The sequence below is a fragment of the Niastella soli genome, from assembly GCF_017742245.1.
Classification (GTDB): domain Bacteria; phylum Bacteroidota; class Bacteroidia; order Chitinophagales; family Chitinophagaceae; genus Niastella; species Niastella soli.
On sequence record NZ_JAGHKO010000011.1, the window covers coordinates 1 to 57,671 of the forward strand.

The window sequence follows — 57,671 nt, forward strand, 5'->3', positions numbered from 1 at the left end:
TGTCGCTGGCAGCAATAAGTGCCGCGGTGTTTGCATCCCCAATAGAGTTACCAAAGATCATAACTGACATTGCAGGTTACCTGGCGGTCGCCGGCAGCGTAATGGGCGCCGTAAGCCAAACGGCGGTGCTTAATGAAGAAGAATAGTAACTGGTGTCTATCGTTTAAATTCCCGTAATGTAAAACCGTCTCGGCTCAGCCGAGATGGTTTATTCCTTTAATTACTCCTTTGACAACCGGGACCGCATACAGAGGCCCCTGGTATGTGAAGGAGAAACATTAAAAAACTGACGAATGGCCAGACCTACCCGCCAGGGCATAGATTACTTCCCTTATGATGTGGATCTTGACCTGGATGATAAACTGCAGATGATAGTGGCTGAGTTTAAAGGTAAAGGCGAAATGCTCTTTATAAAGCTTTGTGCATGGATCTATAAGACGAACGGATATTATACTGAGTGGAATGAAGATGTACAATTGAGGTTCCTGAGACGTTACAATTACTGTGGTTTCTCAGTGAGTTTCTTAAATGAGGTTGTACCGAGGTGTATTAAATGGGGCCTATTTGATCAAGGCGTCTTTAATACGTTTCATATTCTCACTTCAGCACGTATTCAGGCTACCTGGTTGGACGCAACAAGCAGGCGAAAAGACTGCATAATAGATGAAAAAATGTGTTTATTGGAAGTTTCTGCCAGCATTCAGTTGACAGAAACTCCATTAATGTCGGAAGAAATGCCACAAAGTAAAGTAAAGGAAATAAAAGAAAAGAAGAGTAGTAGTACTGGCGAAAACGGCGGGGCCGTTTCGCCCCCCAAAAAAAGTTTGGAAGAACGGGAAAGAGAAATGGTTATTCGCCAACAGGAGTTTTACAAAAGCCTGGTTGAGTATGTGCCAACGTACGGCAAAGAAATGATCCGGGCTTTTTACGATTACTGGAGTGAACCCAATAAAAGCCGGACTAAGTTCAAAAAAGAAATGCAGGCCACCTGGGACTCGAAACTTCGTTTGGTTACCTGGGAGAAGAACCAGGAACGCTTTGGTAAGGGTGCAAAAAAGCAGGAAACACCGGTAACCACCGGCCCATCTGTCCGTGAAGTAGAAGAGGCTGAAAACCGTAAAAAACTAGGTATTCATGGAAAAAGCTAAAAACGACCGGGATAAGAAAAACAGGGATACCTGGCAAGTTGATGTATCAAACATGGTGTATGGTAAGCTCCCGCCGAATGCTAAAGATCTGGAAGAGCTGGTGCTTGGCGTCATCATGCTTGAGCCTGGTTCAATAGATCGGGTGTTGGAATACATATCAGCAGATTCTTTCTATTCGCCGGCACACCAGGAAATTTTCCGGAGTATGTTCACGCTACATCAAAAAAGCCAGCCAACGGATATCGGGATGGTTGTGGAGGAGCTTAAAGCCCAAAAGAAGCTGGAGGAAGTCGGCGGCCCTTATTACGTTACCATGCTAACAAACAAGGTTACCTCATCGGCAAGTATAGAGTTTTACGCAAAGGTCATCGCTCAAAAATATTTAGCCCGGGAAATGATCAGGGTAGGCTCCGAGATAGTGCAAAATGCATATGAAAATTTTAACGATGCCTTCCAACTGTTGGATTTAGCTGAGCAACAGCTGATGAACATTGGTAGCAAGCATGTACATGGCGATGTAAAGGGCATGGATACGGTGATGGTAAACACGATCAACCGGATTGAAGAGTGGCGTAAACAGGACAGTCCTATTACCGGTGTTCCTTCGGGTTATGAACAATTAGACCGGGCCACCCGTGGCTGGCAGCCATCCGACCTGATCATTCTTGCTGCCAGGCCATCGGTGGGTAAAACTTCATTTGCCCTGCGGTTGGCACGTAATGCCGCACTCAATGGGATAAAACCGGTACCAGTTGCCATATGGTCTCTGGAAATGGAAGATGTACAGCTGGGGTTGCGCATGCTGGCAGCAGAAAGCGGGATGATGCTCCACCGTCTTCAAACTGGTTGTTTGGGAGACGAGGACATGGCCAGATTATACCGCACCGGTATACACACTTTGGCCGGCACAAAGATCTTTGTTGACGATCAACCGGGGCTTAATCTGCTGAAGCTACGAGCCAAAGCCCGCCGGCTGAAAAAAAGGTATGATATTGGCCTGATCCTGGTTGATTACTTACAGTTGATGAGTGATGATGATAACAGGGGGAACCGCGAGCAGGAAATTTCGCGCATTAGCCGCGGCCTGAAGTTACTGGCGAAGGAGTTGGGTATACCGGTGATTGCACTATCTCAACTAAGCAGAGATGTAGAAAAGCGGACAGGAGTCAAAAAACAGCCCCAGCTAAGTGACTTACGGGAATCGGGGTCTATCGAACAGGATGCGGATGTTGTAATCTTTCTGTGGGGGCCAGAGGATGAGGAAATTGAGAAGGATGCTTCGCTGCGAGACCGCAGGTATGCGCGTATTGCCAAGGCCCGCAACGGCATGCTTCTTACCATCAATTTTGAGCTGAATAAAGATACGCAGGAGTGGGAAGAGACGGAGCAGGATCCGTTTTCGAAACCCCTTCCATTAGCCGCACCCGCTCAGCCTGTACGACCGCTGAAAACTGGGTGGAAGGAAAGCCCACGTTTGCCATATGCGGACGATACAAAAGACGAAGAGCTGCCTTTTTGAAAATGAATTCCGGCAATAACACCCTTAGCCGGTAGTATGGGCGCAGTGAGTCAGACAGCGCCCCCTGTGAAAGAAAAGGCGGGATGCTACCATATTTATTTCTATTACCCCAAGCTGCCCGATGGGGCAGCATTCATACAGATTTCCATTATTCGCATAATCCTGTATTCAGTTTTTAAGAATACCCTGCAGAAAACAATTATTTATATTGTCTATCAGTAAATACCTTCTTTCATTATTCAATGAGCAATCTTCAACCGCAATTTGTAAATGCCAGAAATATAACCAGCATGTAACATCTTTATTGAATTTCGATTGATATAAATTTTCAGCAATACCCCTCTCAAAGTTTTGCATTATGAATGGTTCCAGCTTTTTTTCCCTGAACTCATGTACCAATTGCCATGCATCCGGGTAATACTTTTTAATTTCTCTGCAAAGCGATGGCGGTAAAATATCCACTGTACGCTTTATATAGCTGAATAAGTTATTCATTTCAGCGGCGGCATCCTGTGAAATATCAGGACAGGCGCTTAAAAATTGTTCACTTTTAAAAACAATATGCTCAAACATAGTCATTACAAGCTTCCCTTTATTTTCACAAAAACTGTATAATTTTTTTCGGGACATACCACTCTTTAATGCCACCTCCTGCATGGAGGTGTTTTTAACGCCTTTTTTTATAAAATAAGACAATGCATTTTTCATGATGATCGGGTCACCGGCTTTTACTGGCGTATCAAATATTGAATGCGAAACAATAGATTTCATTGCAAATGATTTTATTATAAAAAGATCCTGATATGTAACGGTGAAAATCAAACATAGCTATTTACCATCGTACGGACATGGTTAGATTACCTACGCTATGTCTATATAAACCTTTTATATATGAATTGCTGTAAGTTTGCGTATAAGACATGCCAAAATTTCCATGAGCTATAACAGCTCCAAATTGCACATTTGAAGCCAGGTGCCGGATGTTTTTAGCTGGTTCGTCGTTGTTGGTGTCTACATTGTCATCGTTTTCATTTTTCCTTTTTCCCTGCAATAGTGAATTATGCGCTACCAAATCTGCCATCGGTTTAAACACAAAATAATATTGTGTTTTTACCAGTTTCCCATTTCGTTGAAATGAGCCAAACTGGTTAACATAGCCATCAAAGTATGGAGACATTCTTCCGATGCGTATCATTGGGTACATGGTCAATGCATCTATCAGGGAACCTGCCGCTGCCTGTACACCACCATTTACTTCGATCCAGTTGCCTATTGACAGAAATTGTTTTTCAGCAATGAAATTTATGTTCACAAGTGGCATAGTGCGTAACTGATTGTCCCAACCCATTGGCTTTTGATAATTTATCAGGGAATGAAAACCTTTTTGTACAGGTTCTGCCAATGATGCTGGGCCACGCACTCCGGCCATTACTTCTGTTTGGAAATTGTATTTCTTTTCGGGGTTGTAGGAGTGCAGCGAGTGTATGGCCAGCAACGCGCCTGCATATGGGTAATCGTGTGGCTGATATTCAGTAGTGCTGATGTTGTTAGGTGTCGCCATTACCTGCATAAGGCTCCAGCCATACATGTTTTTGCTGCTATCGCCTGCATGGGGCATAAGTCTGTCAAGGAAAAATCGTGATTTGTTTTTCTTTTCATAAAAGAAGTCGAGCCTGGTTCCGTCGCTGTAAGCCTTATCTGTTCCATTTCCTTTTATGTTGAAGTAATCATCATCTTCGTAAACCCTGAACATCCTGGTTGGTTCTTTGGTTTGCGCAAAACTTTTGACAGATATCATACACAGGAAAATAAAAAATAGCTGGTAAACCCTTTTCATAAAAATATTTATCGTATTAATAAAAATGTAAAAAAATCGGATGCAGTTATTAAAAGGTATTGAAGATTCAGAAAAAAAGGGAGAGATTGGATCTCTCCCATAAACCTAACAAGTCAACTGAAAAACTGCAATGCAAAGTTGAAGCAAAGCGAAGAACATAGGAATGTTCAGAGGTGGGCAGAATATGTCAGAATGAGTTAAAAGCCCAAAATTTGAAGTAGCTGCTGTACATTTCATTTGTTCATTCGCACATCATTTGGTGAAGCGTTTTGGACATAAAATTTATACCTTCAAACATTCTTTATTCTGCTTAACCGATGAAACTTTGCTATTTCAAAACAAGAACTCATGAAAATATATATTGTACAGGAGATTGAAGGATATAAGATTTTTAAAGTGTCTGATAATTTGATTGAAGAATTTGAAACAGCAAAAAAAGATTGTATCGTAGCCCGTGGGAGAAATATTTATGAGGTACTTACAACATTTGATATAATGCCAAAGCTGGATCGATTGGAATTAAATGCAAAGCTGGAGAAGTATAAATCTAGTCAGATCAATAATATAGAACCCAACATTGCTTCCTGATTAGTTTAGGCAAAGATGACGGAAGGTATAATCGGTGACCATAATCAGGAATGACATAACTTTGAAATTATAAAGTAATAGGATCCCTGGGTCATTTTCTTTTGCACTGATATGAAACCCAAAACAAATACAGTTCCTCAGCATTCATTTGCAGATGTCCTGTCAGTAATAGGACGGCAAACGGATTCTGCTGGCCTGTATATTATAAAAGAAGCAGGGGATGAAAGTAATCCGGGTAATTTTATTCAGTATCCCTTTCGCTCAGATCATTTTATTGTTTTATTACAACTGGAAGGAAGCGGGCATAGCAAGATCAATTTTGCAGACTATACCACCCACAAAGGTCAAGTATTGACTATTCCGCCCAATGCCATTCGTCATTTTTCCATCCAGCCGCCCGAATGTCGCTTCGCAGCCCTGGTATTTACCAGCAGTTTCCTGTCGCAAAGCGGCCTGAACTTGAAGCATACCGATCTGTTTGACCTTCTGTCTGCCACCAACTCCTACAGGCTTGATCCTGAACCCCAGGAATTTGAGCTGTTGCGAAACTTATTCCATGTGCTGTACGAAAAATATACATCAAATAACAGCAGCTCCCTCGATCAACAGGTGATAGATCATCTCTTTCAGGCAATTTTATATGAATTAAGCGCTGTTTATCACCGATGTAACAGCCAGAAAAAAGTGGAGTACACCAGGAAAGAAGACATTAGTATGCGCTTCGTAAAATTGCTTGCTGAATCGTTTAGACAGGAACGCAGTGTAATGTACTATGCAGAACAATTACATGTAACGCCCCGCTACCTTTCCCAAACAGTAAAAGAGATCACCGGCAAATCCGCCGGGGAACTGATAGACGAAATGGTGATCATGGAAGCCAGGGCATTATTGAACGATGTTTCCTTTACCATAGCCCAGGTGGCGGACAGCCTGTTTTTCAGCGACCAGTTCTTCTTCAGTAAGTATTTTAAACGCCATGCAGGAATTTCACCTTCCGAATACCGAAGATCATCGTGATACGCATATTTCAAGCATGAAAGCAGTACTTTGCTTAATGTGCTGATAATCATATAGGGATATCTTGCATCGCCAGCCAGTACCCCCAGATGACGCTGATAATAGTAAAAAATGCTCCCGACCAAAACGCCGTACCTGCTTTTCATATTATTTGTCTTACTTCATGAATATAACAACAGGCTGCTGAGCACCCTTCGCGATTTTGTTCATTTAGACATATACTCCCCACCTTCCAACATTTTCCAGGCACTTCCTTATTGCCATCTTTGTGATGCAATTAGTAAAGCATTATTCTGCCGGAACGATAATAAGATTTACGACGAGCCTTGCACACAAACTTGAATTTCTTCAAAGGAAATATAATACGAGTGATATTGAAATCCGGGGATGCCCTTCATCGCTGAGCCGATGCCCCAAATACGATTGCTGCGGCAAGCAGTGTTGATTACTATAGTTTGTAGCCCTAATTAAAATATTCACATTAAATAAGTCAATTATGAAACCGCAACATGTTCATCAGGAAGTTTTGATTTTTGCAACCTCAACACTTTCACAGAGGACGCTATATAGAAAAAACAGTAGCAAAAAAAGCATCTCTGCTATCGAGGAACTGGAAGAAGCATTCTGGGATGGTTTGTTAAATGAAATAGTTCCTGAAATCATGCCCTCAATACAGCAACCAGAGATGGTTATCTGGAAGATAAACGCAGGAAAATATTATTTACTCATTGATTTGGCGGACAATCCTGGAACTATTGAATCAACTGAAGCAATACTTTCTATAGACCCTCATTTATTTTCATCTGAAATTAATATGAGTTGATTAAAGATGCAGACACAGCAATGGACAATTATAAAATCAAGCAGAAATGAAAATAACCCGCGAAATACAACAACAGGCTGCTGAGTATGTGCGGGTTTATCTTACAGATAAACTATCACAGCTATATTGTTATCATAACTTTCAGCATACTAAAAACATCATTAACGCCATCAATGAAATTGCGGACGGGATGCGTTTGAATGATCAACAACGTTTGATCCTGCTTGTTGCAGGATGGTTCCACGACATTGGTTACGTTTACGAAATTGAAGGCCACGAACAAATAAGTGCACGCATGGCTGAAAGATTTTTGAAAGACAAAAGAGTGGACGCGGAGGACATCAGCATGGTAAAGTCATGCATATTGGCTACCACATATCCCCAGCATCCGGGATCTATTTTAGAGCAAGTGATTTGCGATGCTGACCTGTTACATCTTGGGAAGAAATATTTTCTTCAAAAGGCGGCGCTAATTAGAGAAGAATGGAGCCTCACACGGAAGTTTACTTATACGGATGAGCAATGGCACTCCTTAAATCTTGAATTCATCAGCAAGCATGTTTTTCACACTGCATATTGCAGGAAGAATTATGATAAGAGAAAGTACAAGAATATTGTTTTTCTGACAAAGCTATTGAGAGAGAATAGGAAAAAGCAATCCCTTCAGGTAAAAAAAGAAAATGACATTGAATTGGAAAGTGAAAAAAACGGGAGGGAGATGAAAATGGAAAGGGGGGTAGAAACCTTTTTTAGAACAACCTCCCACAACCATATGCAGTTGAGCAGCATGGCTGATACTAAGGCCCACATTCTTTTAACAATAAATTCTATTCTTATCTCAATTGTGATTTCTGTTCTCACGAAAAAAGTTGATCAAAGTACCTACCTGGTGTGGCCAATCGCATTACTTCTGTTTGTTTGTCTTGTTACTACTGTATTTGCGGTCCTCACTACAAAGCCGAAGCTTTCAAAGGGAATATTCACGGAGGAACAAGTGGCTCGAGGAGAAGCGAACCTCATGTTCTTCGGCAACTTCCATAACATGGATCTCAAAACCTATGATTGGGGGGTGAAGGAGATCATGAATGATCGTGATTATCTCTACAGCAGCATGACGAGAGATATTTACTATCTCGGCAAAGTGCTGGCTTTGAAATATCGTTATCTGAATATCGGTTACAAGGTCTTCATGTACGGACTTATTGTTTCTGTTGTTGCTTATGGCATTTGTTTCATCTGTATGAGGTGATCACAGGTAAACTAAAAAGAAGATGGAAAGATTTTTTAAAAACATATCGGCGTCCATTCTGATAGTGGTGGCGGGAGTTCTGCCAGATTCAGGCTTTGGGCAGGGACAGCCAAAAGCAGGTACAGTGAAGGTGCCGGCAAATGCTGATTATGACAAGGCAGGTCATCTGAAACGAGTCATGTTGGGGGAACATTATCGGAAAGAGTGGGCATGCGCGATTGATTTTCCAGTGCTCAATTTGGATGTAGAAGCCGGAGGACTTACAGCTGAGAAATTGGGAGGGGGGCATCAAACAAAATCGCTGAGATTAAAGGGAGCTGACGGAAAAGAATTTGTTTTGCGATCAGTAAACAAAGATCCCTCAAAAGCACTCCCAATTGAATTGGTAGGAACGCTCGCAAATACTTTATTGCAGGACCAGATCTCGTCATCAAATCCATTTGCACCACTGGTAGTAGCTCAACTTGCGGAAAGTGCAGGTATATTCCATACAAACCCCAGGTTAGTGTACGTTCCTGCTTCAGCACGGCTTGGTGAATTTGAAAAAGATTTCGCTAATACTATTTGCCTGTTTGAAGAAATCCCTTCCGGCGATAAGGCAGATCCCAACTTTGGCTACTCTGCTAAAATTGTGAACTCCGAGCGGCTTTTTAAAATATTGACTGCTGACCCGGATCATCGCGTGGACCAATTTGCTTTTCTGAAAGCAAGATTATTCGATATGTGGATCGGCGATTGGGACCGCCACGAAGACCAATGGCTGTGGGCAGCATTCAAAAATGACGGTCTGACTTTTTATAAACCGATCCCCAGAGATCGCGACCAGGCCTTTGCGAAATTAGATGGAGTTATTCCTACCATAGCTACTAGAAAATGGGCAGTACGTCAATCACAGCATTTTGACTATACCGTCCGGGACTTAAATGGATTGAATATGTCGGGATATTATCTTGACAAAAATTTTACGAATCAGCTGACACTAAATGAATGGCTTGAAACGGCAGCAGACCTTCAAAAAAGGTTGACTGACGAAGCAATCGAAAGCGCAGTCAAAGCAATGCCCGGCAAAATATTTACGATATCGGGTCCCTCGATCATTTCAAAGCTAAAAAAGCGGAGAGACGATTTAAAGAGGTATGCAACTCAGTATTATAAATTCCTTGCCGAAGAAGTATATGTTACCGGCACCGAGGAAAAAGAAATCTTTGAAGTCAGAAGATTGAATAGTGATTCCACGCTGGTTACTGTGTACAAACAAAAGGAAAACGGGGCACAGGAAATCATTTTTGAAAGAGTGTTTCTGAGAGAGGAGACACATGAATTGAGGTTATATGGATTGGGTGGAAATGATGAGTTCAGGTTGAATGGTGATGTAAGAAAAGGAACGCTTGTGCGAATCATTGGAGGCAGGGGGAGCGACCATGTCGTGGACAGTTCTTCCGTAAATGGATGGAGCAGGAAAACAAAAATATATGATAATGAAATTGACAATGACAATACTTTCAAAAAATCAAAGGAAAGCCGGCAATATATCAGTGATGATACTTTGAAGAACGATTTTCAACGCGGGGCATTTCGCTATGACTGGCTTGGCTTGAAGCTGAGTCCGGGGTACAATCCTGATGATGGTGTTTACCTGGGTGGTGGAATTATTTTCAAGAAACAAAAATTTGGAAAGGCTCCCTATGGATCAATGCAATCCATTTGGGGCAATTATGCCGTTGCTACCGGCGCGTACAATTTCTGGTACCAGGGAATTTTCAAAGAGGCAGTTGGTAAATGGGATTTGAACGTGGACGCAAAGCTAAATGCACCGAATTATATTCGTAATTATTATGGAATGGGAAATGAAACCGAAAATGTTGCTGACAGGAGCTTTTACCGGGTGCGATCAAATGATCTTGCTATTATGCCGTCACTCCAAAAACAATTCGGGAAGCACCACAGCATTGAATTTGGAACAGGCTATCAATCAATAAAGCTCAAAGAAGACGCGAGCAGGTTAGTCTCCCGGTTATACGCTAAACTTGATTCAACTGACTTTGAAAGAAAATATTATGGTATAGTGCATGTTGGTTATCAATTCAGCACGCTTGACGCAGGGTATTATCATAGAAAAGGAATAAGCATAAAAGCAGGGGCTAAGTATACAAGAAACATTGAGGACTCAAAAGACTTCATGCAATTATATTCGGAATCCACTGTCTTTTTTTCAACAGGTGCGTGGACTGCAGCATTGAGAGGCGGAGTGGCAACCAATATTGGAAATAATTACGCATTCTACCAGGCTAATACTGTAGGAGGCTCTTCCAATTTGCGCGGTTACAGAAGGGATAGGTTCTCGGGAAAGACAAGTGTATTTAATAATACCGAAGTGCGATACAAGATCGGTAACTATAATGGTTACATTTTTCGTGGAGAGTTTGGATTGCTAACCTTCTTTGACAATGGTCGCGTTTGGACGCCGGACGAAAAATCGACTACCTGGCATTGCGGTTACGGCGGAGGCTTCTGGGCGCTTGTCTATAACCGTTTGCCGATGACTGTGACATATGGAACATCTAAAGAAAACAATTTGTTGACTGTGAAGGCGGGATTTTTGTTTTAATTCAAGTTCACAAAAAACACATTCAGACATTCAATGAATACATACATGCATATTCTGGTAGATTCTCTTTAGTGAACTTTGTGTTATCAACCTTTGGAACGGGTTTTTGCGGTTTAATCCAGGTGATCCCTATTGGCCTAATCGTGATCGCTTTATTCTTTCAGCCGGTTATGGCTCTGCCTTGATATATAGTTTATTACGATGAAAATGATCCAACGTTGCATGAGGCAGCAACCGATGATGTGCATTTCCTGCAGGGAGCATAAAAAATTATTACTTAGAAAATAAATGGTATGAAAAATTCAGTTGCAAGAATTTCCGATTTCGGACAGAGTATTTGGCTTGATTATATAAGAAGAAAGTTCATTTCATCGGGTGAGTTGAAGAAGCTGATTGATGAAGACGGGCTGAAAGGAGTAACCTCCAATCCGGCTATTTTTGAAGAAGCCATTGTAAAGAGCAATGATTACAATGAAACACTGGTAACAATGGCGAAGTTAGGTATTTCAGCAAACGATATCTTTTGGTCTATTGCTATTGAAGATGTGCAAAATGCTGCCAGATTATTTACGGAAGTATATAAGAAATCAAACGGACTGGATGGTTATGTAAGTCTTGAAGTATCGCCGGACCTGGCTTTAAATACGGAAGGAACTATTGCGGAAGCACATTCCTTATGGAAAGTGGTTGGCCGCAAGAATGTAATGATTAAAGTGCCGGGCACGAACCAGGGATTGCCGGCTATAGAACAACTCATCAGCGAGGGTATCAATGTAAATGTTACGTTGTTGTTTGGTTTGGACAGATACCGGGAAGTTACTGAAGCTTACGTCGATGGTTTGGAAAAACGAGCCCGAAATGGAGAATCAGTACACGATGTAACATCGGTAGCCAGTTTCTTTCTCAGCCGCATTGACACCTTGATAGATCCGATGCTGGAAGAGTTAGCGAAAAATAATGATGAAAAACGTGAATTGACGGGCAAACTTGTAGGAAAAGTAGCCGTCGCCTGTGCCAGGGAAGCTTATCAGATTTATAAAAATGTTTTTGGCAGCGAACGTTTTAAACGACTGGAAGCAAAGGGTGCAAAACCGCAACGGCTTTTATGGGCCAGTACTGGCACGAAAAACAAAGCTTACAGGGATGTGATGTATGTGGAAGAATTAATAGGCTTCAATACCGTAAATACCGTTCCAATACAAACATTAGACGCTTATCGTGACCACGGGAAGCCGGCTGCACGGTTAGAACAAAATATTGAAGAATCGAAACTCGTACTTCAGGAGCTTAAAGAGCTCGGTATCGATTTAAAATTGGTAAGTGAAAAATTAGAAGATGAGGGTATTCAGAAGTTCGTTCAGTCATTTGAACATTTACTGCAGGTGATTGATCAAAAACGCCTGGAAGTAGTGTCATGAAACAACGATGAATTCGATAAAATAAAAAAATATGGACGCAAAAGGACAATACGAATTTGGAATAGTAGGCCTCGGGGTTATGGGTCGAAGCTTGCCAATTATCAAAAATAAGGGTGCTGTTTTTAAACTACAGAATTTTGCGAGCAGAGAATAGAGGGAATACGGCGATAATAATACCTGTGGAAGCCAGTAAACCAAAGCGGGAATGAAGTGCTAACAGAAGTAAAAAAGGATGAAACTTATGACAGAAGGACAGGAATAATTACCACTTCTTCCTGCTTTTTTAAATCACTTTAATTCAAATTCTTCGAAAAAGATATTATTCAAAAAAATGAAAAAGATAATTATCAGCTTATTTACTATTCTTTTTGTGACTGGTTTTGCATATAGTCAACAAGACAATACAGATATCGATATAGTACAATCAGTATTTGGCAGAAGTAAAAGAATAATCATAGATCAAAATATGCAATTGAATGAAAATCAAAAAAAATCTTTCTGGTGCATATATGACCAATACGAAGAAAAGAGGAAGACTATAGAGAAGGAAGGCTTTATGCTATTGAAGGAGTATGCGGGCAATTATCAAACTCTGGATGGAACTAAAGCCCACAAGCTGATCGTGAATTTCATGAAGAGTATGGATGGATATAACACGCTCCATGAAGTTTATTTCAGAAAAATGGAAAAAGTAATAGGAGGTTTAAAGGCTGCTACATTTATTCAGTTGGAAACCTACATCCAAACAGCGGTTCAGGCAAATCTGCAGAGCCAGGTTCCGGTGGTAGGAGAATTGGAACGGTTAGACAGGCAAAATACAGAACGAGAAACCGGGACACTAAAACAATAAAAAAAATAAAAAAGGTTAGGGTTTCCGAATAGGATTTGAAGTTGATTGAGCAACCAAAAAAGGTAGATATGAGGCCGTCAGCAACACAAATCGTTCTCTTTGCACGATGTTCAATTAATTGAGAAAACTCTTTACAAGAAAGCCTGCAAAATAAATTATTTGCAGGCTTTTTATCTTTTAGGGCTTTAAAACTACTTTTAGACATACAATTTATACCTCCAAACATTCTTTTTCTATTTAGGCCATAAAACTTTGCTGCTTCAAATGCAAGAAGCCAGGTGGTGGAAACATGTACTTCAGCGACCAGTTCTTCTTCAGTAAGTATTTTAAACGTCATGCTCGAATTTCACCTGCCGAATGCCGAAGATTATTGTAATACAAACGCATAGCCCTAAATTCAGTACTATTTATTCGTCTTTCGCAACTACGTTAATTTAGACATATACTCCCCACCTTCCAACATTTTCCAGGCCATTACTTACCTGCAACTTTGTGATACAAATATTACATATGGTAAGAAACAATAAGAAAGGAAGTAATGTAGCTATAATAGGAATCGGTGAAACCAATATGAGTTATGGCGTTGTGGCCAGCCTGTTACAACAAGACGCTACTGTTGTAGTGCCGGTACAAAGTTCACATCATCTGAATATGCTGGATCGTTATCTGAAAGGCTACAATAAAGGCAAGATTGTAACTATTCTTACAGATTTACCCGACTATGACAAAACTATTGAACTTGTAGAGATGGTGATTGAAGAATATGGTCCGATCAATATCATAATATCCCCATTTAATTATGCGTCCGTGAATGCTGATTTTTCCCATATCAGTATTATTCAGTGGCAGCGGGCGGTAGAAGAAAATCTCGCAGTGTACTTCATTTTCTGTCGTGCTGCTATTGATGCAATGAAGAAATGCGGTCGGGGCATGTTTGTAGCCATCGTCAATATGGAAGGTCTTGGAAGTAAATCAGACAACAGGATGACCGAGATGCTGGTGGCTGGACAAATGAAGATGGCCCGCAGCTTTTTTGAAGAAGTAAAAAATACCGGCGTAAAATTTTATCATTTATTTATTAATAACCTGAATATCGATCCGGAGCAGCAAGAACCTGGCAGTAAAATCATCACTCCGGAGATGATTGCGCAGTACATTCTCCATATCCATAAAGAGGATGATCATTCTTTAACCAGCCCCTTTCTTTTTCTCATGGGTAAACCTGATCCAAATATAGATCAGTTTTTCAAAAATAATTAGACAGGTGGGGCTTCTGTTGTCATTGGGCCTTCACATCTGTGGTAACTCTTTATCTCGCAAAATAAAATAAACCAATCAATCATGAATTTACTTAACAAAACTCTATTTGCTATAACCATACCAGTATGGGTTTCCTGCGGTCACCAGAAAATAGAGGCCATCAAATCGGCTCCCATTACAAAAGTTGCCGTGCAGGAAATTACTGCCGAAAACCGCCCTGAAGTATTGCATTATTCCGGCACCATTGAAGCCGATAATAGCCAGTCGCTCACCTTTTCCGTGATGGGAAGGGTAATAGCTGTGCATGTTCTGGAAGGGCAGCAGGTTCACCAGGGACAATTACTGGCATCCATTGAAACGCAGGACTATGCCAACGCCCTTCAAATTGCAAAAGCTGCCGAAGTACAGGCAACTGATAATTTCACCAGGTTACAGGTGCTATATACTAAGGGAAGTTTGCCTGAAAGGGATTATATAGCGGCCAGGTCAGCACTCATGCAGGCACAGGCCAATACTAATGTCGCCAGTAAAAAGCTGGCCGATACAAAACTGTATGCGCCTTTTTCCGGTATTATTTCAGCAAAGCTGATTGATAGAGGGGCCTCTGTGGCGCCAGGTATCCCGGCTTTCACTATCTTAAAAACTGATCAGGTATATGCTAAAGCTCCCATAACAGAAAGCGATATCAGTAAACTTACTATTGGTAAAGAGGTAACGGTGATCATTCCTGTGCTGAGTGACAGTGTCAAAGGTAAAATCACCATCATCAATCCACAGGCTGATAATACGTCCAGAACCTATAATGTAAAAGTAAGACTGAATAACAGCAGCAAAAAACTTATGCCGGGTATGATCACTGAGATGTTTGTTTACACCGGCAGCAAACAGCAGGATATTGTAATACCTGCCGCTTCTATAGTCCGGGATGCCGATAATCTTACTTATGTATATGTGGTCTCCCCGCAGCGTAAGGCCATTCGCCGGCGCATCACGCCTTCCAGTGTTACAGCCAGTAATGAAGTGGTCGTACAGGCAGGGTTACAGCAAGGCGACAAGCTCATTGTAGATGGTCAAACCCGCCTTGAAGATGGCAGCAGCATTCAATTCTAAATTATCAGGCTAATCTATAGTCATTTCTGAAAATATTAAATCGTTCAAATCAAATGAAGAAGTTGCTGAAAATGCATTACCTGGAAGCTGCTATGAAGCATAAACAGGTTGTTATTGTGGTAACAGCCATGTTACTGGCACTGGGTACATGGTCGCTGATGAACATGCCACGCAGTGAAAATCCCAACATAGATATGCCTACCGCTATGGTATACGCTTTTTATCCCGGGGCTGATGAAAAACAGGTAGAACAGGAAGTAACAAAAAAAATAGAGCAATACCTCTTTACTTTCGAAGAAGTAAAGAAACATAAAACAAGGTCCGAGACCAGGGAAGGACAAACCTTTATCACCGTGGAAATGTATACATCGGTGAAAGACCGTAAAAAATTCTGGCATACCCTGCAATTGGATATGGATGCCAAATTGCGGCCTCAATTACCTGGTGGCGTGATAGGGCCTTTCGTAAATAGTAGTTTTAGCGATGTAACAGCCATGATCGTTGGTGTGTCATCACCCATGCGCAGCTATGCTGAAATAGAAAAATACCTCGACAAACTGGAAGATGGTATCAAAACCATTCCCGTGGTTTCCAAGATCAACCGCACAGGCGTTCAAAAACAACAGTTGTATATAAATGTAAGCGACGAGAAAGTGCGGCAATATGGTTTTGATATGGCCACGCTGATAGGTGTATTACAACAACAGAACGTTACAAATTATTCCGGCGAGCTGAACATGGCATCGAACCACATTGTTCCCATTTATACCAACAGCCGCTATAAAACGGAAAATGAGGTGGCTAACCAGATCGTTTATACAAAACCAGACGGTACAGTGGTGCGTCTGAAAGATGTGGCTACCCTGGAACGCCGCTTTGAAGAAAAATCATCCTATGTACGAATGGGAGATAACGACAAAACTGCGGTGTTATCCATCAACATGCAACCTGGTAATAACATTGTTGATTTTGGCAAGAAAGTAGAGGCAAAGATCAGGGAAATAGAAAGGGCTTTTCCGGCTGATGTGAAGATCACTACCATTGTTGACCAGCCAAAAGTAGTGGAAGAAAGTATTAACCATTTCATGGTTGAATTTGGCATGGCCATCGGCTCGGTGATCATTGTGGTGATGTTGTTATTGCCCATCCGGGTTGCTGCAGTGGCATCTGTGGCCGCACCGATTTCCATCCTCATCACCTTTGGTGTTATGAATTTAGTGGGCCTGGAATTACACCAGGTGACCCTGGCAGCGCTTATTATTGTGCTGGGCATGGTGGTTGACAATGCCATTGTGGTAGTTGACAATTATATTGAGAAATTAGACGAGGGCATCACACCCTGGACAGGTGCCTGGCAGGCAGCCAAGCAACTTACCCTTCCCATTTTTACAGCCACACTGGCGATCATTTTTGCTTTTGCACCGCTGGCTATTTTCATGGATGGCATTCCCAAAGACTTTATGGCGTCGCTGCCACCTACCATCGCCATTGCGCTGATCGCTTCCATGCTGGTAGCGCTGTTGTTGACGCCTTATACCTGTTATGTGTTCATTAAAAAAGGCTTGAAACACAAGGACAGCAACAAACCTGCGAGAAAAAGCCTCCTCGACTACCTGCAACAGGGCTTCGACAAAGCTGTGGAATTTTGCTTTCGCTGGCCCAAATCAACCATTTCGGTTGGTGTGGCTGCCGTGGTATTGGCCATTGGCATTGCCGGCAAAGTGGATCCTGAGTTTTTCCCTATCAGCGAGCGCAACCAGTTCAATATGGAAGTATGGATGCCTTCGGGCTCATCCCTGCAGCAAACAGAATCCACAGTAAAGCGCCTGGAAGAAATGTTGAAAAAGGATAAAAGGGTAGTGCAGGTCACAAGTTTTATGGGCATGAGCTCTCCCCGTTTCCATACCGCCTATGCGCCGGAACCACCCCGCCGCAGTTATGCGCAGGTATTTATTACCGCCACCAGCGCTAAAGCTTCAGATGAGATGGTGCATGAATATCTTAAAAAACTGGATGGTTTTTTACCAGACGGAAATATAAAATTAAAGCAATTGAGTTTCCAGGAAGGTGCTCCCATTGCTGTTAGGGTGTTTGGAGATAATCAGAGCGACCAGAAAAAAGTAGCAGCCCAGGTTAAAAAAATATTAGAGAATGCAAGGGGCACTAATTGGGTAAGGCTCGATTGTGAGGAGGATTATTTTGGAATACAGTTAAAGATCAATTCAGATAAAGCCAACCGGCTCGGTATTTCAAACCAGGCTATTACGCAAACTTTAGGGGCCGGCCTGAAGGGATATGCACTATCCACATTATGGGAAGGAGATAAACCCGTGGATATTTTCCTTCGATTTGATTCTGCCAGCCGTAAAGATGCGCAGGCCCTCGAAAACCTGCATGTGAGTACCATGTATGGCGACAAGGTGCCTTTAAAAGACGTAGCTGAGCTTACACCCTCATGGCACACGGGTATGATAGCCCACCGCAACGGATTGAGAGCTTTATCAGTTTTATCAGAAGCGCAGATGGGCGTACGAGCATCGCGTATCCTGAAAGAAATACAGCCTCAGATCGATCAGTTACAGCTGCCGCCCGGTATCAGCATTGCCTATGGCGGCGATGCGGAATCCAGCGCTGACAACCAGCCAACCATGATGACATCCCTGGCCGTTAGCCTTGTGCTGATCTTCCTGACCCTGATGTTCCAGTTTAAAAGCCTTGGCAAAACGCTGATCATACTGGCTACTTTCCCGCTTAGCCTGCTGGGCGCCTTTATGGGGTTGTACCTCACCGGCAATCCTTTGGGTATGACAGCCTTTATGGGTATCGTAGCCCTGATCGGAATTGTGGTACGTAATGGTATCATTCTCGTCGATTACACAGATGAAATGATACGCGATCATGGTTACACATTGAAGGCTGCTGCCCTGGCTGCTGCCAAACGCAGAATGCGTCCCATTTTTCTCACATCTTCGGCTGCTGCGGTGGGGGTAATCCCCATGATCCTTGGCAAGTCGCCTATGTGGGCACCCATGGGCAGCGTGCTGGCTTTCGGTTTAATAGTTTCTATGGCACTGACCCTTTTTGTGGTACCGGTACTGTATAAACAGTTCATTAAACCTGAACCGGCTCTCCCCGAATCGCCTGAGCCTGAAGAAGACAGTCCTGTATTTTATCAACTATCGCAATCTTAACAGAAAAACAGCAGGAATTGCTGCATTGTCAAATCATTCAATTTTTATAAATCAATGAACTTAATTCAATATATAAAGCCGTTGCTGGCAATTGCAATCATCTCGTTGCCGTATTGGGCTACGGCACAACGGGAATTAACACTCGAAGAAGCCAGGCGGCTGGCAGTAGCCAGGAATAATAACCTGAAGGCTGCCCAGCAAAGAATAGAAGCGGCGAAGGCCCAAAAAGCCGAGGCCGATGCCAAAGATAAACCGAGACTGGACGGAGCTATCACTGGTTGGTATGTAGGTGATCCGCTGTATAAACTGTTACCAAAGTATGGAGTCAGTCCCAGTGTGACAGCTTCACAGCCCGTTTATGCGGGCGGCAAGATAAGAGCTGGAAAAGAAATGGCGGCAAAAGGGGTTGAGATAACCGAAGAACAAAAGGTATTAACAACGGCTGAAGTGGTGCTGGCAACGGAAAGCGCTTACTGGCAAGTGGTTTCGGCGAAAGAAAAAATAAAACTGGCCCAACAGTTTGCCCGGCAATTAGAAGGCCTGTATACAGAACTCAATAATGCCTATACAGCTGGCCTCACTTATAAGAATGACATCCTGCGGGTAAAAGTGCAGCAGAATGACAATGAACTCAACCTCACCAGGGCCAATGATGCATTGGTTTTGACTAAACTTAACCTGGCACAGATAACCGGCATGTGCGACAGCACTGAGTTCGATATCCCCGATTCAGTTGTTGGGGAGTTCAATAAGGAAACGTTGAGCAGGTCAATAGATGAAATAACAGCCAACAGACCGGAAATAAGGATCCTTCAAAAATCTATTGAAGCGGAAAAGATCCAGGAGAAAATACTGAAGGCCGATTTCAAGCCCACCATCGGATTGAGTGCAACCGGTCTCGGCGGCTTTGGCAAACAGGGGATCAACTTCTCCAAGCCAACCAGTAATAGCTTTACCTCCTACTATGGCACGGTGCAGTTAAGTATTCCCATATTCGACTGGGGCCAGCGTAAACAAAAAGTAAAGCAACAGCAACATACCATTGAGGCGCAGCAATACCAGCTGCAGGAAACAAAAGAAAAGATCTCACTGGAAGTGCAGCAGGCTTATTTGCAACTGAATGAATCGGCGAAACGGGTTGAGTTATCCAGTGCATCCCTGGAACAGGCAGACGAGAATCTGAGGTTGAGCAATGACCGTTTGAAAGTAGGAACTATAACAGGACAGGATGTACTGGAAGCTCAAACCATCTGGCAGCAGGCGTTCAGCAATATCATCGACGCCAAAGCTGCATACCGGACTAATGAAGCAAAGCTCTACAAGGCATTAGGTATAACAAGGTTGTGAAATTCCGGATGGATCTACATTGATTAATTAGGAAGGGAAAATCATGAAAAAGAATGTAATTATTGTTGGGGGCGGGTTTGCAGGATTGGAACTTGCAAAAAAACTGTCGAGCAACCAGCATTTTAAAGTAACAGTAGTAGACAGGAATAATTATCACTTCTTCCCGCCTTTATTGTACCAGGTATCAACCGGATTTATTGAGCCGTCCAATATCAGTTATCCTTTCCGGAAAATGTTCCAGGGCTTGCAAAATATCAGGTTTTACATGGGTGAGTTGGTAAATGTTATTCCTGAAACGAATACCATTGAAACAAACACCGGATTCCTGGGCTATGATTACCTGGTATTGGCAATGGGTACAGAAAGCAATTTTTTCGGCAACGATAATGTGAAAAAAAATGCTTTGCCCATGAAGACGATAGAGGAGGCCGTGAACATCCGCAATTACATATTGTTACGACTGGAAGAAGCCGCTCGTTCTACAGCTTCAGCCGACAAAGAGCGATTATCCAATATTGTGATAGCAGGTGGGGGACCTACCGGCGTGGAAATGGCCGGCATGCTGGCAGAAATGGCACGCCATATTTCGTCTAAAGATTATCCTGAGGTTTCTTTCCCTGCGGGGCATATTTATTTGATAAACGGATCGCCTTCTTTGCTTGGTCCCATGAGCAAAAAATCACAGGCAGCGGCATATAAAGTGCTAAACAGGTTGGGGGTGAAAATGGTGTTGAACACGCTCGTGAAAGATTATGTAAATGATGAAGTGATACTCTCAAACGGTGATAAAATAAGTTCGGCCACATTGATCTGGGCATCGGGAGTGATTGCACGTGAAGTAAAAGGATTGCCGGCAGAAGCGATCACAAGAGGCCGGCGTATTATGGTGGATGAAATAAACCGGGTAAAAGGTTGCAATAATATTTTTTCAATTGGCGACCAGTGCTTTCAATCAAGTGATAATAACTATCCCGATGGACATCCGCAATTAGCGCAGGTAGCTATTCAGCAGGGCCTGCTGTTGGGCAATAATCTGAAAAGGCTGGATGCGCGCAAACCGGTAAAAGCTTTCAGGTATCATAACAAAGGAAGTATGGCAATTATTGCTAAATATAAGGCGACGGTTGATTTGCCGGAAGGGTCTTTCAAAGGTTTTTTTGCATGGCTGGTTTGGCTGTTCATTCACATTATACCATTGGTTGGCTTCCGGAATAAAATGAAACTTTTCCTCAACTGGTTTTGGAGTTTTCTTACTAATGACCCGGCGCTGCGGCTGATTTTCAAAACTATTAATCAAAAAAAATAATGGATCACTTTACGAAAAAGGATACAATAAGACTAAAAAAATAATGATATGGCTTTGTTAAATGATTTAATGTGGCGTTATGCTACTAAGAAAATGAACGGACAAACAATTCCAAAAGATAAATTGGATTATATACTTGAAGCTGCCCGTCTTGCTCCTTCGTCGTCTGGATTGCAGCCATACCAGGTTTTTGTAATCACAAACAAAAGCCTGCTGAGTCAAATCAGAGGTTTTTCAAACGACCAGAGTCAAATTACTGATTGCTCCCACTTACTGGTTTTTGCTGCGTGGGACAGTTATTCGTATGAAAGAATAGGAGATGTTTTTCTGAGAACGGTTAAAGAAAGAGGCCTGACTGAGAACGCCAAGGATGCCTATCATAAGCGAATATGGGATATTTATGAACCATTAGGCCGGAAATGGCAAAGTGAACATTCAGCAAAACAGGCATACATAGCATTGGGACTGGCGGTTGCAGCAGCAGCAGAACAAAAGATAGACTCAACGCCAATGGAAGGGTTCGACAAAGATAAAATGGATGAATTACTTAGGCTTGAAAAGTTAGGCCTGAAAAGCGTGGTAATATTACCCATTGGATATAGAGATGAAGATCATGACTGGTTGTTAAACCTTAAAAAGGTACGAACACCCAAAGAGGAATTTATTACAGAACTATGATTGCCTAAATCAGCAAGTCAAAAAAATGAAATATGCAGCCAGTTACCAAGTGGAAGATAGAGAAGGTGCATAGCACTATTGGGTTCATTGTAAAACACCTGATGGTCTCAAACATAAAAGGGGAATTTAAAGAATATGAGGCTAGTATATCTACAAACGGCGAAGATTTTTTAAACGTTGAAATGAATGTTCTTATCAACTCCGCATCTATCAGTACCGGTGATGCTGCCAGAGATGCGCATTTAAAAGGGGAAGGTTTTTTTCATGTGAAAAAATTCAAAACGATCAATTTCAGTGGAAGTGATTTTAAAAATATCAGAGATGATATGTACCTCCTGAATGGCAATCTCACTATAAAAGATATTACCAGGCAAATTGCGCTGACTGTTGAATCTGGTGGAATGATCAAAACACCTCAGGGCGATAAGAGAGCATACTTTTTGGTTACCGGCAAGATCAGTCGTAAGGACTGGGGGTTAACCTGGAGTACGTTAATGGAGAATGGCGGTGTGATCGTGGCAGATGAAATCCTTGTTAACTGTGAAATTGAACTGATTGAAGAATTGGAACAAATTCATTAGAAATGTGCGGAAGCAGCTTTGGAAGTAATTATTAATACTATTTTATGAACGCTGAAGAAAAAAGAATAACAAACCCTGTATGGAAAAAATGGGGACCTTATGTAAGTGACCGGCAGTGGGGAACTGTTCGGGAAGACTATAGTCGTAATGGAGATGTGTGGACCAGCACAACGCATGATATGGCAAGAAGCATGGCCTGGCGCTGGGGTGAGGAAGGTATTGCAGGTATTAGCGATGATCAGCAACTGTTGTGTTTTGCTATTGGTTTATGGAATAAAAAGGATCCAATCATTAAAGAGCGGTATTTCGGATTAACAAATCAGGAAGGTAATCATGGCGAGGATGTGAAGGAAATGTATTACTACCTCGATTCCACACCAACCCATTCCTATATGAAGATGCTTTACAAATATCCTCAAAATGAATATCCTTATGAATGGCTGATAGAGGAAAACAAAAGGAGAGGCCGAAAGGAACCTGAATTTGAGATCATGGATACAGGAATTTTAAATGAAGACAAATATTTTGATGTATTTGTGGAATATGCCAAAGCAGCCGAAAATGATATCCTGATCAAATTAACCATTCATAACCGTGGAGAAGAAGCAGCCTCGTTGCATGTATTGCCCACGCTATGGTTTCGTAATACCTGGGCGTGGAGCTATGACGATTATAAACCGGATTTGAAATTAACAAATGAAGGAAATATTGCGATTACACACCGCGATCTTGGGAGTTATACATTCTATACAAATGCAAAGGCCGACACCCTGTTTTGCGACAATGAAACCAATCTTAAAAAACTTTATGGTGTCGAAAATGGATCACCTTTCACAAAAGATGGTATTAATGATTACCTGGTGCATCGCCATAATGATGCTGTAAATATAGATGCCACCGGTACAAAGGCTGCAATCAACTATGATATTGTAGTGAATGCAGGGCTGAGTGTGACACTACGTTTTCGCCTGGGCCCTGGTAATATCAATCAACCGTTTAAAGATTTTGATGATCTGTTCGTTCAGCGTAGGATAGAAGCTGATGTGTTTTATGCAGAATTACAAAAAGATATGCAACCAGATGAAAAACGGGTACAACGCCAGGCATATGCGGGGCTCTTGTGGAGCAAACAATATTATTATTACAATGTTGACCAATGGCTCAATGGAGACCTGGCACATCCTGCACTACCGCAAGAACGCAAGTTTGGTCGCAATCATCAATGGAGACACTTGAACAATGGCGACATTGTTTCGATGCCTGATAAATGGGAGTTTCCATGGTATGCTTCCTGGGACCTTGCATTTCACAGCGTATCTTTCGCAGGTGTAGATCCTTCATTTGCTAAACAACAATTGCTCCTGCTTACAAAGGAATGGTACATGCACCCGAATGGCCAACTGCCGGCTTATGAATGGAATTTTAATGATGTGAACCCACCGGTACATGCCTGGGCAACATGGCGTGTGTACGAGATAGAAAAGGATAATAACAATGGCAAGGGTGATCGGGCGTTTCTGGAATCTGTATTTCATAAGCTACTCTTGAATTTCTCATGGTGGGTAAACAGAAAAGATGCAAACGGAACATATATTTTTGAAGGCGGCTTTTTAGGGCTGGATAATATTGGTGTTATAGATCGCAACCAGCTCGCTGCAGGTGGGTGGCGGTACGAACAGGCGGATGCTACAAGCTGGATGGCTATGTTTTCGCTGAACATGATGCGGATTGCATTAGAGCTCGCTGTCACCAACTGCGTATACCAGGAAATGGCTATCAAGTTCTTTGATCATTTTTTATACATCGGTGATGCGATTGAAGATATGTATGATCAAAACGGATTGTGGGATGACGAGGATCACTTCTTTTATGATGTTTTAAAAATGCAGGGCGATGGAACTAAAAAAATGAAAGTACGCAGTATGGTAGGGTTGATTCCTTTATTTGCCGTTGAAGTACTTAATGAGAAGTTGCTCGAACAGGTGCCTGAATTTACCAGGCGGCTTCAAAAGTTCTTAAGCCGTCGTCCGAGGGTGGCCGGACTTGTTTCGAAATGGAAAGAGAAAAATGTTGGACAGAAGCATTTGCTTTCATTGGTGCCTGTTTATCGAATGAAAAAAATATTAAATCGCTTGCTCGATGAAAAGGAGTTTCTCAGCGATTACGGCATTCGTACACTGTCAAAACACTACGGGCAAAGCCCTCATACGATGCAATTCAATGGCAGTGATTTTAGCGTTGAATACACGCCGGGTGAAAGCACAACCGGTCTCTTTGGTGGTAATAGCAACTGGCGGGGGCCCATTTGGTTTCCCCTGAATTATTTGATCATTGAAAGCCTGCAGCGTTTCCATGAATACTACACGGACGATTTTAGGATAGAATTTCCCAAGGGAAGTGGTGCATATCTTACATTAAAAGAAATCGCCACTGAACTTTCAATACGTTTAGCTGCCATTTTTACCAGAGATAAGAATGGAAGACGAGCTGTTTTTGGTGAAAATGAAAAATTACAAAATGACCCGAATTTCAACAACCACATTTTGTTTCACGAATACTTTCATGGAGATACGGGTAAAGGATTAGGCGCCTCACATCAGACTGGGTGGACAGCGTTGATTGCAAACCTGCTGCAGCCTTCTAAAAAGGTGGGGTATGAACATGAAAAAAATGGAATGGCAACTTATAATCGCAGGGTGGACTTTTTATAAATAAGAAAGCAAATCTTGATTAAAGAAAGATGAAGAGCAAAAAGGCAGATGACCTGATAAAGGAGAAATCAAAGGAAATGTTTTTCTCCTACGGATTGAGAAGCATTTCGATGGATGACGTGGCTAATTTATCAGGCATTTCGAAGAGGATCATTTACCGGTACTTTGAAGATAAGAATGCATTGGTTCGTGCAGTTGTCAAAGACCTGATACAATCGCATAAGCGATTCTTTGACACATGCCAGGCTTCAGCGAAAGACGCCATTGATGAAGTTATAAAGCAAAATTCTGAACCATTCGAAATTTGGACACCCATTCGACCGAGGTTTTTCTTCGATCTGGAAAACTTCTTTCCAGGTCCATGGAACGACCTGGAACTATACAAATTAATTATGCTTGAAGGCATAGTGCGCAACCTGAAATGGGGCAGAGAGGAAGGTCTTTACAGCGATCAGGTTAGCATGGTTTTTATCGCAGAGGTGCGCTTGCATCAGCTTGTAAATTGTTTGCAGCCACAGTTAGTGGAAACTAAAAAATGGAGCATTCATAAATTCGTGGTGGAATTCACCAGGCTTTATTTACAAAGCATAACAACAGTAAAAGGTGAAAAGCTGCTTAATAGCTATCTGGAAGGAAAAGAGGACCTGTAATCGCTAATGGTGGTACCATTTTAAAAAATACTTTTAGACATATACCCGTTACGTCCAAACATTCTCTACAGTGTATTTAGTATCGAACTTTGTGTTATTAAATCAAAGCAACAACTGATCGGTAAACTCGAAGTAAATAGATTATATTTTAATTAAATTCAAACGCATGAGAAGATTTTTTAAGGCTGCCTTCGTGGTTGCTGCCTTCACGGTGAACAATGATGCAAATGCACAAGAAAGATTTTCTATTAGTGTCAAAGGTAGTTTTTTTCAAAAACCACCCGGTGACGGGTTCAAAGACCTGGCCTTTGGCGGAAGAGCAAATACCCACAATATGATAACAGAAATAGAAGTAGGACTCAAATATATGTTAATGTAATACAGTTTTAAATTTCAGATTTGACAGGCACAGTTTTCAGATTGGCGAGTGATGGTGAATAACAAGGGGAGCTTCGGCTCCTCTTTTATCTTTGTCAATGTATGTTGGACCAAATGATGCGAAAGGGAAAATGAGCAAGATGGCTTTTGATCGACAATTGCTCGATTAAAAAAGCGAATCTTGATTATCAATTAATTATACGGTTCCGAAAGTCCTCATTTAAGACTTTAAATGAGGTTGGGATAAAATATTTGATTTGTTTTACTGATGACACACAACTAACCATGGCGACCTGTGAAGCTATATGTACATCCCCTGCCTTTGATCCCGACCTGCTGGCGAGACTTTTGTGCGTTAAATACAAAAGGGATATTGAATTTTCCACAAGAAACCGACTAATAGGTGGGGGCTAAAAACTAAGTGCGTTTCTATATCTCATTGAGCTATAGGGCAAGCTGGCAGGCAGGGTAAATAAAGTAGGCCAACTATTGCATCTTGGTAGTGTAAGTAGTGTAGCAACGGTCATGTCTAGATCAAAACCTGGATTAGGGGTTACGAGGCACTTCCCGGCCGGTCCATATTCAAATGATGTTTGATTGAGTGCTTCTAATCACACTAATTTTAATATTTTAGCAGCAAAAAGGAAGAAACTAAAGTGTTAGAATATTTACATATTATAAATAGATTATTGGTAAAAATAAGATGTCAGAATTATGAGATAAATATTTTGGAGTACAAGATATAGGAAAGCAAGTGTGATTCGTTTCAAGATTATATTACCGAATTAGAAAACAAATAATAAAAATAGTCAACCCTGGGAAAAAGAATTTTTAAAATTAAATATCCAACCGCTCTGTACTTAAACTGCAACCAGATAATGAAACCTCTACTATTATTGTTAATTTCTAGTATTTCATTCCTTTCCAGTATTGCTCAAAGTAACCAAGTTGATGGTTGGGACAAGGATTGGGACTCTAAAGTCAAAGGAAAACTTAAAAGTATCAAGGTTGGAAGCCGAGCAACAGGTACTGCAATATTCTACTATAAATCGAATAAATCTATATTTTCAATCGTTAAACGCAGCCAGCATGGTTGGGATTCTGTATCATCAATTTGTGCCAATTTCCAAAATGATACGCTTTTTAGAGTTTCTATAACACGTGGTTTGCGGGACAATACCAGAGGGTCTGCAATAATTTATTTAAAAGGAAACAAACTAATTGAACAAAAAATAGCTGGAATTATTTTTATTCCCTCAATACTATCACTGATTGATTCTTCTTATAAAATGCTGGAATATGCTAAGGGGGAATTGTCATGGCAACTTAAATAACCAATGGTAAATCCGGGTTGACCGTTAAATGACGCTGCTCGTAACAATTAAGCTAAAAAAGACGAACACTTCTACGGGGCTGGTGAAGTCCCGCGTTATAGTCCATTTAATTTGAAAGGGTGCCTCAGGCAATATTACCGCCGGCTGGTCATCCTGTTTTCTTTTGTTGCTGTTGCCTCATCCGGCTTAATGTTTCGCGGGATACACCCAGAAAAGAAGCGAGCATATGCAACGGAACACGGTTGTATATATGCGGGCACATGTTAACGAAATTGTTGTATTTCTCTTCGGTAGTTTCACTGATATTGCTAAGGATCCTGTTCTGGGTTACTTCGAAATTTTTATAGTCTAATTTTTCTCTGAGTTTTCGAAACCGGGGAATCGTTTCACACAAGGCATCGAACTTTTCTTTTTCAATCAGCAACAGCTCACTGTCTTCCAACGCATCGATATTAAATTTAGAGGGAAGACCGGAATGATAACTTTCATAATCACTGATCCACCAATCTTCTACGGCAAATCGAAGGATATGTTCGGCACCGTCGTTACCTACGCGGTATAACCGAAGGCATCCTTTGGTTATAAAAGTATTATAACGACTGACATCACCTTCCTGTAGTAAATACTGACGTTTACGAATCCGCTTTGGTATCGTTACCGCCTCTACAAGTTTCAGATCCTCATCGGTCAGCCCTCCATTCACCTTCAAATAGTTGGCAAAAACTTCGAACATTTTTAAAAAGCTTTTACCAAAGCTATCCAAAAAAGGCATATCAACAAACGGCAGCCTGCTATCACAAAGGCAAGCTGCCATTTATTAAAGCATTATTTCATCAGACTGATATTTGTCATACCGCCATCCACCAACAGCTCGCTGCCCAAAATAAAGGTTGATTCGTCAGACGCGAGAAATACAGCCGCCTGTCCGATATCAGCAGGTTGGCCAAGCCGGCCCACAGGGATCTGGTTCACCCAGACTTGTTTAATCAGGTCAACCTGTTCGGCAGGTGCGAATTTGTCAAACACCGGCGTATCGATACTACCGGGCGAAAGCACATTCACCCTGATCCTACGAGCTAACAGATCCAGGGAAAACCCTTTTGCGAAGGAAACTACAGCAGCTTTAGCGGCGCTGTAGATAGACATGCCCGGGATCGCCCGATGAGCGGCTGTAGAGCCTATTAAGATAACCGAACTGCCATCATTTAAATACGGTAGCGCCTTTTGAACCGTGAAGTATACGCTTTTCAGATTCAGGTCCATATACTTATCAAATCCATCTTCTCCTACGTCCGACACCGATCCCATTGGCGTGCCATCCACCACGCCGCCTGCATTCACCACCAATACATCAATCTTACCAAACTTGTTGAACGTTTCTTTAAAGATCCATTCCAGATCATCCAGATTTGTTACATCACCCTTGAGTCCAATAAAATTTGTTCCCAATTGCTCAACACATTTGTCTATTGTTTGCTGGTTTCTTCCGGTGATAGCACCATTTGCCCCTTCCTTACTAAAGGAAGCAGCTATGCCGAAACCGATACCGCTGTTACCGCCGGTAACCACAGTTACTTTGTCTTTTAATTTCATTCAACAAATGTCACCCACACATGTCCTTCGCTACAAGGACCTTTGTCACAAAATAATGGTGATAAAGGTCACGTAAACACGGCGACTATTGAATGGTAGAAATTTATTATTTTATTGATGTCCACCACAAAACGGTTCGAAAGTTGTTACCTGCAGCCCGCTTTCGCCCGCCGAAGCTATAACATTGGCGGGCTTCCTAAGTAATTGCTTTCTCGCCGAATTTCTGCGGGCTACAAACGCTTACGCCAGAGCTTCAGCGGCGGCGCACGGACGATCAATGATTTGCAGGCTTTTTGCTTTAATTGGTATGCTAATGCTTATCTGCTACTCAACTTTCCATCAAACTTTTTGATAGCTTCTGCCATAATTGGCGTAAAGAAATTAACAAGGTTTCCATCCGGATCACGGAACAAAAATGACCTGTTTCCCCAGGGCATTGTTGTTGGTTTTTGCACAATGCAATGCTGAAGAAAATCAGCCAGCCTTTTGTAATCGTTATCTACATTTTCAGTGATAAATTCTATTATGGCTGTTCGATTCTGTGCGGCTTTTGCAACTTCCTCACCTCCAAATAGCTGTAAGGTTCTGGTACTCCCAATTGCCAAAGTGGCCCATTGGGTTTGCAGTTCGGCAAAATCATCGGTGTATTGAATTGCAGATATACCAGTGATATGATTGTAAAATTCCACGAGTTTTTTTACATCAGCCGTAATAACTCTAACTGACATCAGGTTCATAATACTGTTTTTATGGATAATATATGTTCTTTGTTGGAGCAAAGATGAAACAGGCTTATGACAAGGGTGTGTCAGGGGTGGTAAATTTTTTTTCTTTTTCAATTAAATATTCCCTCAGCGTCATTTTGTGCGGTTGAAAATTCAATTCAGTCAATTCAAGTTTTAGGATGTTGTTAAGTTTGAACATTCTAAACTCCTTTCTTAATCTACAATAGGCAATTAACGCCCAACTTTCTTCAAGGCAATAATACAAGGCAAATGGCTCAACAAACCTTACTGTTTTTTCTTTTTTGCCTAACGAATGATAATGAATATTGAGAACCTTAAATTCGATAAGGGCATGTTGGATTAGTGTAAGCAAATCGCTTTTTTGTGTTCTTAACAATAAGGGGCTAACAGCAATCCTGTTTGCTAAAAATTCAACCTTTTCTTTTGTAGAAAATTGCAATACTGCTTTTATTTTGTTCAAAGCAGATAGCAATTCTTCTGTAAATGAACGGTCGGTGTTCGATAATAAAAGTTGTTCTGCTGTAATTAATGCGTTTGCTTCGCTCCCGGTAAACATTACAGGCGGTATTTTATATCCCTCCATTAGCGAATATCCTTTGCCATCTATTGTCAAAACAGGAATGCCTGCATCTTCAAGAGCTTTAATGTCTCTGTAAATTGTTCTGATGCTTACATTGAATTTTTTAGAAAGTTGAGTGGCGGTCAAAAGACTTTTTGTTTGTAATTGTGTAGCTATTGAAACCAGTCTTGAGATCCGCTTTAAGTCGTTGTCGTTCATTTTTGCTAAAATGGTTCGCCGGCGGAATTTGCCAGCTGTATAGGTGTTCATTCCCCCCAGTGCTGAACCGACGCTGAATAAAGTTAATAAAGATGATATTTATTTCTATTGCTCTCTGCTTTTCATCTGTTAAAACAGCCGCTTTTTTATTCGAACACAATCCCCATCACCGACACATATGTCTTTTTCACGTTGAGGTTTGAATCTTTATTAAATACCCATTGTAAAAATCTGCCATTTTATTGAGATCAATCCGAAACCGGTTCGAAAGTTGTGACCTTCAGCCTGCAGAAAAATTAAAGCGCTGAATTTCAGCGCTTTTTTTGTGCATTTTAGCTACTTATTCCCACCTTTAGCCAATAAACAATAAAAGCAGTCACCGGGAGTTTAATTAACTAATTTCCAATTCAATATTTTGAATGTATTAATATGAGTACACCTGTTAAACGTCTTAAAATTGGTGAAGGGAAAATAAGTGGCTATTCGTCGATATTCCTTGGGTTACTCTCCCTGACTGGCGTTATTTGTTTTAAATATCCGGAATGGCTCACCACACCGGAATTCAGAGAAATATATACAGGGGAGTCCATGAAGATATTGTTAACGGCTACCATTATCGCCTCATTTCTCTTTGCGCTCGTCAGTTTTATCCTTAGCAAACAAAAGAAATGGGCCATGGCGGGACTGCTCATTTGTAGCCTGTCCATAGTTTTCGGAGGTTTACAGGTACAGGGCCGGCCAGTTGAAAAACAAAGTTGGCACCTGGGCGTTGATTGGTTATTGCTTGACCTGTTGCTTATGGCCGTGATCTTTGTTCCCATTGAAATGGTATTTCCTAAAAACAGGCAACAAAGCAAGTTTCACGAAGAATGGAGAACTGATCTGCTTTATTTTGTTATCAGTCATTTGTTCATTCAGTTCTTTGGAGTGATCACCCAGAAGCCGGCAAAAATATTCTTTGGATGGATCGGATTGTCAGAGATTCAGCATTGGGTACAACAGCTTCCGTATGTTATTGAGCTTTTCTTTGCCTTTCTCATCACTGACCTTTTTCAATATGCCGCCCATCGTTTTTTCCATTCACACACCTACCTGTGGCGCTTCCATTCCGTACACCATTCCACTAAACACATGGATTGGCTGGCCGGCTCAAGGACACATTTTGTAGACATCTTTGTGACCAGGTCCATGACTTTTATCCCCTTGTATATTTTTGGATTTTCGGAGATCACTTTTAATACCTATATCATTTTCATGGCCATCCATGCGGTGCTCATTCATGCCAACACCCGCATCAACTTTGGCTTCCTGAAGTATATTTTTGCTACGCCTCAATACCATCACTGGCACCATTGTGAAGATCCTAAATACTATGGCAAAAACTTTGCAACCATATTCCCGTTTATTGATAAGATATTCGGTACTTACTATCTGCCAGGCAATACCTGGCCCGAAGGCACCGGGTTGCGCGAGACGCATTTTCCCAAAGGGTATGTGAATCAACTGGTGTACCCATTTTCAAAAAGTCCTTTTGATAAAAACCTTAATATGGAGAATGAAACAAAGAGGTAACTATTAATGCTTATTAGTAGAATTGGCAGCGTGTGGTACGCGACATTTTGCTAGTCAGTTGTTATACTGACCTGGCCTACGCTGATGTAAAGAAACTTAAGCGCTCCGAGATCATCATCGGCGTGGATGGCGAACAGTTGCTGGTGAGTCGCAGACAGAAAACGGATATCTCTGCCCGCATTCCTTTACTACCCGTGGCCCTTACCATCATTGACCGCTACAAAGACTACCCCCATTGCCAGGGAAAAGACCTGGTACTTCCCATCCTCAGCAATCAGAAAATGAATGCCTATCTGGAGGAAATAGCCGACGTGTGCCATATACAGAAAACGCTTACTTATCACATTGCTCGACATGCATTCGCCACTACCATAACGCTCACTAATGGGGTGCCCATTGAGTCGGTCTCAAAGATGCTTGGTCATCGCAATCTGCGGACTACGCAGCATTATGCGAAGATTTTGGATAAGAAGATTGGGGAGGGTATGAAGGGGTTAAGGGCGTAGGTTCCACGCCGAGCCACGGTGTTTCTAAACTTGGGCTTTTCCCGTTTGATCACTTACAACTGAGTATATGGCTATTTTGGTAAGCTATAAGTAATGTGTCCCTGTTCATCCAGGAAATTTAATTTGGCTGTTCCGATAGAATCAACAAACAATTGAAGCCTCGGCTTACCCATGCGATCGGCAAGTGTTACCATTGCAGTCTTGCTTTCATCCTTGCCTACAAATATCCGTTGCGCATATGCCTTTTGCCCGACCTTAGGTTTCATAAGGTTCTTCAATGTAGCTTCTTTTGTGGGACCATCAGGTAATTGCTGTGCTTTCTTGTATTCCGCCCGCCAGTCCCAAAAGGCAGGAGATGTTTGCCAGTCGTCAATATGCAGCCCGGTGCTTTGATCACCATTGTCATCGGCATAAGTTAGGTAAAGTACCTGATTCTGGTTATACTGATCAAATGAAAGGTGCCCTGTGGCCTGATACTTTCCGCTACTGTCCCTGCCACCCATGAAAACCAGACCGCCATTCTCGGTGCCTTCGTCGTTGTAAAAAATCAGTCCGGGTCTGTTTTGCCCAGGAATGGGCGGGGTCAATGGTTTGCCGTAGGCAAGCACTTCAGGTGAACGCTCTTTGTTGGAAATAGCCATTCGCAGTTGGCCATTACTTTCTACGATGTTTATGCGTTCCGCCGTAATCTCTTTAAAACGAGAGGTGCCAGAATTGATGAAAGAATACAAACCTATGATCGCTAAAAGTAAGGTCAAGATGCCTGCATACCATTTAAGAAGTACTAAATCCTTCTGCATTTTGGCTATTTGCTGTTCCATTAAGAATATAATTGAATGAGGGTTAGTTAAGAGGACGCAAAAATAGCGTTTTGATTGCAGATCATATTTTAATACAGGTTATTGTCATTTTTGGCGTTGGTTAAACGGGATGCGCTTATAGTACCTGCGCAGCGCTTAACCAACCTTTACTGATTACCATACAAACAATTTACTGACATCAGTGGAATTAGGCGGTCCATTTCTTTGAAGAGGCGCTTTTACAGTGTTTCTTTTTTTAGAGATCGTTATTTCTTAATTTCTTTGAGGATTGTCTTCATTTCTTCCACTTCCTTCTTCAATAATTGAAGATCCCTATTCTCCTCCCTCAACTGCCTGATCTGTTTTTCCTGCTCAATTGCGTACAATGTCAATTCTTCAATTTTCTTTAGTAACGTGGCCTGGTTATCGCCTACATCTATTCCATTCTTTTCAACTTCTTCTGCCGGGAGAACTTCCGGCAAGTGATGATATGTTTTTATGAATTGTTCAACTTCACTGAGCGGGCGAAGTCGGTAGGTAGTATTGAAGACATAATCAGACCAGGGAAGCGATTTCACGACAACCTTTGTAAAGATGGCAGTACCGGCAACAGCCAGCTTATATCCCTTTGTATCATGGCATCCAATGCCTACATTTCCATCCTGGTCCATTCTAAGTCCAGACTCTGCCCCTGCCAATGGTGCCAATAAAAATCCGAAGTTTAGGGGGCCTGCCGTTGATCCATATACAATACCTGCGTCACCCTCCTGAGTAATAGGGTTAAATGCCAGCGCATGTAAAGAACCACTATGGATTTTTACCATTTTCTGGTCGTTATGCATTATACGAATGCCGTCAAGCACAGCACCAGTTGCTATATCCAATTTAAATGCAGGCATACAAGCAAGGCCTAAACTGCCGCTGGGCGACCAGTTTTGAGCCTTCGCAGTTGTGGCGCCAAGAATAAAAATGATAGCAAAAGAAATGGAATAGAATCTCGCAAAAATAATGTTCATAAAATGTGTAGTTCGGTATTTGGAAGACCTGCTTTGCAAGCCATAAATGTATAAGCGCAAAATAAGAAGTATTTGATTAAACGGTGATGCTGTCTTAGCAATTATATCTCCTCTTTAAAAAATGAAGGTTCTTTATGCGCAATTCTTATCCCTTTTCCGTCTTTCATAACAATTATCGCCCGCCCTGGCAAGTCCTTTTTCCATTGTATTGAGTCGGGTGCATAATAAACGACTGCAAGCTTTTGTCTTCGTAAAATCCCTTCGTAAAGTTGCGTGATTCGTGGAAAAACTGATTTCGGGTGAGGACTAACGAGCTTTTTAAGAAAATGGCCAAGTTTTTGCTATTGAGCTTGTTCGTTATAAATACTAAATCCTAATAAAGCATTAGCTAGCGTTAATGAAGGATTTAAGAAACCCAATAACCCTTAATAGCACTTCATGAAAATTTATTTGTTTGTTATTTTGAATTTAATTGCTATAGCCTCCATGGCTCAGCAAAAGCAAACGGTTGAGCCAGCTGATACAGTCCTGGCAACCTATTTACAACGTCAATTTTACTCTGAATCTTTTGTAGACACCTGCTATACCGGAATACATTTTCTGGAAATTAGTTTCTCCCCACGATCGACATCCACATTTATTTCAGGCAATTTAAATTCCGTTTATAAAAGGCGTATTGAAAGCCTGGTATCTGATCCGCTAAAGATCTGGGATAAGCGCTATGTTGCCTATTGCAAAAAGAAAAAAATCCACATCGTACTGCCTATTTTATTTGTTATAAATGTAAACTGTTACAGGTTAGGTGACGCAAACAATCCTGCAGATCCTGTGAGCAAGGCAACTGTAAATGAGTTAGCTATCAAAATGTTAGGTAGTCAAACTTTATCACTCAAACAATCTTTTAATCAAATTGGGCTTGAGCAAAAAGGAAAAGCGACCAATTGCATAATGGTAGCTCCCTGTACTATTAGCAGCAGGTTGAACAAGCAAAAAACAATGATGTGATTTATTGGTTAGTGCCTGGTTAATGATATTGCCTGGTTTTGGGGCCTTAGCGACTTTTCCTGCTGTATGCGTCGTTTGTATTGATACTTTTCAATACGGTTGCAGCCTGCAGATCGTTCAAAGGCATTCGTATGGTATAGGAGCAACTCACATCTTCACCCAGGGCATTCTTATTTGCGTTCTTTACAATACTGGAAAATTCAACATCAATATATTGATGGTGTTCCATGAAATTCATAATGGGGCTGACGGTTTGGGCCACTTGGATCGCCTGGGCTTTGATAGCCAAAGTATCCAGCGAGCAAAGGCTGCCTGCGTCATCTGTTTCACTGATCTTTACTGTATAAACCCCGTTTGTTTTTAATTGCCGAATGGCTTTGTTGTCATAAATTATCTCGATAAAGCGATGCCTGTTTGAACGCTCAACATATTTTTTTTCTTTTGCATTTAACTGGTACCTGGGTGGAAAGCATGATGTTATAGCAAACGTTATCAAAAACGAAGCAGCTATTAATATGTAAATTTGCTTCATGATTTTATTTAAATGTAATAAAATCTGTCTGTTCATTTTGAACAGACAGATTTTTGCTATTAAAAAAGTATTATGGTACTTTCCCTGTAAAGGAAATGGCGCCTAAAACCTGTCCATTACTACCACCGGTTGCAGAAGGATACTTAAGTCCTCCATTTATCATGATCTGTACCGGCTCCTGGTTCCAGTACATAGCTACCTGGGTAATACTTGTTGGATTAAAAGTGAGTGTACCCGAATACGAAGCCGTTTGCCCCGGGGTTACATTGCTCAGGCTGATAGTTTGCGGGCCGCCGATCATTGTCGATAATCCGGGATGATATGCCACAACAACAAATTCGCAAACAGGATTATTGAGGAAGTTTGAACTTACGTCTGCCGGAATAGTTACCGTAAAGTTCAGGTAAAGGTTCAGCACTTCGCTTGTGACAACCGGGTTAGGATTGGCCGATGCGGAAAGAGACCATGCACCGCTAAAAAGAAAATTGGTGGTAGCAGATGAAATTCCACTCGAAAAAGAATACCCTGCAAAACTAAATATGCCACTCCCCGGGTAACTGGTGGGGGGCACATAACCTCCACCACTTCCACCACCACCGGTGCCCACGCCACTGCCGGTGCCGCCGCCGCCGCCGCTACCAGAACCAGTGGAACCACTGCCGCCACTATCACCGCCACCGCTTCCTCCCATATTCCCAAAATCCTCTGGCAGAGTAGGATCAGGTGGATCCGGATATGTAATATCTACGCTGCAATCTCCATAATGATCAAATTCTTTTGTTTCACAATCAGACCAAACGTTACAAACGCTTGTAACAGTCATTCCGCCGCCTGAGTACATCGGGCTGCTTACCTGCTTCATGCAATTGGCGTCATCTAATGGATCTTCTTCACCGACATTTTCCTGTGCATACGTAGCGGTACCCATTACCAGCCTGTTGTTTTGCAGTACAGGGAAAAGCTGCAGTGAAAATATCAATAGCCATATAAATTTTTTCATGGTATTTATATTTTTTAGAGTTAATAACTATTATTGCCTGATAATTTTTACAGCGCTTGTTTGACTGCCATGTTTAAGGCTTAACATATACACCCCAGCAGGCACCTGCAGGTTTACATCGCGTACATACTTGCCAGGCATTAATGTTTCGGATGTTTCACTATACACAGTTTTGCCATCCATACTCACTACCAGGATGCTTACAGGCATTCTTTGCTGCAATTCAAACGAAAAACGCACGCTGTTTGTAAAAGGGGTAGGAAATGCCTGAAGGTTCACGGGCTGCGTTACCATTAACGCTTTATCGGAAGATCCTTTGGCAATTTTGATGAAGAAAGGTTTACCGGGTTCTTTTCGTTCCGGCGAATACATCTGCAGGTTACCAGCCAGTAAAATACTATCTGCGTTTTTTACTACCTGAATTTGTCCTTCGCGTAACTCCCAGTTCATTGGCTTTCCGCCACTGTAGTGATCGACCTTGCTATAGGTGCTGTTCATAAAGGTAAGTCCTTTATCAGTTAGCATGGCGGTAACCGGAAATGAATTATCTTCTTCTTCCCAGGTTCCTTCAAAACCATTTTCTGTTGGCGTAAGGGTTAACGTAATAGGCGTTTGGTTGATGATGTACCTGCCGCTCCAGTCGTATTTGAATGCGGTCCCTTTAAAAGTTCCATTCATATCGGCGGCGGCAGCATTATGCATCACTCTTACATATTTTGATAGAGGATCAATAAGCAACTTATTACCGTCGGATGATTGCTGCAGGTAATTTTCAGGCTGAGCTAATGCCAGCTCGCCGGTACTTTGTCCCTCGCCTTTTTCGGCAGACAATACCAGCCAGCGCCGGGCTTCATCGATATTTCTTTCAACACCATACCCATTACGCAGGCATAACCCTACATAATACATTGAAGCCGGATGGCCTTTTTGGGCACTTGCCAGAAAAATTTCATAAGCCTGCCGGTAATTCTGCTGGCAGCTGAGGCCTTTGAACAACATGTATGCTTTCATGGCCAACGCTTTATTGTCGTTCTGAGCTGCCCCTTTTTCAAACAACCGGTACGCTTTTTCGTAATCCTGTTTGGTTCCTGTTCCTCTTTTGTACATCATACCCAGGTAATACCATGCTTTGGGATAGCCGCTTTCTGCAGCCTGCTGAAACCATTGCAGGGCTTTTGCGGCATCTTGTGTTGTGCCTATTCCTTTGCTGTATTGTACGCCTAAACCATACATGGCTTTGGCATTACCAGCCGCTGCACCCTGCTGGTACAACGCAAAGGACTTTTGTGGATTAAAGGGCTTGCCCAATCCGTAATAGTAGCCGTCGGCATCGTTTACCAATTTGCCAACATCGGCCGGCTGCGTTTGTGCATTGGCACAAAACATGGCAGCCAGGGCAGTAAAAGCTGTAACATACTGCTTTTTCATTTGCTTGATTTTTGGTTATAAAATGGGATTTACCACTGAAAACTTTTATTAATGCCCGCCTGCTGCTGGGGCAACGTATTTACAGTAGCCTTCACTCTGGCGGATTTTAACTGGCGTAGAAGAGGGGGCATAATACGATACACCTCATTTACGTACGCTGTTTGTTTTATATTATCGTTTGCATAACGATCTTTTGCTGCCAGCAGTTTAATATTGTAATCTGTTAATTGTGTTATTGTTGAAACACTATCCGCTACCGTTACCATGCCCCGTTGCACCATTTCGCTCCAGTCTTTTTTTGACCATTCTTCTGCCTGCGTACGGTTCTTTTCATAAAGCAATTGCATATACTGATCTTCATTTAACAGTGCCGGAATGCGCACTGCTTCAAAGGGAGTGGCATCAAATTTTCCCCGGGGATTTTTTATTGAGTACTCCTCATTCATTTTTTGCAGGGTAAAAGCGCCTGCCATCAGTGAATCAACCTGTTCTGTGGTTAGCGCCAGTTTTTCCCTCTTTTTGATAGCTGTTGCATGGAGGGATAAAAAGGGAAAACTTCCATCTTTCATTACAGCGATGGCGATCAAAGAATCATGATAGCGGGAGGCTGCGGTTGTTACACTGTCTTTGTATTTTGTATAAAAGGGTAATGTATAATCATAGATAGCCAGTGTTTTTTCTTTTTCAAAAACCCTTGGGCGTACCGAATCGAGGCCGGCCGGCGTAAGCTGATTACGATAAGCTATTTGATAACTGATTCGACCGGTATTGAAAGTGGCGCGTTGGAGAATGTCATCTTTAAAAAGAACGGCATAATAGGCCGTGTCTTTTGTTACACGGCGCAAAGCCTCGTAAAAATTATCTGTGTAACCCGCATTGCTTTTCTTGAGGCAAAGACTTATGAACTCGCTAGAAATTCTGTCTGCATCTTTTTGGGTAATAGGCTTTATCGCTTGCAGGTGGTTCAGTGATCCCTGTAAAAATGATTGCCCTTTTATAGCATATAGGTAATTATTCAATACCGAATCGTTTGTCGAAACCATGTTATACAGCAAGGAGTCCATTCGCACATCCCCGGCATATTGGCCATACAGCTTGTTAAACGCGATTCGCTGCTGGTACAGCAGGTCAAACAATTTTTGCTGAATGGTAGCGCCTGTTTTGTATTTCGATGCCAGGTAAGCACTCATTAACTGCGCTTCCTTTAAGGACGCACCAGTGGCGGCCTGCATAAAGTATAGTTCTTTCTCTACTGGTGTGAGGAGCGAACAGAAGGCCTTGTGTACCGAATCTTTTATTTTATTTATCTGGTCTTCTCCTTTTTCATCAACGATGGCCGTGGCAATAACACTATCGCTCATGAGAAAATGGCGCGCAAAGATCAATTGCCTGGTGGCCGGCAACCTTAGCTTTTGATACACTTCATTTACCCTTACAATTACTGAAGGGGGGTATTGTTTTTTTAATTCAATAGCCAGTTGCTGGCTTCTTGCTATGAAGGGTAGCAAGAAAATGGTTACATACAGTATACGCATATGATACAGTTTAAATGATTTTTGTTTTTTGGTTACCACCACATTCTTTCCCCGGAATCTGTAATGGTAAAAGGTCTCTCCAGTTTTTGGGAATATTCGGGTATGAGTATCAGCAGGGCATTACGTGGAACGCGGTCAAACACCAGTTCATTTGTAGGTGCTGCAGGAGCTGTTTGCTTGGAGACAAGCCGCCATGTATTATCCCAATAATACAGGCTGTATTGTTTGCCGGGGCGGAACATGAGGTATTTTTCCTGCTGTTTAATATGAATCGTTCTGTAGTGCACAGTGTCGGGCCGCAGTTCCTGCACATGCTGGTATCCCGAAGCAACCGGATATCCAGCTATGATCAACTTCCCCTTATTACAATACACGGGCAGAAAAACAGCACCCTGGCACATATTGGTGAATACAACACTGTCGCCTCTGACCTTTCCCCACCAGGCAGGGTTCCAGTCTATTTGATTTAATACACATGCATACGCGATCTTGGGCTTTACCGGATGATGGAAGAGGGCACATTTCACGTTGCGAACGGGCCAGAACTCGTTGGTTACATCTTTGTAATTTAGAGTACGCAAAAAGTTATCGGGAATGTTTTCTATGTTTTCAATGCTGGCTACACAATTCGGCTGCCTCGAATAAGTGGTTCGTATTACCTTTGCCGGTTCACGTGCAAATGTTTTAAATCGCGGGCTGGATGTTGCCGCATCAAAGCGAACCATTTTAGAGGAATCTGTGAGTATACTATTGAAAAAATGGGTGCCAAAAGAAGTTGCCCAGCAGGTAACCATATCGTTGGTAACCAAAAAGCCCTGCGAACGTAGTGCAAAGACCATCAGGTCGGCAATGTCTTCGCAGGCGCCTGCTTTTCTATGTAATAATTGCAGGGCACCGAGTCTTGGTAACGGTTCACGGCGCTGCTGTCCCAGGCCATAGGTATTGGCAAACCAGTTTTGGGCATCACCGGAAACCAGCGCTACCACCTGTTCTGTGTTTCTGCCTGTGGCGCTGTCGCTTATCCATGCATACTTCAGCATGTAATGTTGTCGCCATGTTTGAAGCGGTTCAACAGATGCCCTGTAAGGGAGCACATATTCACAGAAATCCTTAAATGAAATATTCTTTGCCCAGGCTTTTTGCCTTGTTGCAAATGCCATGTCTATATTGTTAATGAGATAGGTGGCCTTCATGCTGTCGATATCGCGATAACTGTATGATACCGGGTGAATACCTGGTGTGTTTTTTTTCAATCGTTCAAAGGCTTGTAACGAAGCAGTGATATCGGGATAGTCCAGCTCATTAAATTGAATTTTTTTGCCGCTGCTGTCGGCCCAATAGTAAGTACACGAACGGTGAACCGGCATATGTTCTATTAAAAAACAAGCAGCTTTTAATTTTAGCAGATCAGCGGGTTGTTTGTAATGCCGTAGTACCGTTTCCAGTTGAGACCGGTTTGCACCTGCCTCGCGAAGCGCCGATTCTACTGCAGGCGGATATTTTAATTGTGCGCAAACAAAAAATGGAGAAGCGATAAAAGAAAGTAGAATTGTTATTTTCATGTTCAGGATTTTACCAGTGTAAATATCACTTTGATCAGAAGGGAGTCTTTTTACGGATCATCGGTCATTGCAGGCGGTGTATGATCTCAAACGCCTGTTGCCGGTAAAACAGGGATCTTGCATTAGCTGTTTTCGAGCTGGCATTGATGATCAATTTTGCTTTTGCCAGGGCAGTAGTGCTATCTTTCATACTAACAGATAACTGCATCATGGCATATTCTGGCGCCAGCCTCGACGGCTCCATATTATGCGCCAGCAAAAAGCAGGACCGGGCATTCTCGTATTGTTGAAGAGAGGTATAGCACTCACCAATCTTTAAATATAGATTGGGGTAGCTGACAAGATTTTTGGCCCGGTTAAATTGTATGATAGCTTCGTTGTACTTTTTTGTGTTCATTAATGCCTTGCCATATAGCTGCAGGTAACTTTCTGCATTATTAAGCTGCACTGTCAGGGGCACAAGTATTTCAAGCGCGCTTGCATTGTCTCCGGAGGTAACTGCTACCGAAGCCTTTTTTACCTGCAGCAGGTTGTTTGCCACCGATATTCGCGCATACATAAAATATAGAGCTGCCATTACGAGCACTGCAACAGTTGCATTTTTAATCAATGGTTTAGCAAAAAGGCCCCGAACAAAAGGTAAGCTGCTTTTTATAGGTAACACCGGCGAACAAAGGATGGCCATAAACAATAAGAACACACACATGGCAGGTAAAGCCTGAATAGTAAAATTGACCATCGACATACTGACGAAGGCAATCACACCTGCCCAGGCAGTTACTTTTGCATAACTTTCTTCCTGGCTGTCGGTTGCCCTTTTTTGCTCCCTATCTGGGGATGAATGTTCTTTAGGGTATAGTAAGATCAATGAAACGAATAATGCTGTTAGTAACATCATAGCAGGTATTCCTCCCTCTACGCCTGTTTCAAGCCACTCGTTATAGGCCATATAAACATGAGTAGCGTTATTTTTTTCAGCGTCGGCTGCCTTTCCTTTTTTGATATAATCAGACTGTTCCAGGTTATAGTCATGTTCAAACATGCCAAGGCCAACGCCGTTAAATGGTTTTTGGGCTATGATACCGGTACTCACTTTCCATATTAATAAGCGGCCATCGGCTGAACGTTGCTTTGCTTTATATGCATAATAACAGACTGGCGTTATTAACAACATAGTTGCTACACCTGTAATAATCTTTTTAAAAAGGGATTGCTTACGGAAATGGAAAAACCACCTGAACCGGTAATTACAAATAATGAATGCAGCGAGCGCAGCGCCAATAAGGGCAGTCCGGCATTGTAACAATAGTAGTGAAACCAATATGCCGCCTAACAAACCCAAAACCCAAATTTTACTTCGACCACGTTGCTGAAATAAGAGATAATAGGCAGCCGCAGAGCTCATAGCCAGGAACATGGCTGTTACATTGGGATTTACCCAACTACCGGTTACCTGGAAGAATGAGTTTTTACTTTGCGCCAACCCCCACCATTGTAACATGCAGATAATACATTCTACTGCAGCCAGCATCACCACGCCCGAAAACAAAAGAGTTATTACTCTTTGATTACAGGTTTGCAGGCAGGCTATAAAGAACAGTAAATACCCCAGTAGCAGGTAGTGCCTTGCATGTAAACCTTCATGGCTGAATAAACCCTGCACAACAAAGTAAAATATGAATAACAAAAAGATATAAACCGGTATGCTCCGCCGGCTTATTAATGGCCTGGTTAAACCTGGCCATCTGCATATGCAATAAATAAAAAAGACGGCGGCCGAAGTTTCAAATAAAAATATGGCAGCAGAAGATTCGTAAGGAAACATGCTGCTGTTAATAAGCGTTGCTGTTGCGGCTAGCAATAGTAAGATAGCAGCAAATCGTTGCGCGGGCATAACTAACGGAATTAAGGTAACTGTTTAATTTTCGATAGTTATTCACGGGTACATGGGTCAATTATATCTTTACGGCAGAAGCAATAGCGCACCTGTAGGTGAGAAAAGCATGTGCAGCCGACTGCCTCCATCATTATGATATTCTTATAATGGCATGCAGGAGCGAACAGGTAAATAAATACCTGGTGCAATAATGCTATTCATTCACAGTGGAATGTTTGTGAATCCTTCAGTGCTTAAGATGGTAGAAGATGTCAGGTGTATAACCTTTTTGTGTGTGGATGAAGCGCGTTGTTGTTATTAGCGCGAATGAATGCAGTGATAATTGTTTTGGTTGGGTGTTGTAATTCATAGACAAGCGGTTAAAGGTCGATGGACAATATTAGGTGTTCGTAAGTTAGTAAATATTTACAAAACAATAAAGTTAAAAGTAATAAATACATTTATTAGTAGGTAACGAATAAGTATAAGGCATTTCATACAGGATAGTGCAGGATGGATGAAAGGAAGAGAGACTGTTATTATGGAACAAACGATTGGTAAATGAAAATCAAATGCATCAGCAGCGTTCTTTTTGGGTGTGTATTTATTTGTCATGCATGTGGCGATATGTTTGCCGCACGTACTAGAATTATCGGGCACTATTACCTGTTCGAAGAAGATGCCAGTTCTGATTTTAGTATCCGGTATAAATTGAGCTCTGGTGATTTTATAGGTTGAATGGTATATGCTATTGCGATTTTGCGCCTATTTTATCGCCTTAAGTCAGTCATGTCTACGGCCCCCAAAAAAAAGCCCCACATGTATGTGAAGCTTCTTTCGTGAGCTGGACCGGGTTTAAGGGAACTAAATCGATTGTTTGGGTTTAAATCATTGATCCTAAAGTTGTAATTAATCACAGGTCAGTTAATTCATTCAGGTAAGTGATTTGCCCTTTTGAGATTGATCTATGCGTTTTTAAATTCTTCTATTACATCCATTTCTCCATTCAGGACCCTGATCGTTTTTGTATTGGTTTCATTCTTGATTGTTACCAGGTATGCAGTTTTGTTGTCAACGGTAACTTCAACTACAACAAAAATATGGTAATCATAATAGGCTGATTTTACCAGCTGCTTCGGTTCCTTTGGTAACTTGTCTTCAGTATAATAGCGAATCATTGCTGTTTGTCTTCCCTTGTTGTTAAAGAATATTCTTGATTGAATACCATTCATGAAAAATCGAACTACTTGCTCTCTGTTATTTGCCCGGGACCATGTTATGTCTGTTGCATTTGCATATTGTTTAGTAAAGCTTTCTACTGCTTTTGAATTTATGTTAGTTACATCATTTGCAACACCTGTTGTAGCATACTTATTGGAATTGAAATCACTAGTGGCATCAACGCTTGTAGCTCTATCAACAAACTGGGCAGGCGCAATACTTGTTATCCCGTTCAATAAAACTATTGCAAGACCGGAAATGACTATTTTTTTCATAACTGTAAATTTTAGTATTAACAATTGTTATAAGCTGGATCAAAGCTATACCAGTTCAGTGCCCACTACCAGCGCCACTGAGTAGCTGACGGCTATAACGGGTAGTTGGTAGAAATTAAAATGGAGAGGAGATCAGCCGTCAATGATTGCCCTGTCGAAACCGCCAAAAGCTTTTGTTTTTGACCAGTTACTCATTTTCAATAGGTTTCAGTAGTTGGGAGAGTTAGATTTGGCAAGAAAGTCTATGAGGAAGATCTTTAATATGGTTAACTTTAATTGGGAAAATTAGGCGCTCTGATAAATTTCTACCCATGAGTTATTATTGATCTATTCCTGAACAATTCAAACATGATAAAATGCAGGTAATAAGAAATATAATAGCCGTTGTATTTGTTGTGCTATCAGCTTTACCTGTCGTTGCACAACATCCCCCTACAAAAAAGATTGATAGCCTGACAAGGCTTTTGCCGGCAACACAGGGTATTCGTAGAATAAGCTGTCTGAATGCGTTGAGTGAGGCGTATTGGTGGCTTCCACGGGTTGTGCCTGATTCTATTTCCCGCTGGGCTGATCTTGCCTATCAGGAATCTTTGAAGTTCCAGGATACGCCGGGACAGGCAACCGCCATTATGCACCTTGGAGTAGGAGAGGTTTGCAGAAAGAATTTACTGGCCTCCAAAATTTATTTACACAAAGCCCTTGGGATGTTTGAAGGCCTTCATAATGATAAAGGGTTGGGCTGGTGTAACCTGTGGCTGGGTAAAGTGCTCTATTCAGAAAACGAATTTGACAATTCACTTGAATACTTTAAAAGATCATTAGATTATTTGCATAGGTTGAATGACTGGGAAGGAGAGGGAGTGGCCTGGGGCTGGATGGGATTTCTCTATGCGGCAATGGGCGAATATGACAGTAGTTTCAAATATTGCAACAAAAGTTTGGCTATAAGGCAAGAAATGAGCGATCATCTTTGTGTTGCTGCAGCCCTGACCAATATGGGCCATTTATTTAGAGTGGCAGGCGACAATGAAGATGCATTGGATTACTTTCAACAGGGCTTACAATATGCCAATACACATTCCATTAACGTGCATAAGACAAATTGGAATTATCTCGATGAACCTATGGGCATTGTCTATCGGTTAATGAACAAGCCTGATTCTTCTCTTTTTTACCTTAAAAGGGCCTTACAGATCGATCCGGAAAATCAGATGACACAGGTCAGTCTTGGGGAAACTTTCCTTCAAAAAAAGCAATTTGATCTGGCTCTTGAGATCTTTCTTAAGCCAATTGAACACTTTAGGCGGGAAAATGATAAATGGGATTTAATGCGGGTATTGCTTGATGTTGGCAAAGCTTATGAAGGAAAGGATGAGAATAATATAGCCTTGCACTATGCATTGGAAGGGTCAGCTATTGCGCAAAGTGCCAATGAAAAACAATCAATGATGGCAGGCTACCAATTACTTTCAGACATATATAAAAAGTTAAATAGAAACGATAGTGCCTATATTTTCTTGCAAAAGTATACCGCACTAAAAGATTCGTTAATGAATAAGCAATTTCTATGGAGGTTAAGGAATTATAAGGTCCAGGCAGATTATGAACAAAAACTTAAAAGGATCGCGTTGCTCGATAAAGATAATAAAATAAAGAAAGAGGAACTGGCGAATGCTGCTATGATCAAATGGATACTTGCCGTAGGATTGCTGGCCCTTGTATTTGTTGGGTTTATTGTTTACAGAAATCTTTCTCTTAAAAAAAGGAATGTACTGCTCAGAAGTAAACAATTAGAGCAAAGCTTGCTCATGCAACAATTGGAAGCCGAAACAAAACAAGCTTCACTACAACAGAAAACTACTGAATTGGAAATGCAATTGCTTCGTGCACAAATAAATCCACATTTTATTTTCAATTCACTTAATTCAATAAACAGATTTATTCTGCAAAATGAAAAAAGACAGGCTTCGGAGTATCTAACGAAATTTTCAAGATTGGTTAGGATGATCCTACAGCATTCGCAAAATTCATTGATCTCGTTGGAGAGCGAGCTGGACGCATTAAGATTATATATTGAGCTGGAAGCCCTTCGTTTTAATTATCATTTCTCATACAAGATCTCTCTTCAGGAAGAACTGGATATTTCAATGCTGAAAATGCCGCCATTGATCATTCAGCCTTATGTCGAAAATGCGATCTGGCACGGATTGATGCATAAAGAGGAACATGGCCATTTGTACATTGAAGTATGCCAGGAAAGCAATCAGCTGTTTTTGAAAATTTCAGATGACGGCGTAGGGCGAAGTACGGTTCCGGAAAGCAGGTATCAGTCATCTGCAACACATAAGTCAATGGGACTTCAGATTACCGCGGAAAGGATAGCGCTGCTGCAACATTTTCACCCGTCTGATTCGTCTGTAATTATAAACGACCTTGTGCAGGATGATGGCAAGGCTGCCGGTACCGAGGTTGTTATAAAATTGCCTTTTATTTATGATTAAAGCTATTATCATAGATGATGAAGTGCACTGTTTGGACACGTTGGAGTTGTTATTGAGCGATTTTTGTCCACAGGTACAGGTAATAGAACGGTGTACTTCAGCAAAAAATGGACTGGCTGCAATAGAAAGAGGCAAGCCAGACCTGATATTTCTTGATATAGAAATGCCCGTGATGAATGGTTTTGAATTATTGGAGCAACTTACTGAAATTTCTTTTTTTATAGTATTTACAACCAGCTACGATCAGTATGCTATTAAGGCGATTCGATTTAGCGCATTGGATTATCTGTTAAAACCCATTGATTCAAAAGAACTTGTAGCTGCAGTAAAGAAAATGACAGCTCAAGCACATTTACCGTCCAAGGCACAATTTGAAATGCTATTGGACCAGTTGCAATACCGAAATAGAGGATTCTCTAAAATTGCAATACCTACTTTAGAAGGGTATGAACTGTTAGGCGTAGATCAAATTCTATATTGTGAAGCTGATGATAACTATACACATATTCATGTTAAGAATAAAAATAAAATAACAGCTTGCCGCACGTTAAAAGAGATTGAGGAACAATTGCTGGAATTTTACTTTTTTGTTCGGGTACATCATTCATACATGGTAAACCTTAATGAAGTGGTCAAATATATTCGTGGAGAAGGTGGTTATGTCGTAATGAATGATGGTTCTACGATTAATGTATCCCGAAACCGGAAGGAATTGTTATTAAAAAAGTTTAAAGAGTAATTTGTGCGTATGCTACACAAAAGAGGTAGGCTTTGTATAGCGGACATGCTATAACACCTTTGGAATAAAGCCAAACCAAAGCTGGTGCAGCCCTTTTTCGTCCATTGCAAAAACATGGTGCTCACTGCCCCTCGTGTTGTCTTTTAAGAAAAATAGGCAATTCCTGGGCACCTTATGGAAATACAACAGCGTATCTTTTGCCTCCTTTCTTTCAATCGGGCGCCAATTATTATCCACCCAGCCAAATAAAGTGTAGTTGTCATGAACTCGAACTGCATTGTCATCATTTCGTGGCTGGAACACTATTTGGGAAATTGTTTCAGGCTTATCAAACTCAAATCCAACAAAATAATCCTTCCCGCCACAAAATGTTTCTGGCGCGTCATCAAAAAGGTTGTCTGTCTTGGATCGCGGGGGCAGATTCTGAGAAATGAACCTGCCTTTGACTTCCTTGTCTTCATTGGTTATAAATTTAAGATATGCCAGGTACGATTCTTTGTCTTTTGAGTAGAATCTAACGTATCTGAATTTCTGTAAGGAGACCGCTTCTATAAACTGTTTCTGGGTACTGAAAAAAGGCTTGACTTTATAAAGAGTGACGCTGCTTTTGAAATTGCTGTCATTGGCCCCTTCAATTACACAGTCGGTCAATTGGTTGATCCAGCCTAATTTCGATTTATTGCGGACCTGTGCTAGTCCCAGTTTTCTTAAGATCTTTATTGAATCATAGCTGCCGGTCGGTATATAGTTTTTAATTTTCTTATCGGCATCGATAGAAAACGGGGGCGACTGACTTTTGAATGTCCCATTTTCCCAAAAACCAACAATATATACGCAGTTAACGCCTACATTGCGAAATACAATAGAATCATTTTTTGCTTCACAGTTTGCTACATCGTTCCACATAGATTGCGAATTGAAAACATTTAAACGCAATTTTGCGGCAACGGATTTTTCAGCAGCCGGAAACTGCAATGAAACGGTTGGCGTGTAAAATGAAGTGACGTCTGAATAGAACAGATTGTTCTGATAGACACATGCCGTCTGGGCCAAGGGTGAAAAGGTGGAACGATAAACCTTTGGGATACTTTCGCCCTGGTACTTGGTCCTTAGATCAATTCCCTCGCTATTTACATCCCGTGAATATTCGAAAGTGCCATATTTGAGGTGGATCCATGAATGCCCGAGGAGAGTGGTATTACCCCATTGAACAATCAGGTCCTTGTTGCAAATAATTCCAAGCGAACGAAATAGATTAACGAAGTAATTGACCGCATCATCGCACAACCCTAACCGGGATTTTTCTAATTGACTTACACTTAACGGCGCCGGATAATATTTAGGCAATGATACCATGCTCGTAAAATTAAATTCACCAATTATGGAATCTGCGACCTTTTTAAATGGCATGCCCGCATTCAGGGAATCATATACCCAATGGTATTTATCAAAAAAGAATTGTCTTGCCTTTTCTTCAACAGGTTCATTGACATTAAAGAACGGCAGTATAGAGTTGCAAAACTCATCAAAGCTTGCCCTGTTTTCCCGGGGGACCATATTCCAGGCTTTGAAAGCGAGGTTAATATTATTGATCAAAAAATCGGCATTTACTGCCTTTACCATTTCGGTACTGCTCCACTGCTGAGGTGAGTTTGGCCGGTTTTTAACAGCTTTCAACAAGGATTCGAAATATTTCCTTCGGTCGTTCCCGCTGGAATCAACCGCTGCCTGGTTAATGTTGTCAAAACAATTATTGAATGCCCTGTTTATTTTGAAGGTTTTGTGATATGGCAGATTTTCTATTAAAAACACCGCAGCTTTTGCCTTTAACGGGTCTTTGCTTTTTTCAAAGTAAGAAATTACTTTTTGCAATTCTTTCTTATTTCTGCCTGCCAATTCAAATGATATCTCCAGCTTCGTTTGGTTAGTTGCGCATCCGCTGAGAATGGTAATAATAGATAAGAGGTAAAAAAGGCTGCGTTGCATCGTTGATAATGGTTTATGGTTAAGGGGTGGCCCTGGAACGGATAATTGCAAAATAAAACAGTTACAGCTACTCTTATGCGAACGCAGGACAAATGTTTATGCAATCGTTTGCGTAAATAAATATATGCAATTTGCGTACACTGGTTTCATTTAGTTTATAAATTGATTTAGTAATTAGTAATAAACTTATCCTGTCTGGCCATACGATAATTTGACCATGGCAGTAGCCAAACTATTGCTTGCTTTATGCCATTTCGAACCTTAACCCAAATTGTAGTAGGCCTTATTCTTGCCCTGGTAATAAGTACTTTCGTATTATTGCCCTCTGTCTACATCGATTCCTTTATAGAACCGTCAATTACCTCCAGGTTCATTTTTCTGGGTTATGCCGTGACGATAGTGGGCGTTCTTTCTTTTCCCTTTTTATTGCTTTCCCGGCATGCAATTCCGGTTTCCATTTCCCTGGTCGATGTATTTGTCATGACTATGTGCTTATACATAGTCATTGATCGATATTTTATACATCCCAATCATGGCTTTTCTATTCGGTTTATAGAGCTTTTCCAAATGATGGTATGGTATCTCTTGTTAAGATGTTTACCGGTATGGCATTATCCATTCCTTCTTCTTGGTATTATTGCGGGGGGCTTCTTACAGGTTTTCGAAGGTATTTTGCAGTTAGCGGGTATGATCAATAGTCATCATGCCGATTTCCCCATTACCGGAAGTTTTTTTAATCCGGGAGGATATGCCGGTTACCTGTCACTGATTACGGTTTTATCATTCGGGATGTATCTTAATCGAAATAGCCTGATCAGCCAATTGCCCCCGAAAGTGAAATCGTTATCCGGTCGTTTGTTCCCCGCCCTTTTTACTTACCTGCCCATAGTGGTTTTTGTAAGTTGCCTCATTATATTACCGGGTTTGCGTTCCCGTTCCTCATGGCTTAGCGTATTGGCGGGTGTTGGCCTGATCGGGATCAAATACAAAAGGCAACAAGGCCCGTTCAATATATCTGTAAAGCGGTTATTGCTCATTTCAGCCGTACTCCTGAGTGCAGTATTCTTTTTCTATCAATTCAAGAAAGATTCAGCAAATGGTCGCTTATTGATTTATAAGGTGTCAATGAAAATGGTAATGGCTCATCCGTTTTTTGGTGTGGGCTTTGACGGGTTCAAAACACATTATATGGCTGAACAGGCAAAATGGTTTGAAAGGATCGGAATGAACGAAAGCCCTGATCACATATTGGCCGACAATACTTTTTATGCTTTTAATGAGCCATTGCAGCTTCTTGTGGAAAATGGGATAGTGGTTTTTTTACTGATCCTTGTTTCCCTTGTTTTATACAAGAGGTTTAGCTTCCCAATTCGTGAGAAGGCAATTTTCAGGACTTTATCATTCAGTCTGCTTTTAGGTTGTTTTGTCTTTGGGCTTTTTACATATATGTCCGACAATTTACCGATGAGGATGATAGCGGTGTTCGCTTTTGCAATGCTGGCAAAAAGCGAAAACAATATTTTTTCTACGAACATGCAATTCGTGTCAAAAAGATATGGATTGGTTGCCATCTCTCTTATTTGTGGTGTTTTCGTTTCCTGGTATAGTTTCAGGACCATCGAAAAGCTAAGAAGTGGATTTTATGCATGGCGGGAAGCCGAGGCTTTCTATTTAAGTGGGTATTATAGCGAAAGCGTGGTGAAATTTGGATCGGTGTATCCTCAATTTCAGAGAAACGGAGAGTATCTGATGCAATATGCCAAATCCCTGTCGATGACAGGCAATGACGCGCTGGCCTTACAAATGTTACAACAGGCCAAATATTTTTTGAGCTCCTGTATAATCGAAACCGCTATGGGTGATTGTGAAAGGAAACTGGGCAATTATATCAATGCCGAGAAGTCGTATGTAAACGCCATGTACATGATCCCTAATCGCTTTTATCCGTTTTATTTGTTGATGACATTGTATAATGAAACTGGGCAAAAAATAAAAGCGTTAGAAATGGCAAAGGCCATTGAAAGCAAGAAAGTTAAAATTCCCTCCAAAGCTATCCGTGAGATCAAGGGCTTTGCACACGAATTAATAAAAACAGGTACACTAAACAATCATTAAAACCAAAAACCTTCATTCGAAAAAACAGTTAATTACCAGGGGACCGATCTCATCGGTGTTTGCTCCCGTACAGGTTATGTGGGCGAAAATATTTGTATGAAAGTAGTATTCCCTATTAGACTTTCAGGTTGCAATTCAAATTTCAATTGAACATTAAACGATCTTATATGAAAAAGAAAGTATTCAGCGCAATGGGCGTTGCTGCCATAGCCGCAGTTGTTTTTTTCGCTTCTAAGTCAAATGCAAACAGCAAAAACGTTGATTTGTCGTCTCTTGTAAAAATAAATACCGCAAGCGCAGAGTGCTTTAGCTCACATGGTGCGGGCGGTGGAAAATGTTTGTCGCTGGCCCAATTTTGTGTTGGCGATCCGGGAAACAATGAGTGTGACTTTGGTTGGTAGTTCATTATCCGGTCATTCTTAATCATGAATGGAGGTTCTAATACCTCCATTCATACAATTTTAAACTGATGAATAAGATTGCTTTATTGGCTGTTGTTTTTCCTTTGGTTGTACTTTTTTCATGCACATCAAATTTCGTAGAAGTACAAAATGAGCAAAAGGGAAAAATGAAAGCAACCATGAATTTAATTCTGCAACAAGAGAAAGAAATTCTCCTGGATAGCTTCAGCGCTCCAAAGCCACAATATATCCAACTGTACGCAGATGAGAGCAACAGGATCGACCTGACATTTTTAAATACATTTACCGGTTCTATTTATGTTTATGATTATTTGACTGCTGAATTGAAGAGAACTATTAAATTCAGTAAAGAAGAAAACGGCATTAAAACACCGCTTGGTTATTATATTAAGAACTTCGATTCAATTTATATTTACAATAAAACGAATAATGAAGTGGTGTTGATAAATGACTCTGGTAAAATATCGTCCCGGATCTCACTGATAGAAAATCATCCGTTCCACGCGCTTGACTGGACTTATAAATATCCGCAATATTATCCTTCAACTGCTGCTCCTTTGATAGGAACAGGGCAGGAGCTGACCATCCCTGGCCAGTATATGCTATCGCTTCCCGACAGTATAGCCCAACGATTTAAGTTCGAAACGCATATTGATTTAAGTAATAACAATGTTAGTTTTTCCCGCCTATATCCAGACTCCCTTTATGGCCATAATTATTTTTGGGAAAATGAAGGGCTTTTTACAAACGTTTACTGCGATCTGGCACCCAATAATAAAATGGTCTATAGCTTTCCTGTATCGCACAATTTGTTCGTGGCAGATAAAGACAAAGAAGGCTATTCAGTGGCTTATGGAGGCAGTAACGAGGCTGGTACTATTGCTTCTTTTAAAGGCAGGCTTTCGACAGAAAAGCTGATATTGGCGGTGTGTAAAACAGATCTGTATGCAGGGATCAGATATGATAAATTCAGAAAAGTATATTATAGATTTCTCAGAAAGTCAATGCCTGCAGCCACTTCTATGACCACCATTTTGGAAAAGCCATTGTCTGTTATAGTGCTGGATGAAAATTTTAAATATTTGGGAGAGACTACCATCGGCACCTGTAGTAATTTTAACTGGGAGAATGCCTTTGTTACAGAAGAGGGATTGAACATCGAATACCTGGATAAGAAAGATCTTACGGAAGCCTATCTGCATTTTAAAATATTTAAGCCGGAATAGATGAACTTAATAAACCCTGAATTCCCGTATTAAACCTTATATTATGAAATATTTATTTGCCATATTGATAATAGCGCTGATGTTTTTGGGTGGGTGTAAAACTAAAAATACAGATAGCGATGCAGAAATTGAATCCATTGAGAACGGATTAAATAAGGCAGTTCCCGGGAAAGCAAAAACCTGGGTGGTGATCCTGCCGGGTCTTGGCTGCAACGGCTGTATTCAGGAAGGAGAGGCCTTTATGAGAGACTATGTTGATTCAGCCAATGTATTATTTATATTGACTAAAGTTCAATCAGTAAAGATCCTGCAATTAAAGATCGGAAAGACCATTGTTGACCGCGCAAATGTTTTTATCGATCATGACGGGGTCTTTAACATTCAAACCAAAAATGTGGTGTACCCGTGTATAGCCCAATTGAAAGATGGAAATATAGTTGCCCATCAGTTTCAATCACCATCAAACAGTCAGGCTTTTGAATGGTTGAGAACACAATTAGATTAGAAAAGGTAATTGTCATGAAATGCATTACGTGTTTTCTTATTGTATTAATGGCTTACGCTGTAGAATCCTATTCACAGGACTCCCGGACAGTGATGGACCAGCTGGCAGGCCGGTTGAATCCTTATTCCCAGGTTAAGTCACAGACATCAGTATATTTGAGGACCGCCAAAGATATTTATGTCAGTGGCGAAGATTGTTGGTTCAATGCTTTTATACTGAATGCGCAGGACCTATCCTTTTCTCCCATTGATAAAACGCTCTATATTGAATTACAGCAGAAAGGATCTGATAGCATCGTATGGCAGGAAATGTATCCCATTGACAACGGTATAGCCTATGGGCACGTGTATTTGCCTCAAACCCTGCCCGAAGGCGATTATTATTTAAAAGCCTATACCGCACACTCCTTTTTTTTGGATCAGCCCTGGTTTTATGCAGCCACCTCTTTTAAGATAATCAAAGAAGTGCGGTCAATAAGACATAATAACAATTCCCAACAGCAGGCTGCAACGATCCGGAAAGACAAGGTTCAATTTGGCGCGTTCCCTGAAGGAGGCAATCTCGTGGCGGGTTTGCAAAACCGGGTCGCTTTTAAAGCGGTCGGCCAGGATGGTCGCCCGGCAGAACTTAATGGCATATTGTTAAAAGGCAATACAGCCGTACTCAATTTTAAGACCATGCATGCCGGCATGGGCAGCTTTTTGTTTACACCCGAAAAAAATACGGTGTATCGTATAAAACTTGAGAACAGTGACAGCTTATATTCATTTCCCAAAGTTCAGGACGATGGCCTGGTAATGCAGCTGGTAAAGAATGATACAAGCGGTTTGGTTTTTAAGATTGCCATGAATCATCTGCCTGGTAGAAAAAAGATCTTTCTGCTGTTACAGGTAAGGGGAACGGTGCAAGCCATAGCTTCAGCCGCGCTCATGGACAGTCTTGAAATAAAGATCCCGACTCAAAATATTTCGCGGGGAATAGCGGCCGTAACCCTTTTTGATGAGCAGCAGCGGCCGTTGGCGACACGATTGGTTTACCTGCATGCTGAGCAAAAATTAAACATCAGTCTTAGTTCCGTGAATAAGCAATATTCGCAGAAGGAAAAAGTATCCTTAAAAATTAAGACAAGTGATGCTAATGGAAACCCCGTTCCTGCGGTATTAAGCCTGCGTGTGTATGATCATCTGTTCGGGGCTGCCCAAAATACCCGCGATATTGTAAGTTATTATAGTCTCTCTACACAGCTTCGCGGCCGCATCGATGATCCTGCTTATTATTTTGACAGCAGTCATAATGATCGTCTGGAGGCTTTGGACCTGCTATTGCTTACACAAGGGTGGCAGCAGTATATATGGAGTGAAGAAGCGCTCAAAGAAGCGATCGCCATCCAACAACCCGCATTGTCTGATAGTATTCAGGGACGTATGACGGCAATGTCAAAATCAGGAAAAATAACAAAGCCGTTATCGCTCATGCTGCTTAATTACAATAAAAGCACCTCCCGGCTTGTCTTTACCGATAGTAGTGGTTGGTTTTATTTGATACCAAACCAATTGACAATAGGCCCCAGACTTTTTATCAAATATTTTTCCGAAAAAGAATACGGTATGCAGATCGCCAATCCTTTTGATGTTCTTCATTCATCGCCACAGCCTCCGGTTTATGAAGAAGCGGGAGCTGGCTATAAAACAGGGACTGAAGATAAAATAAGTGAGAATGACGTGAACTACCTGCAATACGCAAAAACCTTGGACGAAGTTACTGTAGTGGCAAAAGGCAGAGGCTTTAAGGATAAGTATTTTGGCTATCTGGACAGCATCGCAAAATATGAAGGGAATACAGATTATGTTGGCGAATGCGGATGGTTAAACTGCCCTGATGAACGAACGGAGATTAAACCTGTTGAAGGTAAACAGTATCCCATGTTTACGGCTGCTATTACCTCGCATCGTAAGGTAGTTCTAACGAACGACAATCACAAAATGGTAACATATCATTACCCTGTATATAACGAAGAACAACTACTGAAACTATTGAAGATGGGCGTAGCAAAAGGTTATTATCAAAACCGCGTGTTTTATGAGCCTGATTACGATAAAGAAACCAACGCTGTTACAGACAGCCGTAATACGTTATGTTGGAAACCGCTACTCATTACCGATAAAAACGGTGAGGCTACTGTTCAATTCTTTTGTTCTGATATCCGCAGCCGGTTTGTAGGTATAATAGAAGGAGTGGGCGATGCTGGATTGCTGGGAGTAAATAAGTTTAGTTTTAGTGTACAATAGCCTGTTAAATCAATAGTCTAAGTATATGAAAATTGACGGTAAGGTAGCATTACGGAGAATGGGTTACATAGTCTTATGGTCGGTAATTGTATTGTTTGCGCTCAGGCTTTGTTTTTTTGATATGTACAGGATCCCGAGTAGTTCTATGAAAAACAAATTAAAGCGCGGTGATTATATTTTTGTAAATAAAACTAATTACGGCGGGTATTTATCAGGCTTGTTCAGGAAGCTATCTGTAACCGACACGCCTCATCTGAATGAGATATATGTCTTTACGATAAAAAAAGAAATGCCCGGGTTTTTTGTAAAAAGGTGTATTGGACTTCCCGGCTCTGGTATTGAAATTGAAAATGGCGTAGTGAAAGTTGATGGGAAGGCGGTAGTTGAGCCTTTAAGCGTTCGGCATTATTACAAGATCTGGTATAATGATCTTTCTGAAGTAAATGCCGAGATAAAACGCGCTAATATTGATAAGTTTGAAAACAGTTACAGGAAGTTTGGAAGATATGTATTTATAGCACTTGACCAGTATCAGAAAGAAAAATTGAAGAAGGGAATAGATTCCATTACGAGATACAATATATTACATGACTCGGACCGTATAGTGGTCAAAGAGGCAATGTTAAAGGAGAACAGTCTGGATATGCCTTTGCTGATTATTCCATCCATAGGGATGAAAGTTTATTTTGATCAGCAGGACTGTTTGTTTTATGAAAATGCTATCCGGTGCTATGAGGATACATCGTTTCATCGTTCGGGAGCATACTGCTATATAAAAGGAAAAAGAGTAGATTCATATATTTTCAAAAGGAATTATCTTTTTATGATGGGGGATAACCGT

General features: G+C 41.4%; 48 protein-coding genes and 1 pseudogene (1 of these 49 running past the window's edge). 33 read left to right on the top strand and 16 right to left on the bottom strand.

Annotated features, from left to right (window positions below):
- Positions 1-293 precede the first annotated feature (293 nt).
- Both J7I42_RS26195 and dnaB read left to right on the top strand, forming a co-directional pair.
- Complete coding sequence (locus J7I42_RS26195; RefSeq protein WP_209141851.1) at positions 294-1,148, top strand: DUF4373 domain-containing protein; 855 nt, start codon at positions 294-296, stop codon at positions 1,146-1,148.
- Positions 1,135-2,667, top strand: a complete 1,533-nt coding sequence (dnaB, locus tag J7I42_RS26200; RefSeq protein WP_209141852.1) for a replicative DNA helicase — start codon at positions 1,135-1,137, stop codon at positions 2,665-2,667. The genes J7I42_RS26195 and dnaB overlap by 14 nt, the downstream gene beginning before the upstream one ends.
- Before the next feature lie 168 nt (positions 2,668-2,835).
- Here dnaB and J7I42_RS26205 read toward each other — a convergent pair whose 3' ends face one another.
- Together J7I42_RS26205 and J7I42_RS26210 are read right to left on the bottom strand one after the other, a co-directional pair.
- Positions 2,836-3,438 carry a TetR/AcrR family transcriptional regulator gene (locus tag J7I42_RS26205; protein ID WP_209141853.1) on the bottom strand — a complete coding sequence of 201 codons (603 nt, stop codon included), beginning with the start codon at positions 3,436-3,438 and terminating at the stop codon, positions 2,836-2,838.
- A gap of 61 nt (positions 3,439-3,499) precedes the next feature.
- The gene (locus tag J7I42_RS26210; RefSeq protein WP_378572505.1) at positions 3,500-4,504 is read right to left on the bottom strand and encodes a lipid A deacylase LpxR family protein; all 1,005 of its coding nucleotides are present in this window, start codon (positions 4,502-4,504) and stop codon (positions 3,500-3,502) included.
- A gap of 348 nt (positions 4,505-4,852) precedes the next feature.
- Here J7I42_RS26210 and J7I42_RS26215 point away from each other — a divergent pair, with 348 nt between their 5' ends.
- The 19 genes from J7I42_RS26215 to J7I42_RS26305 all read left to right on the top strand — a co-directional run bounded on the left by J7I42_RS26215 (position 4,853) and on the right by J7I42_RS26305 (position 27,603).
- Positions 4,853-5,092, top strand: coding sequence for a hypothetical protein (locus tag J7I42_RS26215; protein WP_209141855.1), 240 nt, complete (start codon positions 4,853-4,855; stop codon positions 5,090-5,092).
- Positions 5,093-5,203: 111 nt separating this feature from the next.
- Positions 5,204-6,109 (top strand): helix-turn-helix domain-containing protein, encoded by a 906-nt coding sequence (locus tag J7I42_RS26220; protein WP_209141856.1) that lies wholly within the window; start codon positions 5,204-5,206, stop codon positions 6,107-6,109.
- Between the two features lie 496 nt (positions 6,110-6,605).
- Entirely contained in the window at positions 6,606-6,932 is a 327-nt protein-coding gene (locus J7I42_RS26225) for a hypothetical protein (RefSeq protein ID WP_209141857.1), read from the top strand.
- 46 nt (positions 6,933-6,978) lie between these two features.
- A complete protein-coding gene (locus tag J7I42_RS26230; RefSeq protein ID WP_209141858.1) occupies positions 6,979-8,181 on the top strand; it encodes a Pycsar system effector family protein in 1,203 nt (400 codons plus the stop codon).
- 22 nt (positions 8,182-8,203) lie between these two features.
- Positions 8,204-10,789, top strand: a complete 2,586-nt coding sequence (locus J7I42_RS26235; RefSeq protein ID WP_209141859.1) for a BamA/TamA family outer membrane protein — start codon at positions 8,204-8,206, stop codon at positions 10,787-10,789.
- Between the two features lie 85 nt (positions 10,790-10,874).
- On the top strand, positions 10,875-10,994 hold the full coding sequence (locus J7I42_RS35740; protein ID WP_378572861.1) for a hypothetical protein: 120 nt from the start codon (positions 10,875-10,877) through the stop codon (positions 10,992-10,994).
- A gap of 88 nt (positions 10,995-11,082) precedes the next feature.
- Entirely contained in the window at positions 11,083-12,207 is a 1,125-nt protein-coding gene (gene tal, locus J7I42_RS26245) for a transaldolase (RefSeq protein WP_209141860.1), read from the top strand.
- 331 nt (positions 12,208-12,538) lie between these two features.
- Positions 12,539-13,057 (top strand): hypothetical protein, encoded by a 519-nt coding sequence (locus J7I42_RS26250; RefSeq protein WP_209141861.1) that lies wholly within the window; start codon positions 12,539-12,541, stop codon positions 13,055-13,057.
- A gap of 510 nt (positions 13,058-13,567) precedes the next feature.
- Positions 13,568-14,317 carry an SDR family NAD(P)-dependent oxidoreductase gene (locus tag J7I42_RS26255; protein WP_209141862.1) on the top strand — a complete coding sequence of 250 codons (750 nt, stop codon included), beginning with the start codon at positions 13,568-13,570 and terminating at the stop codon, positions 14,315-14,317.
- 81 nt (positions 14,318-14,398) lie between these two features.
- Positions 14,399-15,427 (top strand): efflux RND transporter periplasmic adaptor subunit, encoded by a 1,029-nt coding sequence (locus J7I42_RS26260; protein ID WP_209141863.1) that lies wholly within the window; start codon positions 14,399-14,401, stop codon positions 15,425-15,427.
- A 53-nt stretch (positions 15,428-15,480) separates the two neighbouring features.
- The gene (locus J7I42_RS26265; RefSeq protein WP_209141864.1) at positions 15,481-18,618 is read left to right on the top strand and encodes an efflux RND transporter permease subunit; all 3,138 of its coding nucleotides are present in this window, start codon (positions 15,481-15,483) and stop codon (positions 18,616-18,618) included.
- 54 nt (positions 18,619-18,672) lie between these two features.
- Positions 18,673-19,965, top strand: coding sequence for a TolC family protein (locus tag J7I42_RS26270; RefSeq protein WP_209141865.1), 1,293 nt, complete (start codon positions 18,673-18,675; stop codon positions 19,963-19,965).
- A gap of 43 nt (positions 19,966-20,008) precedes the next feature.
- Positions 20,009-21,271, top strand: coding sequence for an NAD(P)/FAD-dependent oxidoreductase (locus J7I42_RS26275; RefSeq protein WP_209141866.1), 1,263 nt, complete (start codon positions 20,009-20,011; stop codon positions 21,269-21,271).
- Positions 21,272-21,319: 48 nt separating this feature from the next.
- The gene (locus J7I42_RS26280) at positions 21,320-21,949 is read left to right on the top strand and encodes a nitroreductase family protein (protein WP_209141867.1); all 630 of its coding nucleotides are present in this window, start codon (positions 21,320-21,322) and stop codon (positions 21,947-21,949) included.
- Positions 21,950-21,981: 32 nt separating this feature from the next.
- Complete coding sequence (locus J7I42_RS26285; RefSeq protein ID WP_209141868.1) at positions 21,982-22,530, top strand: YceI family protein; 549 nt, start codon at positions 21,982-21,984, stop codon at positions 22,528-22,530.
- A 44-nt stretch (positions 22,531-22,574) separates the two neighbouring features.
- Positions 22,575-25,241: an MGH1-like glycoside hydrolase domain-containing protein gene (locus J7I42_RS26290; RefSeq protein WP_209141869.1), complete on the top strand. Its 2,667-nt coding sequence runs from the start codon at positions 22,575-22,577 to the stop codon at positions 25,239-25,241.
- Between the two features lie 29 nt (positions 25,242-25,270).
- The gene (locus J7I42_RS26295) at positions 25,271-25,891 is read left to right on the top strand and encodes a TetR/AcrR family transcriptional regulator (protein WP_209141870.1); all 621 of its coding nucleotides are present in this window, start codon (positions 25,271-25,273) and stop codon (positions 25,889-25,891) included.
- Between the two features lie 166 nt (positions 25,892-26,057).
- Positions 26,058-26,270, top strand: coding sequence for a hypothetical protein (locus J7I42_RS26300; RefSeq protein WP_209141871.1), 213 nt, complete (start codon positions 26,058-26,060; stop codon positions 26,268-26,270).
- An 877-nt stretch (positions 26,271-27,147) separates the two neighbouring features.
- Positions 27,148-27,603, top strand: coding sequence for a hypothetical protein (locus J7I42_RS26305; protein WP_209141872.1), 456 nt, complete (start codon positions 27,148-27,150; stop codon positions 27,601-27,603).
- Between the two features lie 148 nt (positions 27,604-27,751).
- Here the strand turns inward: J7I42_RS26305 and J7I42_RS26310 are convergent, their stop codons facing one another.
- From J7I42_RS26310 to J7I42_RS26325, 4 genes are all read right to left on the bottom strand, one after another.
- The gene (locus J7I42_RS26310) at positions 27,752-28,336 is read right to left on the bottom strand and encodes a Crp/Fnr family transcriptional regulator (RefSeq protein WP_209141873.1); all 585 of its coding nucleotides are present in this window, start codon (positions 28,334-28,336) and stop codon (positions 27,752-27,754) included.
- 92 nt (positions 28,337-28,428) lie between these two features.
- The gene (locus J7I42_RS26315; protein ID WP_209141874.1) at positions 28,429-29,196 is read right to left on the bottom strand and encodes an SDR family NAD(P)-dependent oxidoreductase; all 768 of its coding nucleotides are present in this window, start codon (positions 29,194-29,196) and stop codon (positions 28,429-28,431) included.
- Between the two features lie 317 nt (positions 29,197-29,513).
- The gene (locus J7I42_RS26320; protein WP_236065590.1) at positions 29,514-30,035 is read right to left on the bottom strand and encodes a VOC family protein; all 522 of its coding nucleotides are present in this window, start codon (positions 30,033-30,035) and stop codon (positions 29,514-29,516) included.
- Positions 29,989-30,771: a helix-turn-helix transcriptional regulator gene (locus J7I42_RS26325; RefSeq protein ID WP_209141875.1), complete on the bottom strand. Its 783-nt coding sequence runs from the start codon at positions 30,769-30,771 to the stop codon at positions 29,989-29,991. Before J7I42_RS26325 ends, J7I42_RS26320 begins: the two co-directional genes overlap by 47 nt.
- A gap of 378 nt (positions 30,772-31,149) precedes the next feature.
- Between J7I42_RS26325 and J7I42_RS26330 the strand changes: the two genes are divergently transcribed.
- Both J7I42_RS26330 and J7I42_RS26335 read left to right on the top strand, forming a co-directional pair.
- Positions 31,150-32,292, top strand: coding sequence for a sterol desaturase family protein (locus J7I42_RS26330; protein WP_209141876.1), 1,143 nt, complete (start codon positions 31,150-31,152; stop codon positions 32,290-32,292).
- A 32-nt stretch (positions 32,293-32,324) separates the two neighbouring features.
- A complete protein-coding gene (locus J7I42_RS26335) occupies positions 32,325-32,798 on the top strand; it encodes a site-specific integrase (protein WP_209141877.1) in 474 nt (157 codons plus the stop codon).
- Between the two features lie 71 nt (positions 32,799-32,869).
- On the opposite strand, the gene J7I42_RS26340 is transcribed toward J7I42_RS26335, so the two are convergent.
- Together J7I42_RS26340 and J7I42_RS26345 are read right to left on the bottom strand one after the other, a co-directional pair.
- Complete coding sequence (locus J7I42_RS26340) at positions 32,870-33,598, bottom strand: hypothetical protein (protein ID WP_209141878.1); 729 nt, start codon at positions 33,596-33,598, stop codon at positions 32,870-32,872.
- Positions 33,599-33,864: 266 nt separating this feature from the next.
- On the bottom strand, positions 33,865-34,614 hold the full coding sequence (locus tag J7I42_RS26345) for a hypothetical protein (protein WP_209141879.1): 750 nt from the start codon (positions 34,612-34,614) through the stop codon (positions 33,865-33,867).
- Between the two features lie 438 nt (positions 34,615-35,052).
- On the opposite strand from J7I42_RS26345, the gene J7I42_RS26350 reads away from it, so the two are divergent.
- Positions 35,053-35,619, top strand: a complete 567-nt coding sequence (locus J7I42_RS26350; RefSeq protein ID WP_209141880.1) for a hypothetical protein — start codon at positions 35,053-35,055, stop codon at positions 35,617-35,619.
- A 46-nt stretch (positions 35,620-35,665) separates the two neighbouring features.
- Here J7I42_RS26350 and J7I42_RS26355 read toward each other — a convergent pair whose 3' ends face one another.
- The 6 genes from J7I42_RS26355 to J7I42_RS26380 form a co-directional block, all read right to left on the bottom strand.
- On the bottom strand, positions 35,666-36,151 hold the full coding sequence (locus J7I42_RS26355; protein WP_209141881.1) for a hypothetical protein: 486 nt from the start codon (positions 36,149-36,151) through the stop codon (positions 35,666-35,668).
- A 70-nt stretch (positions 36,152-36,221) separates the two neighbouring features.
- On the bottom strand, positions 36,222-37,151 hold the full coding sequence (locus J7I42_RS26360; RefSeq protein ID WP_209141882.1) for a hypothetical protein: 930 nt from the start codon (positions 37,149-37,151) through the stop codon (positions 36,222-36,224).
- Between the two features lie 30 nt (positions 37,152-37,181).
- Complete coding sequence (locus J7I42_RS26365) at positions 37,182-38,579, bottom strand: T9SS type A sorting domain-containing protein (RefSeq protein WP_209141883.1); 1,398 nt, start codon at positions 38,577-38,579, stop codon at positions 37,182-37,184.
- Positions 38,580-38,608: 29 nt separating this feature from the next.
- The gene (locus J7I42_RS26370) at positions 38,609-40,114 is read right to left on the bottom strand and encodes a hypothetical protein (protein ID WP_209141884.1); all 1,506 of its coding nucleotides are present in this window, start codon (positions 40,112-40,114) and stop codon (positions 38,609-38,611) included.
- Between the two features lie 32 nt (positions 40,115-40,146).
- The gene (locus J7I42_RS26375) at positions 40,147-41,676 is read right to left on the bottom strand and encodes a transglutaminase domain-containing protein (RefSeq protein ID WP_209141885.1); all 1,530 of its coding nucleotides are present in this window, start codon (positions 41,674-41,676) and stop codon (positions 40,147-40,149) included.
- Positions 41,677-41,740: 64 nt separating this feature from the next.
- The gene (locus J7I42_RS26380) at positions 41,741-43,339 is read right to left on the bottom strand and encodes an O-antigen ligase family protein (protein ID WP_209141886.1); all 1,599 of its coding nucleotides are present in this window, start codon (positions 43,337-43,339) and stop codon (positions 41,741-41,743) included.
- A gap of 774 nt (positions 43,340-44,113) precedes the next feature.
- Here J7I42_RS26380 and J7I42_RS26385 point away from each other — a divergent pair.
- Entirely contained in the window at positions 44,114-44,290 is a 177-nt protein-coding gene (locus tag J7I42_RS26385; RefSeq protein ID WP_209141887.1) for a hypothetical protein, read from the top strand.
- Between the two features lie 227 nt (positions 44,291-44,517).
- Here the strand turns inward: J7I42_RS26385 and J7I42_RS26390 are convergent, their stop codons facing one another.
- Positions 44,518-45,048 carry a hypothetical protein gene (locus J7I42_RS26390; protein WP_209141888.1) on the bottom strand — a complete coding sequence of 177 codons (531 nt, stop codon included), beginning with the start codon at positions 45,046-45,048 and terminating at the stop codon, positions 44,518-44,520.
- Positions 45,049-45,404: 356 nt separating this feature from the next.
- On the opposite strand from J7I42_RS26390, the gene J7I42_RS26395 reads away from it, so the two are divergent.
- Both J7I42_RS26395 and J7I42_RS26400 read left to right on the top strand, forming a co-directional pair.
- On the top strand, positions 45,405-47,549 hold the full coding sequence (locus J7I42_RS26395; RefSeq protein WP_209141889.1) for a tetratricopeptide repeat-containing sensor histidine kinase: 2,145 nt from the start codon (positions 45,405-45,407) through the stop codon (positions 47,547-47,549).
- Complete coding sequence (locus tag J7I42_RS26400) at positions 47,542-48,288, top strand: LytR/AlgR family response regulator transcription factor (RefSeq protein ID WP_209141890.1); 747 nt, start codon at positions 47,542-47,544, stop codon at positions 48,286-48,288. The genes J7I42_RS26395 and J7I42_RS26400 overlap by 8 nt, the downstream gene beginning before the upstream one ends.
- Positions 48,289-48,336: 48 nt before the next feature.
- On the opposite strand, the gene J7I42_RS26405 is transcribed toward J7I42_RS26400, so the two are convergent.
- The gene (locus J7I42_RS26405) at positions 48,337-50,274 is read right to left on the bottom strand and encodes a hypothetical protein (RefSeq protein ID WP_209141891.1); all 1,938 of its coding nucleotides are present in this window, start codon (positions 50,272-50,274) and stop codon (positions 48,337-48,339) included.
- Positions 50,275-51,225: 951 nt separating this feature from the next.
- Here J7I42_RS26405 and J7I42_RS35745 point away from each other — a divergent pair.
- The 6 genes and pseudogenes from J7I42_RS35745 to lepB form a co-directional block, all read left to right on the top strand.
- Positions 51,226-52,389 (top strand): annotated as a pseudogene (locus J7I42_RS35745) (O-antigen ligase family protein); the annotation flags it as partial.
- A gap of 167 nt (positions 52,390-52,556) precedes the next feature.
- Positions 52,557-52,790, top strand: a complete 234-nt coding sequence (locus J7I42_RS26415) for a hypothetical protein (protein ID WP_209141893.1) — start codon at positions 52,557-52,559, stop codon at positions 52,788-52,790.
- Positions 52,791-52,969: 179 nt separating this feature from the next.
- Positions 52,970-54,037: a DUF4221 family protein gene (locus J7I42_RS26420; protein WP_236065591.1), complete on the top strand. Its 1,068-nt coding sequence runs from the start codon at positions 52,970-52,972 to the stop codon at positions 54,035-54,037.
- A gap of 43 nt (positions 54,038-54,080) precedes the next feature.
- Positions 54,081-54,542, top strand: a complete 462-nt coding sequence (locus J7I42_RS26425; RefSeq protein ID WP_209141895.1) for a hypothetical protein — start codon at positions 54,081-54,083, stop codon at positions 54,540-54,542.
- Positions 54,543-54,556: 14 nt separating this feature from the next.
- Positions 54,557-56,830 (top strand): hypothetical protein, encoded by a 2,274-nt coding sequence (locus tag J7I42_RS26430; RefSeq protein ID WP_209141896.1) that lies wholly within the window; start codon positions 54,557-54,559, stop codon positions 56,828-56,830.
- 25 nt (positions 56,831-56,855) lie between these two features.
- Positions 56,856-57,671, top strand: the 5' portion of a protein-coding gene (gene lepB / locus J7I42_RS26435; RefSeq protein WP_209141897.1) for a signal peptidase I. Its footprint extends 78 nt past the window's final position; only the first 816 of its 894 coding nucleotides appear in the window; it begins with the start codon at positions 56,856-56,858; its stop codon lies beyond the right edge, outside the window.

Bases quoted from the DNA above. Each gene is read 5' to 3' on its own strand.
- dnaB (WP_209141852.1), top strand. From the start codon at position 1,135: ATGGAAAAAGCTAAAAACGACCGGGATAAGAAAAACAGGGATACCTGG.
- J7I42_RS26270 (WP_209141865.1), top strand. From the start codon at position 18,673: ATGAACTTAATTCAATATATAAAGCCGTTGCTGGCAATTGCAATCATC.
- J7I42_RS26250 (WP_209141861.1), top strand. From the start codon at position 12,539: ATGAAAAAGATAATTATCAGCTTATTTACTATTCTTTTTGTGACTGGT.
- J7I42_RS26405 (WP_209141891.1), bottom strand. From the start codon at position 50,274: ATGCAACGCAGCCTTTTTTACCTCTTATCTATTATTACCATTCTCAGC.
- J7I42_RS26355 (WP_209141881.1), bottom strand. From the start codon at position 36,151: ATGAAGCAAATTTACATATTAATAGCTGCTTCGTTTTTGATAACGTTT.
- J7I42_RS26315 (WP_209141874.1), bottom strand. From the start codon at position 29,196: ATGAAATTAAAAGACAAAGTAACTGTGGTTACCGGCGGTAACAGCGGT.
- J7I42_RS26425 (WP_209141895.1), top strand. From the start codon at position 54,081: ATGAAATATTTATTTGCCATATTGATAATAGCGCTGATGTTTTTGGGT.
- J7I42_RS26305 (WP_209141872.1), top strand. From the start codon at position 27,148: ATGAAACCTCTACTATTATTGTTAATTTCTAGTATTTCATTCCTTTCC.
- J7I42_RS26365 (WP_209141883.1), bottom strand. From the start codon at position 38,579: ATGAAAAAGCAGTATGTTACAGCTTTTACTGCCCTGGCTGCCATGTTT.
- J7I42_RS26395 (WP_209141889.1), top strand. From the start codon at position 45,405: ATGCAGGTAATAAGAAATATAATAGCCGTTGTATTTGTTGTGCTATCA.
- J7I42_RS26280 (WP_209141867.1), top strand. From the start codon at position 21,320: ATGGCTTTGTTAAATGATTTAATGTGGCGTTATGCTACTAAGAAAATG.
- J7I42_RS26300 (WP_209141871.1), top strand. From the start codon at position 26,058: ATGAGAAGATTTTTTAAGGCTGCCTTCGTGGTTGCTGCCTTCACGGTG.
- J7I42_RS26340 (WP_209141878.1), bottom strand. From the start codon at position 33,598: ATGCAGAAGGATTTAGTACTTCTTAAATGGTATGCAGGCATCTTGACC.
- J7I42_RS26195 (WP_209141851.1), top strand. From the start codon at position 294: ATGGCCAGACCTACCCGCCAGGGCATAGATTACTTCCCTTATGATGTG.
- J7I42_RS26385 (WP_209141887.1), top strand. From the start codon at position 44,114: ATGAAAATCAAATGCATCAGCAGCGTTCTTTTTGGGTGTGTATTTATT.
- J7I42_RS26260 (WP_209141863.1), top strand. From the start codon at position 14,399: ATGAATTTACTTAACAAAACTCTATTTGCTATAACCATACCAGTATGG.
- J7I42_RS26330 (WP_209141876.1), top strand. From the start codon at position 31,150: ATGAGTACACCTGTTAAACGTCTTAAAATTGGTGAAGGGAAAATAAGT.
- J7I42_RS26215 (WP_209141855.1), top strand. From the start codon at position 4,853: ATGAAAATATATATTGTACAGGAGATTGAAGGATATAAGATTTTTAAA.
- tal (WP_209141860.1), top strand. From the start codon at position 11,083: ATGAAAAATTCAGTTGCAAGAATTTCCGATTTCGGACAGAGTATTTGG.
- J7I42_RS26360 (WP_209141882.1), bottom strand. From the start codon at position 37,151: ATGAAAAAATTTATATGGCTATTGATATTTTCACTGCAGCTTTTCCCT.
- J7I42_RS26415 (WP_209141893.1), top strand. From the start codon at position 52,557: ATGAAAAAGAAAGTATTCAGCGCAATGGGCGTTGCTGCCATAGCCGCA.
- J7I42_RS26255 (WP_209141862.1), top strand. From the start codon at position 13,568: ATGGTAAGAAACAATAAGAAAGGAAGTAATGTAGCTATAATAGGAATC.
- J7I42_RS26420 (WP_236065591.1), top strand. From the start codon at position 52,970: ATGAATTTAATTCTGCAACAAGAGAAAGAAATTCTCCTGGATAGCTTC.
- J7I42_RS26205 (WP_209141853.1), bottom strand. From the start codon at position 3,438: ATGAAATCTATTGTTTCGCATTCAATATTTGATACGCCAGTAAAAGCC.
- J7I42_RS26325 (WP_209141875.1), bottom strand. From the start codon at position 30,771: ATGAACACCTATACAGCTGGCAAATTCCGCCGGCGAACCATTTTAGCA.
- J7I42_RS26310 (WP_209141873.1), bottom strand. From the start codon at position 28,336: ATGTTCGAAGTTTTTGCCAACTATTTGAAGGTGAATGGAGGGCTGACC.
- J7I42_RS26430 (WP_209141896.1), top strand. From the start codon at position 54,557: ATGAAATGCATTACGTGTTTTCTTATTGTATTAATGGCTTACGCTGTA.
- J7I42_RS26345 (WP_209141879.1), bottom strand. From the start codon at position 34,614: ATGAACATTATTTTTGCGAGATTCTATTCCATTTCTTTTGCTATCATT.
- J7I42_RS26225 (WP_209141857.1), top strand. From the start codon at position 6,606: ATGAAACCGCAACATGTTCATCAGGAAGTTTTGATTTTTGCAACCTCA.
- J7I42_RS26370 (WP_209141884.1), bottom strand. From the start codon at position 40,114: ATGCGTATACTGTATGTAACCATTTTCTTGCTACCCTTCATAGCAAGA.
- J7I42_RS26400 (WP_209141890.1), top strand. From the start codon at position 47,542: ATGATTAAAGCTATTATCATAGATGATGAAGTGCACTGTTTGGACACG.
- J7I42_RS26210 (WP_378572505.1), bottom strand. From the start codon at position 4,504: ATGAAAAGGGTTTACCAGCTATTTTTTATTTTCCTGTGTATGATATCT.
- J7I42_RS26265 (WP_209141864.1), top strand. From the start codon at position 15,481: ATGAAGAAGTTGCTGAAAATGCATTACCTGGAAGCTGCTATGAAGCAT.
- J7I42_RS26295 (WP_209141870.1), top strand. From the start codon at position 25,271: ATGAAGAGCAAAAAGGCAGATGACCTGATAAAGGAGAAATCAAAGGAA.
- J7I42_RS26235 (WP_209141859.1), top strand. From the start codon at position 8,204: ATGGAAAGATTTTTTAAAAACATATCGGCGTCCATTCTGATAGTGGTG.
- J7I42_RS26220 (WP_209141856.1), top strand. From the start codon at position 5,204: ATGAAACCCAAAACAAATACAGTTCCTCAGCATTCATTTGCAGATGTC.
- J7I42_RS26350 (WP_209141880.1), top strand. From the start codon at position 35,053: ATGAAAATTTATTTGTTTGTTATTTTGAATTTAATTGCTATAGCCTCC.
- J7I42_RS26230 (WP_209141858.1), top strand. From the start codon at position 6,979: ATGAAAATAACCCGCGAAATACAACAACAGGCTGCTGAGTATGTGCGG.
- J7I42_RS26390 (WP_209141888.1), bottom strand. From the start codon at position 45,048: ATGAAAAAAATAGTCATTTCCGGTCTTGCAATAGTTTTATTGAACGGG.
- J7I42_RS26285 (WP_209141868.1), top strand. From the start codon at position 21,982: ATGCAGCCAGTTACCAAGTGGAAGATAGAGAAGGTGCATAGCACTATT.
- J7I42_RS26290 (WP_209141869.1), top strand. From the start codon at position 22,575: ATGAACGCTGAAGAAAAAAGAATAACAAACCCTGTATGGAAAAAATGG.
- J7I42_RS26275 (WP_209141866.1), top strand. From the start codon at position 20,009: ATGAAAAAGAATGTAATTATTGTTGGGGGCGGGTTTGCAGGATTGGAA.
- J7I42_RS26375 (WP_209141885.1), bottom strand. From the start codon at position 41,676: ATGAAAATAACAATTCTACTTTCTTTTATCGCTTCTCCATTTTTTGTT.